Origin of the sequence: Streptococcus tangpeifui (assembly GCF_011038795.1) — a bacterium.
GTDB lineage: Bacteria > Bacillota > Bacilli > Lactobacillales > Streptococcaceae > Streptococcus > Streptococcus tangpeifui.
Map to the genome: position 1 here is coordinate 57,672 of NZ_JAAKDU010000001.1, position 57,242 is coordinate 114,913.

The window sequence follows — 57,242 nt, forward strand, 5'->3', positions numbered from 1 at the left end:
AGAAATACCTGTTGTCATTGCTCCGACCGTAGCGTCCACAGATGCTCCAACTTCAGCCTTATCAGTTATTTACACAGAAGAAGGAGCGTTTGAAAAATATATCTTTTATTCAAAAAATCCTGATTTAGTTTTGGTAGATACGGCTGTTATCAGCAAGGCACCCGTACGGTTGTTGGCTTCAGGAATTGCTGATGGCTTGGCAACCTGGGTAGAGGCAAGAGCCGTGCTCCAAAAAAATGGCCAGACCATGGCTGGTGCCGGACAAAGTTTAGCCAGTCTTGCAATTGCTAGATCTTGTGAAGAAACTTTATTCGCTGATGGTTTGCAGGCCTTATCAGCTTGTAAAGCCAAAGTAGTGACTAAGGCTCTTGAGAATGTCATTGAAGCCAATACTTTATTAAGTGGTCTAGGATTTGAAAGCGGAGGCTTGGCTGCTGCTCATGCCATTCATAATGGATTTACAGCCCTAGAAGGAGATATTCATCATCTAACACATGGTGAAAAAGTTGCTTATGGAACATTGACACAGCTTTTCCTTGAAAACCGTCCAAAAGAAGAAATTGACAAATATATTCATTTCTATAGAGCTATTGGAATGCCAACCACTTTAGAAGAGATACACTTAGAAAATGTTGATGATTCTGAACTTCTAAAGGTCGGCAAACAGGCGACAATTGAAGGTGAGACAATCCATCAAATGCCGTTTGAAATCAGTGCTGGTGATGTTGCCCATGCACTTTTAGCAGTCGACCAGTACAGCAAGTCGCTGGAATAAAAAGCAATAAAAGTTAGTGAAGTATTCCTAATGAATAAGGAATGAAAATCAAAAAATATTAAAAGGACAGTCTGATTTTTTGAATACCAAAGAATCAGACTGTTTTGTGTTTGAAAGAGCTAGAATAGAGGTAGATCAGAAGGATGAGTAGATGTAATTGTATATAATAGACTTGTTAGAAAAACACTGCTGTTGAAATCCTTCGCTTCTTTATAATAAATAATGGCAGCTAATTGCCGATGACTTAGTGAAAAAAGTACCTAAAAAAGCATTATTATATAAAAGCCTCTCCCACTAACTAATCGTCTTGTGGTAATAGAAAGAAGATTGCTTAACTTTCCAGCCTTCTTTTCTACCTTGATTTTTAGGGGCTGACTTGCTATAATAACTTAGGATTTAGCTGATTTTCTAACTTTGAATTTCAGCTTTACTGGATAAATCAAAATTGATAAAAGGAGACTTACCCATGGGACGTAAATGGGCCAATATTGTTGCAAAAAAAACGGCTAAAGATGGTGCTAACTCAAAGGTTTATGCTAAGTTTGGTGTTGAAATTTATGCAGCTGCTAAACAAGGGGAACCAGATCCAGAATCTAATTCAGCCTTGAAATTTGTTTTGGAACGGGCTAAGCAAGCGCAAGTACCTAAACACGTTATTGATAAGGCGATTGACAAGGCTAAAGGAAATACTGATGAAACCTTTGTTGAAGGGCGTTACGAAGGTTTTGGGCCAAATGGTTCAATGATTATTGTTGATACTCTTACATCAAATGTTAATCGGACAGCAGCTAATGTTCGCTCCGCTTTTGGTAAGAATGGTGGAAACATGGGAGCTTCTGGCTCTGTTTCTTATATGTTTGACCGCAAAGGAGTCATTGTTTTCAAGGGGGATGATGCGGACAGTATTTTTGAAACCCTTCTTGAAGCTGATGTTGATGTTGATGATGTCGAAGCAGAAGATGGTAGCATCACTGTTTATACAGCTCCAACAGATCTTCATAAGGGCATGGAAGCCCTGCGTGCCAATGGTGTGGAAGAATTCCAAGTGACCGAATTAGAAATGATTCCTCAGTCAGAAGTTACCTTGTCTGGTGAAGATTTGGATGTTTTCCAAGGCTTAATTGATGTTCTGGAAGATGATGAGGATGTGCAAAAGGTTTATCACAATGTGGACCTTGATGACTAAAATATTTAGATTAGAAGAGGTAGGGAAACATTCCTTATCTCTTTTAAATGCTCAAAGATAGACAGGTTGTAGGCAGCTCAAAAGTTTTAGGAGGCCTCTTGAGGTTTCTGGAATGGATAACCTGAGCTTTAAACTATGGTGAGCTGAAAGAAGGTACAAAACCATCAAAGGTTAAGCAAATAGGATGCCTCCTGCCGAAGGGTCATTTAAGATTCTAGATAGGGCTATCTTTTTTGCCCTGTCTTATGGGCGTGTTCTATCTGCAACGGCTTATGGTTTTGATTTTCAAAGGAGATATGACTAGCTATGATAAAAAGTTGATTCTTAGAATCCGCTGCAAAGCATTACTGGGGTTCTTTGGCAGGTTTTTATAACAGAAATATTTGAAAAAATCATGAAAATATTGAAACCGTTCTCAAAAAAATGATATAATAGGATTGCGATAGGGGGCAGGAAAGGTCTGCTCTGTTAAATTTTTAGTGTCTAAGTGAGGTTGATAGATTATGGCTGTTAGAGATTTTATGACCCGAAAGGTTGTCTATGTATCACCTGATACGACCGTTGCCCATGCGGCGGATATCATGCGGGAACAAGGCTTACGCCGTTTGCCAGTTATTGAAAATGATAAATTAGTAGGGATTGTGACGGCTGGAACCATGGCTGAGAACAGTCCATCTAAGGCAACCAGTCTGTCTATTTATGAAATGAATTACCTGCTCAACAAGACCAAGATTCGTGATATCATGATCAAGGATGTGGTAACTGTGTCGCCCTTTGCCAGCGTAGAAGATGCCATCTATCTGATGATGACGCACAAGGTTGGTGTGTTGCCGGTCGAAGAAAACGGTGTGGTTTCAGGGATTATTACCGATAAAGATATTTTCCGTACCTTCTTGGAAGTCTCTGGTTATGGTGAAGAGGGGGTGCGTGTCCGTATTCTGGCTGATGATAGCGTTGGCGTTTTGGAAAAGATTGTCAGCACTATTACCAAAGAAGGTCTCAATATCCGTCGGACAGTAATTGCTGGGGCTAAGGATGGTAAGGTTGTCAATGAAATCCAAATTGATGGTAAAGCTGACATTGCTGATCTCAAGGCCAAGTTAGAAACTGTTGGCTTGGTAGTTGATGGTATTCAAGAGACGCAAGCTAAGGTTTTGTTTTAACTAGAGATTGGGAAATTCCTTGGGTAGTTCCTTTAGTTCGTCAGAAATGAAGGTTGATTGATATTCATATTTTGGAGACTGGTGGGAGAAATCTTACCAGTTTTTTGGTAAAATAAAGGTGTTATGGAAAATCTGAACACGCAAAAACAAGGGCATTTGATTACCCTTGAGGGACCTGATGGGGCTGGTAAAACCAGCGTCTTAGAAAAATTGGTCCCCTTACTAGAAGCTCAAGGCTTTCAAGTGGTGACCACTCGGGAACCTGGTGGGGTAGCTATCGCTGAGAGTATTCGTCAGGTCATTTTGGATGTCAATAATACAGCCATGGATGAAAAGACAGAGCTCTTACTTTATATCGCAGCGCGGCGACAACATTTGGTTGAGAAAGTTCTGCCGGCTTTAGCTCAAGGCAAGTTGGTTCTGATTGACCGTTTTATTGATAGTTCAGTGGCCTACCAGGGCTATGGGAGAGGCCTGTCGGTTGCTGATATTGACTGGCTTAATAATTATGCTATTGAAGAAACTAAACCAGAGTTAACCTTGCTTTTTGATCTGCCTTCAGAGGTTGGTTTGGCACGTATTGAGCAAGCTGAGGTTCGAGAAGTGAACCGTTTGGATTTGGAAAAGCTGGATCTGCATCAACGGGTGCGACAGGGGTATTTGGATTTGGCTCAGAGTCAGCCCGAGCGGATTAAGATTATTGATGCTGCTCAAGACTTAGAAAAAGTAGTCGCTGATGCTTTAGCGACTATTCAGCTGGCACTTGCAAAGGATCGAGGATGACATTAGCTGATTTACAACCTAAGATTTTTCAAGAATTTCATCATATCCTGAAGACGGGCAGACTCAGCCATGCCTACCTTTTTTCGGGGAATTTTGGCAGCTATGAAATGGCTCTTTTTCTGGCTCAAAGTCAATTTTGTGAAAACTTGCAAGATAGTCTGCCCTGTGGACAATGTCGGGAGTGCCGTTTGATTGCTGAGCGGGATTTCTCAGATGTCAAGGTAATTGAGCCTCAGGGCAATGTCATCAAGACAGATACTATTCGCGAGCTCCTGCGTGATTTTACGCGGTCGGGTTTTGAAGGCAAGTCTCAGGTTTTCATTATTCGAGATGCCGATAAAATGCACATTAATGCGGCCAACAGTCTCTTGAAATTTATTGAAGAACCTCAATCGTCTTCTTACATGATTCTTCTGACGTCAGACGAGAGCAAGGTCCTGCCAACAATCAAGAGTCGCTGTCAGATTTTTCGTTTTCCAAAGAATCAAGAGTATTTAAAAAATCGCTTGGAGCAAAATGGTCTTTTAAAAGCTAAGGCTAGCTTGATTGCCGCTGTGGCTGATGATGAAGCTTCAGCGTTAGCGTTGACAGAAATGACTAAATTTGACGACTTGTGTCGCAGTTTAGAAAAATTTATTGCTGGCTTAGATAAGGATCCTGACCAGTCTTTTTTGCAAGTGACACGTCTAGCTAGTTTAGTAACTGATAAAGCGGAGCAAGATTTGGCTTTTAAACTCTTGCTGGTGATGCTGGGACGGACTCGGCAACCTCGTCAGGTTACTAAGGTTTATCAAGCTAGACAGATGTGGCTTAGTAATGTCAGTTTTCAAAATGTTTTAGAATATATGGTGTTAGAATGACAGAAGTAATAGGGGTAAAATATGAGGAAAATGATCTCATTTCCTATGTTTTGCCAGACCAAACTTATGAAAAAAAAGATTTAGTGGTGGTTCGCTTGCGTAAGGGCAATCGTCTGGCTCAGGTGGTTCAGGCTAATATTGATTTAAAAGAAGCTGATCTGCCTGTTAAGATGGATCGGGTTCTAGGGCTGGCCCGGCAAGAGGATCTTGACCGCCATCAAGCTAATCGTCGTTATGCTCATGATAATATAGCGGCGGTTAATCAGATGATTACCAAATGTCAATTAGATATGAAGCTCGTTAATATTGCCTTTCCTTTGGATCGCAGTCATGTCTTCATTTCCTTTACAGCTGAGCATCGGGTGGATTTCAGACAGTTGCTTAAGGATCTAGCTGCTCATTTCCGAGCACGGATTGAATTGCGGCAGATTAATACCCGTGAGGAAGCGAAAATCTTTGGCGGTCTGGGTCCTTGCGGCCGCCCCCTTTGCTGTTCCAGTTTCCTCGGTGATTTTCCGCCGGTTTCGATTAAGATGGTTAAGAATCAAGGCCTTTCTCTCAATACTGGTAAGACAACTGGCCTTTGTGGTCGTTTGCTCTGTTGTCTCAGTTTTGAAGATGATTTTTACCGAGAAGCCAAGCAGAAATTTCCTGATTTCGGCAGCCCAGTAGAGACTGCTGAAGGTAGGGGGACTGTGGCAGGGATGGATGTCTTTGCTGAAACTGTTAAGGTTCGTTTTGAAGATCGGGCTAGCTTGTTGACCTATAGTTTGGAGGAGATTAGCTTACATGGATAAAAATGAACTCTTTGCTGCCTTCGACGATGTTTCCAATAATTTGATGGAAAATTTTGCTCAGGTCGAATTGATGAAGAAGAAGATGCAGGAAATCATGGAGGAAAATTCCCAGCTGCGGTTGGAAAATGCCAAACTGCGGGAACGTCTATCTGATGTCGATGAGAAAATGCCTGCCAAATCTTTCAGTCAGGGCCGAGAAAATTTAGAGTCTATCTATGAGGATGGTTTTCATGTCTGCAACAATGATTATGGCAAACGCCGTGATAATAACGAAGATTGTCTCTTTTGTATGGAATTATTGAACAGGGAGTAGGGCATGCAGCTGCAAAAATCTTTTAAGGGAGAAGAGGGGACAGGAAAGCTCTACCTCGTGCCGACTCCAATCGGAAACTTGCAGGATATGACCTATCGCTCGGTAGAAATCCTCAAATCTGTTGATTTTATCTGTGCCGAGGATACTAGGAATACTGGCCTTCTGCTCAAGCATTTTGAAATTGCTACCAAGCAGATTTCCTTCCATGAACACAATGCTTATGAGAAGATTCCGGCTCTCTTGAATTTGCTGTTGGCTGGGAAAAATTTAGCTCAAGTTTCCGATGCCGGTCTACCTAGCATTTCTGACCCAGGTCATGATTTGGTGCAAGCAGCTATTGAACAGGGGATTTCTGTGGTTGCCTTGCCGGGGGCTTCGGCTGGGATTACAGCCTTGATTGCCAGTGGTCTAGCTCCTCAGCCTCATGTCTTTTATGGTTTTTTACCGCGCAAGAAGGGGCAGCAGGAGGAATTCTTCAAACAGAAGCTAACCTATCCAGAAACACAGATTTTTTATGAATCTCCTTATCGCTTAGTGGATACTCTGACCAATATGAGATCAATCTATGGCGACCGCCAAGTGGTCTTGGTGAGGGAACTGACCAAGATTTATGAGGAATATCAGCGGGGATCAATTTCTGAAATCCTCGTCCATCTGGCGCATACTCCTGCCAAGGGGGAGTGTCTCTTGATTGTCTCTGGCTCGAGTGGTCAGCAAGCACAAGCTGCTGAGCTGGATGATTCGGCGATTACAGGTTTAGTGGAAGAAGCGATTGCTCAGGGTGTCAAGCCCAATAAGGCCATTAAAGAAGTCGCTAAGACTTATCAGCTCAACCGCCAAGAGGTTTATAAGCTTTATCACGATTTATAAGGATCAGGCATTTTTGGCATGGATTCATAAATTGATAGACAAACAAAACACTTCTATTGGAACTAGTATAAGTAGGAAAACAGGAGTGTTTTTAGTATACCTAAATTGTCAAATTAGCTTGGGCAAACTGACTTAGAAAAATTTGATGAAGTATTTGATAGTTGGAAGACTTATGTGGGATTGTATTTTTGCCATCTTTGTCAAGAGTTGCATACTGGATGGCTTATGTTCGAGTTTGAGGGCACCGGAAGAATAATAAGCTTATTCGCCCCTTGCTCCAATTATGCTGACTTAAAAATTAACTCATATTCTAGTCCACAGGAGGTGGCCCTTATGTCTGAAAAAATTTTTATGAAAAAAGGCGCTTTACAGGTGCCTGATTATCCAATTATTTCTTATATCCAAGGGGATGGTATCGGTCAGGATATCTGGAAAAATGTCCGTCGCATTATTGATGAAGTCATAAAAAAGGTTTATGCAGGCTGCCGCCAGATTGACTGGCAAGAGGTCTTGGCGGGTGAAAAGGCCTTTACCTTGACTGGTCAATCTTTGCCGAAGCAGACTTTGTCTGTGATTAAAGAAAATCTGATTGCTATCAAGGGACCTTTGGGGACGCCAGTCGGACAAGGCAGACGTTCGCTTAACGTAGCTCTGCGTCAAGAATTAGATCTCTTTGCCTGTGTGCGTCCTATCCGTTATTTCAAGGGTGTGCCCAGCCCGCTCAAGGAACCTGAAAAAACTCAGATGACCATCTTTCGTGAAAATACCGAAGATATTTATGCAGGTATTGAATGGGAGGTCGGAACGGCGGAGGTTAAAAAAGTTATCAATTTCTTACAAGAAGAAATGGCTGTCAAGAAGATTCGCTTCCCTGAGACCTCAGCCATTGGCATCAAACCGATTTCAGTTCAGGGAAGTGAAAGGCTGATTCGTTCTGCTATAGATTATGCTCTGACCCATGGTCTAACAAAAGTCACCCTAGTCCATAAGGGAAATATTCAAAAATTTACCGAGGGTGGTTTCAGAAAATGGGGCTATGAATTGGCCCAGCGAGACTATGCCGAAGCCCTTGCAGATGGCTGCTTGGTCATCGATGATATCATTGCTGATAATTTCTTTCAGCAGATATTGCTTCATCCGGAAAACTTTCAAGTGGTGGCTCTGACTAATCTTAACGGCGATTACGCCAGTGATGCTTTAGCTGCACAGGTTGGTGGAATTGGCATTTCCCCGGGTGCTAATATCAACTATGAAACGGGTCATGCTATTTTTGAAGCGACCCATGGAACGGCACCGGATATTGCAGGTCAGAATAAGGCTAATCCTTGTTCCTTGCTCTTATCAGCTGTTATGATGTTGGACTACATGGGATGGACAGAAGCTGCCGATCAGATTGAAGCTGCGCTAGAAGAAACGATTCAGGCCAAACAGGTCACGGCTGATTTTGCTTCTGCTATGGATGTTGAGGCCCTCTCGACTAGCGATTTTGCTCAGAAGATTATTGACAAACTTTAAGACAGGAGACAGGCTAACCGACGAAAAAATGTTAGTATGATTTTATTCTATTTACCTGTACTGGCTGGACAAGTGATTCATCTTAATCATATTAGCAGTCAGTAGCTAATTGGCTCTCTCAAAGTTGGCTATAAAACTTTCAGTTTTAAGAATTAGTCCCAGCAGCTCAAAAGGCTGGGAACAAACTTGTCCAGTATTTCTGTTTTGGAATAACCTCTTAGCACAATGGTTGGGAGCAAGACTTGTTGGCTATGCCAGCAACTTAGTCTTACCCCTGCACAGTTCATGACGTGCTTTAGCACCAATGAATCACTGCTGGCTGGTTTTGGTTTTCCTTTTGCCACAAGTCCAAAGCGGAAAACTAAACGAATGTGATGACCATCGTTCATCTTATTTCCATCTCAAAAGCTCCCTCAGACCTCTTGAACTGTGCGGGAGTGGGTTAAAAAGATTTGGGAGACCTTTGTAATCGGGAAATGAAGCCTGCAAAGTAAGTGTCAAAAACGGTCTGGGGGGAGATCGTTTCAGATTATCACTTTAAAACCAGAACGTAGTGAGAACCAAAATTTTCAATTTTGGGGTTGATCCCACTCTTTTTTCACCTATTAATTATCTTTTCTTGCTAATATTCGGCTTTAGCTAAAATAAAGGAATCGTTTTCATGAAAATCTTTACAAGATTCAGACAACTATGCTACAATAAAGCCATTAAAATTTTGGAGGTGTCGTTATGACTGTTTACAATTTCTCAGCAGGACCTGCTACTTTACCTAAACCAGTTTTAGAACAAGCACGTGATGAGCTGCTTGATTATCAAGGTTCCGGAATGTCCGTGCTAGAAATGTCCCATCGCTCTCCAGAATTCGACAAAATTATTAAAGATGCGGAAAAACTCTTGCGAGAACTGATGGCTATTCCTGATAATTACAAGGTCATGTTCTTGCAGGGTGGGGCTTCCCTCCAATTCACCATGGTACCGCTCAATCTTGCTCAAGGTAAGAAGGCTTATTATTTAGTCGGCGGTTCTTGGGGTAAGAAGGCTTACAATGAAGCTGTAAAATTATCCAAGACCATTCCTTTTGAGCCAATTCTCTTGGCCTCTTCAGAAGATACGGTCTATGATCATATTCCTGACTTTGATCCAGCCAGTATTGATAAAGATGCGGCTTATGTCCACATTACAACGAACAATACGATTGAAGGAACATCTATCTATGATCTGCCTAATACTAATGGTGTTCCAATTGTGGCCGACATGTCTTCCAATATTTTGGCGGCTCGTTATAAGGTGGAAGATTTTGCTTTGATTTATGCTGGCGCTCAAAAAAATATTGGCCCAGCAGGGGTGACCGTGGTTATTGTCAGAGAGGATTTTCTCAATGCTCAGCCCCAATTATCTGCTATGCTGGATTATCGTATTCAGGCAGAGGCGGGTTCGCTTTACAATACGCCACCAGCTTATAGTATCTACATTTCAAAACTTGTCTTTGAATGGGTGAAGAATACTATCGGCGGAGTTGATCAGATGGCAGAGATTAATCGTGAAAAATCTGGCTTGCTCTATAATTTCATCGAGCAATCTGACTTCTATACCAGTCCTGTGAAAAATGTTAAAGACCGTTCTGTCACCAACATTCCTTTTGTGACCCCAAGTAAGGAATTGGATGCTGAATTTGTCGCTCAGGCTGATAAAATTGGCTTCAAGAATATCAAGGGTCACCGCAGTGTTGGCGGTATGCGCGCCAGTCTGTATAACGCTTTTCCAAAACAAGGCGTTTTGGATTTGCTCGATTTCATGAAGCAGTTTGAAGATCAACATAAGTAGAGAATGGAACTAATCCCTTTTTGATATGTGTAAGTAGGAGAGAATAATGGAAATTCGTCTGGCCCATCCGAACGAAGTGGACAAAATCATGACAATTATTGAAGAAGCGAGGAGCTACTTGGCTCAATCAGGTAGTGACCAATGGCAAAATGGTTATCCGAGTCAAGAGGATATCTTTGAAGATGTCCTCGAGGGACACGCTTGGGTGGGCCTAGAGGAAGGACTCTTGGTGGCCTATGCTGCAGTTATTGAAGGTCATGAACCTGCCTACGATGGTATTTATGATGGCAAGTGGGAACACAATAATTATCGTTATGTTACCTTTCATCGAATTGCTTTAGCGGATTCAGCCCGAGGACGGGGGGTGGCTCAAATCTTTTTGCAGGGTCTGATTGAAGGGCACGATGGTCCGGATTTTCGCTGTGACACACACGAGAAAAATAAGGCCATGCAGCATATCTTAGAAAAATTGGGCTATCACTACTGTGGGAAAGTTGTTTATGAGGGTGAGCGTTTGGCCTATCAAAAAATTAAGTCAAAGGCTGAAAAAGGCTTTTATCAGGAAGTGGATGAGGCTGATCATCATATCATCTAGACTGGTGAAAAGAGCTATCAGGCTAGTGTTCCTAGATAGCTCTTTTCGTATTAGTTCTTAGTAATAGATTATAACAAGGAGTAAATTATGGTTTACAGTGTAAAAACCTTCAATAATATCAATCAAGTTGGCTTAAAAGAATTGGGGAATAAATTTCAGGTTGATGGGGATTTAGCAGAAAACCCAGATGCTTATATTATCCGAAGTCAGAATTTGCACGATTATGCCTTTCCGAGCAATCTTAAGGCTATTGCGCGTGCCGGTGCAGGGACGAACAATATTCCGATTGATCGGGCAACAGAAAGTGGAATTGTCGTCTTTAACACCCCTGGTGCTAATGCCAATGCGGTGAAAGAGGCTGTGACAGCATCTATTCTTTTATCGGCGCGTGATTACATTTCAGCTAACGCTTGGGTTAATGGGCTTTCAGGTGCTGATGTTCCTAAACAGATTGAAGCTGGTAAAAAACAATTTGCCGGTACTGAAATCCGTGGAAAAACACTGGGTGTTATTGGGCTTGGGGCTATCGGCGCCCGTATTGCGAATGATGCCAGACGATTAGGCATGTCTGTTTTAGGTTATGATCCCTACGTTTCTATTGAAGCTGCTTGGAATATCTCCCACCATGTTAAGCGAGTTCAAGATATCAAGGAAATATTCGCCAATGCCGACTATATTACCATTCATGTTCCTCTGACAGACGATACCCGTGAGACCTTTAATGCCAAGGCTTTTGCCCTTATGAATAAGGGTACCGCCATTATCAACTTTGCTCGGGGAGAGTTAGTGAATCATCAAGATCTTTTTGAAGCCATTGAAGCAGGTGTGGTTAAACGCTACATCACAGACTTTGGCAGCGAAGAATTGCTCAATAAGGACAGGATTACGGTCTTTCCGCATGTGGGCGGTTCGACAGCAGAAGCAGAGCTCAACTGTGCCATAATGGCTAGTCAGGAAATTCGTCAGTTTATCGAAACTGGTGAAATCACCAATTCAGTTAATTTTCCCAATATGCACCAAGCTCTCGAGGCCCCTTACCGTATCACTTTGATCAACCGCAATGTTCCTAATATCGTGGCTAAGATTTCGACAGCGGTTTCTGATGCTAACATCAATATTGCCAATATTCTCAACCGTTCCAAGGGGGATTTTGCCTACACTTTGCTGGATCTAGATGAAACCGATAAAGAGAAGATTAATGCTCTAGTAGCGGCCTTTGAAGCCAGTGACAATATCATCAAGGTACGCTTGATTAAGGCTTATAAGTGAACCCCTGTTCTTTTGCCAAAAACAATGTCTCTTTGAAGGCATTGTTTTTTCTATAATTTGGTACAATAAGACCATTGACTATGAGTTAGGAGAATCTTATGGATAAAAAAGATTTAAAAGATTATCAGAAATCGTTAGGAGAGCGGTTTTATGCGCTTCATTTTACGGCCAAAGGCACAGGTATTCATGGAGTGGATATCTTGTATGTTGATTGTGAAACAGGTATAGAGTATCTTTTTGTTGGTGTCTCTGGAGGCAGTTTAATACCTTTGCTTAATCCTGATGGCAGTCCAAAAATCAATGAAAAGTGGCGAAATGGAGAATTATGATTTGTAAACAAATCTATCAATCTCCCTTGGGACCTATTTCCTTGGTTGCTGATGGCCAAACTCTTTTAGGAGCCTGGTTTCTCGGCCAGAAATACTATGAAAGAGGTTTTGAAGAGACTGATATAGTCTTCAAGGCTAATTCTGTTCTTGAACAAGCTAAGGTTTGGCTAGATGCTTATTTTGCGGGTCAAAATCCCTCAGCTGTTGACTTTCTGGCTCCTCAAGGGACGGCTTTCCAGAAGCGGGTCTGGCGGGTTCTCGTTGCCATTCCTGCCGGATCCACCCTGACCTATGGTCAAATTGCCAAAAAACTCAACTGTCGGTCTGCCCAAGCCGTTGGTTCTGCTGTCGGAAAAAATCCCATTAGTATCTTTATCCCCTGCCATCGTGTGCTGGGGAGTCAAGGAAAGTTGACGGGTTATGCTGGTGGTCTTGATAAAAAAGCTTGGCTGCTTGAGCATGAGGGTCTGACTATCACATTGAAAAAATAAGAGAGGAAAAACATGATTATTTTTTATCAATATCCTAAATGCACAACGTGTAAACGCGCTAAGGCAGAATTAGATGAACTTGGATGGAACTATGAAGCCATTGATATTAAGGCCAATCCGCCCAAAGCTGAGGAACTTAAGAAATGGATTGGAGACAGTGGAGGAGAGGTAAAAAAATTCTTTAACACCTTAGGCCAGTCTTATCGAGCACTTGATTTGAAGGACAAGATTGATAAAATCAGTCTGTCGGAAGCCGCTGATTTACTAGCAGCCGACGGTATGCTGATCAAGCGACCTCTCCTCGTGAAGGACGGAAAACTCTTGCAGATTGGTTATCGTACCCCTTATAGAAATTTGAATCTATAGCATATTGAAACCGCTTCTTGTTTTGAGGCGGCTTTTTTAATAACCATTCACGACAAAATAACGCCAATTCATGATATCGATAATCCAAAAATAAAAAAAACGAGTATAATGGATTTATCAACATAACGCTAACTGTGTTGATAAAGGAGGAGCGAGGAGATGTAAGTTGACTATTGGAAATCTTGCCAGACGTTGAAATTAGCTTAGAAAATATAGAATCACTTATAACTGATAATTTATTGTGCTAACTAGATGAGTCATTGTAATGATATATATAGAATCTTATTGGAGGAGAATTGAGATGTTGGGAAAATCACTTGAACTTGGCGAACTCTATAAAGAACTTAGAGTGGCCAGAGGACTGAAGCTGAAAGATATTGCTCGTGATAATCTATCGGTTTCTCAGCTATCCAAGTTTGAAATGGGCAAGACCATGTTGGCGGCAGACAAACTTCTTTTAGCCATTGAAGGAATTCACATGACTTTCTCAGAATTTGGTCACGCGTTGACGCAATATCACGAATCTGACTTATTTAAAACTGGCAAAAAGATTGTGGAGTTTCAAGCTAAAAGGAATATTAAGGGCATAAAGAAAATATTGAAAGATTATCAAGATACAGAGACTTACGATGTTTATAATCGGCTTAATAGACTTATTATTAAGGCCACAGTTCATAGCCTAGATTCTAGCCTTGAAATTACGAATGAAGAAAAGGAATTTCTAACTTCTTATCTTTATGCTATTGAGGAGTGGACAGAGTACGAGCTTTATCTTTTTGGCAATACTCTATTTATTTTATCCGATGATGATTTGATTTTTTTGGGTAAGGCTTTTGTGGAACGAGATAAACTGTATCGGGAACTTCCAGAGCATAAGAAACGTTCTGAACTAGTTTTAATAAATCTTATTCTTATCTTGATTGAACACCGAAATTTTTATCACGCTTCTTATTTTATTGAAAACCTTGAGAATATGCTTACTTATCAAGATATGTTTGCTAGGGTGGTTCTGAATTTTTTAAAGAAGGTGATGAACTACCTTAAAGGTGAAACAGCCGATTTATCAGATGTGGAAGTGTATATTAGTTTAATAGAGAAGCTTGATAATCCTACATTAGTCATGTTTCTCAAAACAAATTTGGAACAGATTACAAAGAGAAAATAGTTTTCAAAATATAATAAAAGGCATCGAGCTATTAAAGGAGTCGGTGCCTTTCTTTTGGGAGAATATAAAGATGGAAATATAAAGTATTTTATTGCCTTGTTAACTACAAAAGTGGTAGGAGTAAAAACGGCAAGCAAATGGTGAAATAAATAATTCTTTTTAGCATAAGGCACCTCAACCTCCTTCATACTTATTCTACTAAGAAATTTTTGTAAAACGGCATATTCGCAAATATGAAAATTTTCAAAAAAAAAATATCAGATTTGCGAATTTCTAAAAGACAGTAAATGAGATGGTATATTATTAGCGTAAAATATTTAATTAGAATTTTACATTTTCAATTTGCTAATTATTGTTAGTGAGTGCAATGCTAGCTAGTACTGTGCTAATAATAATTTTAGAAAGTATAATGTAGATACATTGGGAATCCCTCCCCTTACCATCGATACTTATGAAGATAAGTTTAATTTATCTCAGCGGCAAGAGAGATTTTTAAGAAACTTCATGAGTAAAAAAGAGCGTTTAAGTGAGTTTTACTCAATTTTTGATGCTTCTAAAAAAGTTGAAGAATTGTCCTATAATTTTATGGTCTATCAGTATCCAAATGGGAAATCTTTCAAGAATTTCATGGATTTAGATGAATTCTTTAAAGAAATGGCTGAATTTGTTTTTGAAAAAATAAATTTAGGTGCCCTACGTTCAGGTTTTTTTGAATTTGCTGACTATCCTTTGATAGCTTTTGTTATCAAAAGAATCTGCTCATCTAATTCACAGTCCGTTCTCTTTACAGAAGAAGATTTAGAAGAACTGTTAAAAATGTTAAAGTCAAAAAGATATAATTCAGATCACTCCTATGCATTCTTTGCTCAAATTGGTCAAGATGGTTTATATTTAAACCATGTCTATAAAGGTCTAGGAATCTTTAATAATCGATATCGAGAGAACTTTTTTGTTAGTGATTTTGAACAAAATTATAATTTTGGAGAAATTCTAGATATTCCTTATTACTTTGGCTTTAATGCTAATAAAAGGCCTGAGCATCCAAGCTTTGATGTTTTGGGGTTATCTGAGTATTCGAAGGAAAGTAAGTTGGATTACCGAGATATAACGATAACCGTTGACAATTCAAAAAAATGTCTTAGATTTTTAGATAATCATGGCAAAGAGTTTTATTTTTCATTTTTAGGAAATATGACGCCGATAGTATTTCCTAGAACATTAGCCATGTTCAATAGTTTGTCATTAACAGGTGGAATGTATTTTGACTTGTCTGATTTGGTTTTAAGAAAGAAATATGCAGAGAATAAGGATTTAGATGTTTTTGATTCTCCTCAGATTTATTTTCTAGATAAAGAAATTATTTTATCCAGAAGGAAAACGTTAGTGCGAACGAAGTTTCTGAGAAAAATTTTTAATGATAGTCAAAATAATGCTCAAGTTTTACTGGGGCTAAAAAAAATCTGCCCCTACTCTTCATTATTTGTTAGAGAATTTTTTATTGATAGTAATTTCAAAAATAAAATAAAAAAACCAATTTTCGTAAATCTAAATAGTTCTTTGGGGCTAGAGAATCTTATAGATTATGTTAAAAAGGTAGACTGGGTAACGCTCGAAGCACCTCAACCTGAGTTTAATCAGGATCATCTAATAGAATTTATTCTTGAAAGTAAAAATACAAATTCTGGTGAATAGCTATTAATCGTGGTAAAAGTAAGAATTCACAACGAAGCAGGTGTAATTCCGTACATAGTAAAAAGGAGATGTAGATGTTTACATTAACTAATATTGAAAAAGCATTTGGTGCAACGAATAAGATTTTACAAGATATTTCTCTTTCAATTGAAGATGGTGAGCGAATTGCTTTGTTGGGAAGTAATGGTGCTGGCAAAACTACTTTGTTAAAAATTATTTCCGGACAATTGAAGCGAGATGGAGGGACGATTGACACGGAATTGGATTTTCAAAGTGAAATTGGCATGATGCCGCAAGAAGATATTTTGATTAATGATTTAAAGGTAAAAGAAATAGTAGCTTTAAAGACTTATATGAACCACCTAGGTAGTTTAGATATTGATGGTCTTCTAAATAGGGTTGACTTAAAGAACCAGAAAGATAGCTTTGTATCCAGTCTTTCTGGTGGACAAAAAAGGCGTCTCTCTTTATTATTAGTAATTTTAAACAATCCTAAATTGGTTTTTCTTGATGAACCAACTACTGGAATGGATTTAGAATCTGTTGATCGGTTCTGGGAACTACTAAAAAAACAAAACGTAACCTCAGTAATAGTAACTCATGATTTTAATCAAATTGATAAGTTTTTTTCCCGAGTATTGATTTTGAAAAATGGTAAGATTTTTGCTGATGAGAAAGTTGAGGCTATTCATCAACAGGGTTTAACAATTGAAGAATTTTATAGGACTATTAACGGTAAGGAGGAGTAAGATGCCAAGGTTCATTCAGTTAAAACAGGTCATACGGAACAAACGGTTTTTGCTATTCACGATTTTTATTCCCGTAGTTTGGTATGCTTTTTTGCATAATGTTCAAAGTGATGTCTCATCTAATATTATTTTAGGGATTGCAGTTTTTATTGGTATTATCGGTAATAGCTTAGCGACATTTAGCAAAAGAATCTCGTCTAATATTGATTTCTATTCATTTGAATCGCGATTTACTCATTATAGTGTTAAGAAGTATCTTTTTGACCAGACTTTTGTCCAAATTGTTCTCAATGCTCTAATTTTCTTTGTTCTTCTTTTTTCGGCTGTTGTATTTTTTAACTTTTCTATATCAAATACTGTTTTTGTTCAGTGCTTACTTTTAATGTTTATGGGGCTCTACTTTAGTATCATTGGTTTTGTTATGGGGGTTCGATTGGATTCGAAAATTATTGATACAGTTAGCTTTCCGATTATTATTTTAGCAGCTTTGATGATTATTCCTTTCAATAACTTAGGAGCTTCAGGAAATTTTGTAGATTTTTTGACTAAAGTTCAAATGATATTTCCAGGCTACTACTATAGTAATCTTATCAATGAACTAATAAGAGATAATCCCGTTAAAACAAGTGATATTCTTTTGTTCATAGTAACATTTTTCCTTAATATTCTTGTGTTGTATTTCTTGATCCCGCATGGTCAGTTGAAACAAAGATCAGCTAAATGAATAAAACATAATTTAGATTAGAAATAGGGGTCGGGGGACTGCCTTTCGAGATAAAGCCAGCAGTAAGGTTATTATCGCTTATACAGCTACTAATAATGATGGCAATGAATTGCAAGATGCTCTGGGAGCCGATTTAATTGGGATTGGTTTAGCACATGGGCAACATTACCAGCCAGCTTATGATTTTTACGATAAGATTGCCAACCAGTATGGGGCTGGGAACATTGTTATTACCGGTCATTCCTTGGGTGGCAATGTCGCTCAGCGGGTAGCCTTGAAAAAGAATGTTGCCACAACGGTTGTTTATAATGCAGCCCCGCTTTATATTCCATCTGTTGCCTATTTAGGGAATAAAGCTTATGATTCCCTTCGGGAAAACCTTCAGGGAAAATTTAATCTCCCTTCCAATAAGGCTGAGGCTCAGCGAACTATTGCGGATATTAAGAGTGATATCAAGGCTTTTACGGGTGATGTTATCCGTATCACAACCCAAAAAGACTGGTTCAATAATGCTATGCGATGGTTAGGAGCGGTTTATCTTGGTAAAGAATATGTGATTCCCAATTCTGGCAATCACGATTTGAAAACGATTGCGGAAGATGCCAAGCAGGTGGCTAGTGTGAAACAATGGACTACCATTTGATTTTCTAATTAAAATAACTGATCTTCTTTAAACAAAGGCAAGGAGGTCAGTTTTTTTGAAAAATTATTTGAATAATCTAAATTTATGTTATTTTTCGTTAATGTATTAGAAATATTTTTGTGATATAGTTGTTCTACTATACAATTGTACCAAGAAAGTATAACAATAGAGAAAGGTTTTTAAAATGAAAAAAGCTAAAGCGAAAAAGAAGATGAAGAGACGAACTAAGCGAGTCTTATGGGGGACAGGAGCAGTTTTAATCCTAGCTTTGGCTGGTGGTAGTTACTATGCCTATCAGAATTTCATTCCTCACAAGGCGGGCTTTGATAAGGACGCAACGGCTCAGTCCAATTTTTTCCAATATATCAATAAGGACTATTTAACCAAAACAAAGATTCCTAAGGATAGAGCGACACAAGGTGTTACTGAAGAGCTTCAGGACAAGGCGGACAAGCAGCTTATATCAGATTTGGATGGACTGGTTGCTAAGAAAAAGTCTACCAAGGTTGATGGGATGAATGTGGTTATCGACTACTATTCTATGGCGGCAGACAGTAAGACCCGCAATAAAACTGGTACTAAGCCAGCTCAGAAATACCTTAAGCAACTGGATGATCTTGATAGTCTTTCTCAGCTCAATCAATCTTATAAAGATCTGGCAATGGAAGGGATGGTGCTGCCCGTTAATGTTTCTCTGGTTCCCCAAGATACTGATACCAGTCGCTATATTTTAAGTTACAGTGAAACTGGTGGAATTCTTCCTGATACCAGCATTTATAGGGATAAGAATCAATCTCAGCAATATTTCAGGGCCTATAAAGAGGCGGCGACAGCTGTTATGAAGGATATGGGTTACAGTAAGTCTGAGTCCGAAAAGATGGTTGAGCAAACTATTTCCTTGGATAAGAAGATGGCTAAATATCGCATGTCAGCAGAAGATGCTTCAGATCAAACAAAAATCTATCATGAAGTTTCTACTAATCAGTTCAAATCTTATTCAAAAGATTTGGACTTGATGGGCTTGGGTAGTAATTTGGTTGGACATTCGGTCGACAAGGTGAATGTGACCAATCCTAAGTATTTTAAAGCCCTCAGTAAGTTTATCAATCAGAAAAATTTTAAAGAGGTCAAGGCTTGGATCTTAGTTCAAAACGCTATGAACATGACAAACTATCTGGATCGCTCTACGCAAGAAGATGCCGGTAAGTATCAAACGATGATGACAGGACAAAGTCAGCTTCCAAGCCAGAAGAAGCTAGCTTATAACTTGGTCTCTCAATCATTTTCAGATAGTCTGGGTGTTTATTACGGTCAAGAGCATTTTGGTCAAAAGACTAAGGATGATGTGACAAAGATGGTTAAAAACATCACTAAAACCTATAAGAAACGTCTGGAGAATAATAGCTGGCTATCTCAAGCTACCAAGAATAAGGCTATTGAGAAGCTGGATAGTATTACCTATAACATCGGTTATTCCGATTATGTCGAAAAGGATTTTTATCAAAATATTTCAATTGATAAATCTAAGTCTCTTCTTGATAATGATATGGAAATTACCAAGAAATGGATGTCCTATCAATTTTCAAAATATGATCAGCCTGTCAATGAACAAGCAGATGGAGTTTCTTCTTTTGATGTTAATGCCTTCTATGATCCAACGAATAATTCTATTAATTTAGATGCTGCTATTTTGCAGGATCCATTTTATTCGAAAAAGAATAGTGATGAAGATAACTATGGTGGTATTGGGATTGTCATTGGTCACGAAATCAGTCACGCATTTGACAGTAATGGTGCCAACTATGATAAAAATGGCAATCATAAGAACTGGTGGACTAAGGCAGACCGCAAGGCTTTTGATAAGAAGATTAATACTTTGATTAAGCAATGGAATGGTCTGGAGTACGCTGGTGTTAAGGTCAATGCTAAGCAGACTGTAACTGAAAATGCTGCCGATTTGAGTGGTGCCAATGTCGCTCTGCAAGCTTTAAAAGAACAGAATACTTCATCTCAGCTGAAAGATTTCTTTGAGAGTTATGCTGTTAGCTTTCGTGAGGTCGGATATGTTCAATATTATAAATCAGTGATTCCTACAGACGTTCACGCTCCAGCTGAACTACGGGTTAACCAGGTTGTCAAAAACATGGATGATTTCTACAAGGCTTATGATATTAAAAAAGGCGACAAGATGTATATGGATAAGAAGGACCGCTTAACTATTTGGTAATTATCTTGTCTTAGCTAAAAAAAAATTCCTATCTCATTTGAGTAGGAATTTTTGCGTCTAGTATTAGAGATTTATCTCCAGCAAAATCGGTCCGTGGTCTTGGCGGTCGCCTGAGTTGATCATATCGGATTTGATGATTTTATCGGCGGTGCGGGTGCTGGTCTGCCAGTAGTCGATGCGCCAGCCGGTGTTGTTGGCTTTATTGATTTTACTGCGCCGCGTCTATCAGGAGTAGATATAATGTCACTGCACTTATAGTAGAAAGTGTCGGTGAAACTCTGGGCTAGCGTAGTAGTGAAGCCCTATAATCTTTATCGATGAAGTCAAAAAAACAGCGTTTGGTTTGACTTAGTGAGATTGCATTCTTGGTGAGAGGTATGTAATGTTACATTTCAAGGATATCAAGAATTTTTTCTAAAATAATGTTATAAGACAGTAGCCGGTATTGGTTACTGCCTTATTTTTTGTTTGCCTAGATTATTTAAATAACTTGTATACCTTGTATCAAAAATTTTGATTCCTAAAAACGAAAATCAAGAAGTAATAAGATTAAGAGTTACTTAGCAACGAAGATTTTAATAATAAAACATCATCCAGAAACTTTAGATCCTTACAAAATTGTAAGAAAACTAGGGACAGCTGTAAGGTTGTTGGAGCATGCTTTTTAGTAAACTGTCATTAGATATGAGGCAATTGAACACGCCTACACTCCTATGGAATTAAATAAAATTTCCTAGGTGTCTTATCTCCTATCACCTAGGTCAAGTTCCCTAAAATTCTTTGAGTCGCTTAACAGCTTTGTATCTTGTTAATTGCGGCACTTCGAACCTACGGTCGATTATACCGAAGGTTCGAAGTTAGTAATTGGCATAGCAAACTATCATAGTAGTTTGTGTAGTAGAGCAAGACCTAAGGTCTTAGCGATACTTTGTCAATTGAACACGGGCTGCGGATTGTGTCAAAAAGATGAGTCCTCCTAGAATCCTTAGTGATTCGTCGTCGTACTCCCTATTTTAACTTTATCCGCGGGCGCCCTTTGTATCTTATGAAAGGATAACTAGTTGATATGACAACAATGATTGAACTCAACCAAGTCAGAAAGACTTTTGGACAGCAAACGGCTGTTGATCTTAATCATCTAAAAATTGAGCAGGGAGAAATCTATGGCTTGATTGGTCCAAATGGTGCTGGAAAATCCACTATTATGAAAATGATTTGTGGGCTTCTGACACCAACATCTGGTCAGGTTAATGTCGCAGGTTCTGTTATGAGTGAAAGCAATCGTACCGCTATTTTGAAGCAGATTGGTTCTCTCATTGAAGAGCCTGCCTACTATGATAATCTAACGGGCTACGAGAATTTGCAGATCCTTAAAGAGCTGAAAAATCTGAAGGATCAAGATGTTATTGAAGCTCTGGCCACTGTCCATTTGACAGAGAATAAAAATAAACAGGTCAAGCATTATTCATTGGGGATGAAGCAGCGTTTGGGGATAGCTATGGCAATTATGGGGCGTCCTAAACTGATTGTTCTTGACGAACCAACCAATGGTCTTGATCCGCAGGCGCGTGAAGAGATCCGCAAGCTTATTCGTGCGTTGCCTCAAAAATTTAACACGACTGTGATGATTTCCTCACATGCTCTGGATGAGATTGAAAAAATGGTGACTCAGATAGGGATTATTGGTAAGGGAAGGCTACTCTACCAAGGGACAATTGAGCAGTTTAAGAGTCAACACAGCAGCAATATTTGTTTGAAAACTTCAGATGACGAGCTTGTGGTATCTTTACTGGACTTTGCGCCGAATGATGTCAAAGCGACTGAACAAGGCTTGCTTCTACCGCATTTATCGGATGAGCAGATAGCAGAGATTGTCAAACGTTTATTGGCTGCTGATGTGGATGTCTATCGTATTTATGAGGTAACCAAGTCTCTCGAAGAGCTATTCATTGACTTTACGGCCGAAGATACTTTGTAAGGCGGTGTTTACGATGAAAAAATTATTTCAGATAGAAATGCGAAAATATCATGGTCTGCCTGTTGTGCGTTTGCTGGGACTTTCTGTTATCATAAATGTTGCCATCTGTGCCCTTGTGATCTTTCGGGTAAAAGGAGCGGACCAACTAGGGGATATCGTAAAACTTTATCAAGTGTTTGACAACAATGCTGTTTTCAAAATTATTTCTGCTCCGATTATATTGGCTAGTCTAGCCAGTATGGCGGTGCAATTGGAAAATCGTCATAAGATGTGGAAGATGCTTTACAGCAGCGGAGTCCATTATAGTTCTATTTACGCCGTTAAATTTACCTGTATTTACCTTTGTTACTTAGTATCTCAAGTTATTGAATGGGTAATCATCCTGCTATTGGTTAAAATTCATGGGTTTACTGTCAATATTCCACTGGCGCGTCTGGGGCTTTTTGCTTTTTCTATGGTTTTGGTGTCAGCCGTAGTGCTCCTCTTGCACTACCTTTTATCTCTAAAATGGAGCAATCAGCTCATCAGTCTATCAATTGCTCTTGTGGGGTCTTTGGTTGGTCTGCTTGTTCTCTTTATTTCTAAAGGATTTGCTCATATCTGGATTTACAGTTGGTATGGCCTTTTAATATCAGTTGATATGGAGAGGGTGGGCAGTGAATTTATTGGACATCTGAGAAGTTTCAATGCTTTTCCTCTTATAGCTTCTCTTATTCTTGGGATTGTTCTCTTTCAATTAGGCAAACATGTAAAGGTTGGTGATTAGGATGGCTCTAATAAAGATTGAACTGCTAAAACTGCGACGAGCTCGTTTCTGGCTACCACTTTTGGTTCTGCCACTCTTATCAGTTGTTTATGGCAGTGTTAATTTTGCTGGTAATATTGGAGTTCTTAAACGAGAATGGCTTAGCCTATGGACCCAAGTTTATCTTTTCTACGGAAGTTTTTTCTTTCCAGGTATGATCGGTATTGTGTGCGCCTATATTTGGAATAGTGAGCACAAGCGTAATAGTTTAAAACTTCTTTTAACATCTGCTTACTCATTTTCTAGTATTGTTTGGGCAAAAATAATCGTTGCCTTTGGCTTAATTTTAATATCGCAATTATATTTTTTGAGTCTTTATGCCATCAGTGGGCTCCTCTTTAAATTTGAGATGGCTTTTCCAACACCCCTGCTTTTATGGGCCATTTTAGCTAGCCTTTTTTCAGTATCACTAGTTGCTATTCAGACCTACTTGTCTTTGCGGATCAAAAGTTTTGCTCCACCTGTTGCCCTAGCTATGGTGATCGGTGTGTTTGGATTTATTTTAACGGCGCAACATATAGTCCCAGAATTAGGTTATGTGCTCCCTTTTGCTAAACTGGCCGCTTCCATGAATCAGATGACTGCTGTTAATCCAGAGATTACAAGTTTTGAATGGCTGAGACTGATTCTCTATACTGTGTTACTTGTTTTAGGAGCTAGCTTTTTACAGATTCGTCATCTTAAAAAAATAGTATCCTAATGGTTCAATAGGAAGATAAGATGTGAGGCACTTTATTTCTATGGATAGTAAGGTCTATCGTGTTAATAGTAATAAACATTAACTTCAATAATACAAATAAGCCACCATACCATTTTGTATAGGTGGCTTTTCTATATGGAATGTTATAACTCTATCTCCAGCAAAATCGGTCCGTGGTCTTGGCGGTCGCCCGAGTCGATCATATCAGATTTGATAATTTTATTGGTGATGCGGTTGCTGGTCAGCCAGTAGTCAATGCGCCAGCCGGTATTGTTGATTTTGCTGGTTTTACTGCGCTGTGCCCACCAAGTGTAGCGATCTGGGATATCTCCGTGCACATGGCGGAAGGTATCGGTAAAGCCTTTAGCAAGCAGGTTCGTGAAGCCTTCACGTTCTTCGTCGGTGAAGCCGGGAGAACGGCGGTTGCTATTGGGATTAGCGAGGTCAATTTCTTTGTGGGCGACATTGTAGTCACCACTAGCAAGGACAGGCTTTTGGGCATCAAGTTGGACTAGGTAATCGGCGTACTTTTGATCCCATATCTGGCGTTCGTCCAAGCGTTTGAGCCCGTCTCCGGCATTTGGGGTATAGACTTGAGTGACGAAGAAGTCATCAAATTCTAAGGTAATAATCCGCCCCTCACTATCCATGGTGGAAGGAGCGTCTATTTCTGGATAAGTGATAACTGGTTTTGGCAGGCTGGTTTTATAGAGGAACATGGTGCCTGCATACCCCTTACGAGCGGGTTCGACAGATGAGCGCCAGACACGACTGTAGTCTGGGAAATAATCCTCTAGGACTTGTATATGCTTTTTGGTTGGTCCTTTGGCTGATAGTTTTGTCTCTTGAATGGCGATGATATCTGCATCGTGTGCAATAAGTGTATCGAGAACTTGACGCGAAAGAAGTGCCCGAGCTGAATCGCTTGTTAGAGCTGCATTGAGCGAATCTATATTCCAAGAAATAAGTTTCATAGTCATATCCTTTTTTTCAAATTTCCTCTATTATAGCAGATTGGTCAGCAGGCTGTGAATTATTTGGCTGAATAGGTCATGAGAAGTAAACCTGTTAAAGTTACAAAAATTTACAGAAAATTTCAAAAATAGTCTTGACAGTAGTTTTAGAAGACTTTATAATAGGAAGCACATTTGACAGAAAAGTCAGAAAATTATGGAATTGCGAGGTAGCTTTATGACAGAACAAGTGACATCCACTTGGAAGACAAAACTCAGGGCTATGGGACCTGGAATCTTGATGGCTTCAGCGGCCGTCGGTGGTTCCCATATCGTTTCTTCAACTCAAGCCGGTGCTATTTATGGCTGGCAGTTGGCCATTGTTATCCTCTTGATTAATGTTTTTAAGTATCCTTTCTTCCGCTTTGGTTCGGAATATACCATGCAGACTGGTAAAACATTGATTGAAGGTTATGCAGAGCGGGGAAAACTGACTCTTTGGGTTTTCTTTATCCTGAATGTTTTTTCGGCTATTGTCAACACAGCAGCTGTTGGTATTCTCTGTGCGGCCATCCTTTATAATATTTTTCCAAATGGCTTTGGTCTGAGTATTTCTCAGCTGACTACCATTTTGATTGTCTTAATTTGGGCTATGCTCTTAATTGGCGGTTATAAATTCCTAGACGGCTTGGCTAAATGGGTCATGACGGCCTTAACTCTGGCGACGGTAGCAGCAGTCGTGATTGCTATGTTTAAACACCGTGAATATGCTCCTAATTTTGTAGCCCCCACGCCTTGGCGTTTAGCGGCCTTGCCCTTTATTGTCTCTCTAATGGGGTGGATGCCAGCTCCAATTGAAATTTCTGCTATTAATTCTATGTGGTCAGCAGAAAAACGAAAGAGCGTTAAGATGTCCTATTTGGACGGTCTCTTCGATTTTAATGTGGGCTACATCGGAACAGCTATTTTGGCTTTGATTTTCCTTGCTTTGGGAGCCTTGATTCAATTTGGCTCAGGCAAGGCTATTCAAGGGGCTTCGGCTCCTTATATTGCCCAATTTATTAAGATGTACACATCCGTTTTGGGAGATTGGGCTCGTTTCTTGATTGCTCTGATTGCTTTCTTGTGTATTTTTGGTACAGTTATCACCGTTATTGATGGATATTCTCGAGCTAATAATGAAACTCTGCGTTTGATTTTAGACAGAGAAAATTCATCCCAAAAGGCTCTTAATATTTGGATGACTGCCACTGCAGCAATCGGTCTTATTGTTGTTTACTTTTTCTCCGGAAATGTGGCTAATATGGTAAGATTCTCCATGATTGCTTCCTTTATCACCACACCTTTCTTTGCTTATCTCAATTATAAGCTGGTTATTAATGACGGTCATAAAATTGCCTCATGGCTCAAGTGGCTCTCTATCGCAGGTTTGATTTATCTCTTTGGATTTGCTATCTTCTTTATTGTTGCTTGGCTGACGGGCCATATTTAAGACAAGAAGTCGGGAAAAAGGCTTATCTCTAATACGTAATCTTCCCAAATTACAATACTTTGTGGATGAGGGCAAAGCCGTCATGGCCGTCTGTCTCACCCTCACATTTAAGATATTGAATACAAGTGAACAGCATAGAAAAATCGGATTTCCTTTTGGATGTCCGATTTTTTTATCTTATCGAAGGGCAATCAAAATGACTGTAACAATGTAGAAGATGGCAGTTAGCAGATAGCCCATCCGCCAAAACAGCTTGAAGAATCGCTGGTAAGAGAATATTTTCCGCCTGCTGTTCCGATTACGACGGACAATGAAAAGGCATGTTGCAACAGCCAAGAGGCACATCATCAGGAGATACTGAGGGAAGAGGCTGTGGGTAAAATAAGTGCCTGAATAATGAATAATAGCCCAAGCTAAGAAGGGCAAGGAGAGGTCGGGAAATTTGATACTAAATCGTTTGAGGTCGAAATAACGCACCAGTGATTGGGCTAAAAATGGGACTAAAAAGAAGTAAAGAATTGCGAGAATATATATCATAAGACTATTTTATCCTGATTAGAGAATAAAGTAAACTTATTCTAAGGAAAAAGTCAAAAATCCTTGCAAAATCAGCGTATTTCTGTATAATATTAAAGGTGTGTCTGGTTATCCAGATATACTTGTGGGAGGTAAAAATCTTTCCTTACCGCCAAAACCACAAAGGAGGAAATTACAAATGGCTAAAAAAGTCGAAAATGTCGTAAAACTTCAAATTCCTGCTGGTAAAGCTACACCAGCTCCACCGGTTGGTCCTGCACTTGGTCAAGCCGGAATCAATATCATGGGATTCACTAAAGAGTTTAATGCTCGTACAGCTGACCAAGCTGGTATGCTGATCCCAGTTGTTATCTCTGTGTATGAAGACAAATCATTTGATTTCATCACTAAAACTCCACCAGCTGCTGTTCTTTTGAAAAAGGCTGCAGGTGTCGAAAAAGGTTCAGGTGAACCAAACCGAACAAAAGTTGCTTCAGTAACACGTGCACAAGTGCAAGAAATTGCTGAAACAAAAATGCCTGACTTGAACGCTGCCAACATCGAATCAGCTATGCGTATGATCGAAGGGACTGCACGTTCAATGGGATTCACTGTTACTGATTAAGTGTGAATCGGGCTGCACCTGATATCATCGGATCTCGATGACGGTGTGGAAGATGAAAATCGATAGGACCACATAACACAAGGAGAATAGATAACATGGCTAAAAAAAGCAAACAAATGCGTGCTGCCTTGGAGAAGGTAGATACTTCAAAAGCATACAGCGTTGAAGAAGCTGTAGCATTGGCAAAAGAAACAAACTTTGCAAAATTTGACGCAACAGTGGAAGTTGCTTACAACCTTAACATTGATGTTAAAAAAGCTGATCAACAAATTCGCGGGGCAATGGTATTGCCAAACGGTACTGGTAAAACACAGCGCGTTCTTGTATTTGCGCGTGGTGCTAAAGCTGAAGAAGCGAAAGCTGCTGGTGCCGACTTTGTTGGTGAAGATGATCTTGTTGCGAAAATCAATGATGGATGGTTAGACTTCGATGTTGTTATCGCAACACCTGACATGATGGCGATTGTTGGTCGCCTTGGACGTGTCCTTGGACCACGTAACCTCATGCCAAACCCTAAGACTGGTACAGTAACGATGGATGTTGCCAAAGCCGTTGAAGAGTCTAAGGGCGGTAAAATTACTTATCGTGCTGACAAGGCTGGTAACGTACAAGCTATCATTGGTAAAGTATCTTTTGATGCTGATAAGTTGGTTGAAAACTTCAAGGCTTTCAATGATGTGATCGTGAAAGCTAAACCAGCAACTGTTAAAGGTGCTTACATCACTAACCTTGCTATTACCACTACTCAAGGTGTGGGAATTAAGGTAGATAATAACTCGCTTTAATGTTTTATTGTCAAAAGAGATTGGAATATCCAGTCTCTTTTTTTTACAGTTGTTCAAGAATTTTTTGAGTAGAATTATTTTTTAAACTGCTAGGAGAAAACTTTCTTTTATGATAAAATAGTAGGGATAAAATATGAGGAGAAGGAATAATGGTAGAACCCAAGTATAAACGCGTTTTAATTAAGCTTTCTGGTGAAGCCTTGGCGGGTTCCAAAGGTGTTGGCATTGATTTGCCAACCGTCCAAGCTATGGCTAAGGAAATCGCTGAAGTGCATGAATTAGGGATCCAAATTGCTTTGGTCATTGGTGGCGGTAACCTCTGGCGGGGCGAACCAGCGGCAGCGGCTGGTATGGATCGGGTTCAGGCTGATTATACCGGCATGCTGGGAACGGTCATGAATGCCTTGGTTATGGCAGATAGTCTCAAGCAGGTTGGTGTTGATACCCGTGTGCAGACGGCTATTGCTATGCAATCTGTGGCAGAACCTTACATTCGCGGTCGAGCTTTGCGGCATCTGGAAAAAGGGCGGATTGTTATCTTCGGTGCCGGTATTGGTTCTCCTTATTTCTCGACTGATACAACTGCAGCTCTCCGGGCTGCCGAAGTTGAAGCTGATGCCATTCTCATGGCTAAGAACGGTGTTGATGGTGTCTACAATGATGATCCCCGCAAGAATGCTGATGCCGTCAAGTTTGATGAATTGACTCATGTAGAAGTTATCAAACGCGGTCTCAAGATTATGGATGCAACAGCCGCTACAATGTCTATGGACAATGATATTGACTTGGTTGTCTTCAATATGAACGAATCTGGCAATATCAAACGCGTCGTTTTTGGGGAATCCATCGGCACAACTGTTTCTAACAAATCATCAAATTAAGGAAGAAAAGGAAAAAAGTATAATGGCAAATTCAATTATTGATAAAGCAAACGATCGTTTTAAACACTCGCATGAGTCACTGGCTCGTGAGTTCTCAGCTATCCGCGCTGGTCGAGCAAACGCTAGCCTTTTGGACCGCATCGAAGTGGATTATTATGGGGCTCCAACTCCCCTCAATCAATTGGCTTCTATCACAGTACCAGAAGCTCGTGTCCTTTTGATTTCACCATTTGATAAAAACTCTATCAAAGATATTGAACGGGCGATTAATGAATCAGACCTCGGTATTAACCCTGCTAATGATGGTTCTGTTATTCGCTTAGTTATTCCGTCCTTGACCGAAGAAACACGTAAAGAGCTGGCTAAGGAAGTGAAAAAGGTTGGTGAAAATGCTAAGATTGCTATCCGTAACATCCGCCGTGATGCTATGGATGAGGCTAAGAAGCAAGAGAAGGCTAAGGAAATTACCGAAGACGAACTTAAGTCATTGGAAAAGGATATCCAAAAAGCAACCGATGAAGCTGTCAAGAAGATTGATAGCATGACCAACGAAAAAGAAAAAGAATTGCTAACCGTTTAATGGCACTGAGGGGGTCTGGGACAAGAGCGTCTCGGACCTTTTTAGTCAATGAGGAAATAAGATGAACAATTTACTAGCAAAAACGATCACAGCTATGGTGACAGACCAAAATGATCACTATTACTATGTGCAAAAAGATGGCTTGACTCTAGCCTTGGATAAAAAGGAAGGGGAGTACCAACTGGGCCAGATGATTCAAGGATTTGTTTACTTAGACCAGCGTCAAAAGCTTCGCCTGACAACTCTTAAGGTCTCTGCTACTCAGGATAGCTATGGCTGGGGTGTGGTGACCAATGTCCGTAGAGATTTAGGTATCTTCCTCGATACGGGCCTGCCTGATAAGGAAGTTGTGGTCTCTTTAGATGTCTTGCCTGATATCAAGGAACTTTGGCCTAAGAAAGGGGATAAGCTCTATGTAAAATTAGAGGTTGATAAAAAGGACCGTATCTGGGCTCTCCCAGCTCAAGCAGAAGTCTTCCAAAAGATGGCTGGCCCTGCTTACGACAATATGCAGAATGAGAAGTTGCGGGCCATCGTCTATCGTCTCAAACTGTCAGGAACTTTCGTCTACCTGCCTGATAATAACATGCTGGGCTTTATCCATCCGAGTGAACGTTATTCAGAGCCCCGTCTTGGTCAGGAGCTGGAAGCGCGTGTCATTGGTTACCGTCACGTTGATCGTACTCTCAATCTTTCGCTGAAGCCACGCTCCTTTGAGATGCTGGAAAATGATGCTCAGATGATTTTGGTCTATCTGGAAAGTCATGGCGGTTTTATGACCTTGAATGATAAATCTTCTCCAGAGGATATTAAAGCGACCTTCGGTATTTCTAAAGGACAATTCAAGAAGGCTTTGGGGGGGCTCATGAAAAGTGGTAAGATAAAGCAGGATCCAACTGGGACAGAACTGATTAAAGGTTAGTGGGCTGAGCCGTTTTGGCTCGGCTTTTTCTTAGTTCGGATTGTTCTGATAGAGAAAGATTAAAGGGTGATAAAAATTGTCTATCGCTTGATAAGTTTTAAATAATTGTTTGCCTAGCTTAAAGATGATATCATGAGTTTACAATTAAAATTGTAAGGAGTTTTTTATGAAACTTAAAAATATTGTGAAATTAGGTGCCGTAGCTGTGGCCTCTGTTGCCATTTTGGCAGCCTGCAGTTCTAAGGGAGCATCTGGTGGAAAAGAGACTGTCAATTTTGCAACTGTAGGAACTACCGCTCCCTTCTCTTATGAAGACAAGAACGGTAATTTGACTGGCTACGATATTGAAGTGGCCAAGGCCGTTTTTAAGGGCTCTGATAAATATAAGGTTGAGTTCAAGAAAACTGAATGGTCATCAGTCTTTGCTGGGTTGGATTCTGGCAAATATCAAATGGGCGGTAACAACATTTCTTACTCTACTGATCGCGCTAAGAAGTATCTCTATTCTGAGCCAACAGGAACAACTCCAACTGTTTTGACTGTGCCTAAGGATAGTGATATTAAATCTTACGATGATATTGCTGGTCATTCTACTCAAGTTGTTCAAGGGACAACGACCGCTAAACAATTAGAAGACTATAATAAGAAGCACAGTGATAATCCGGTTGACATCAATTATACAGAAGAAGATGTTACTCAGATCTTAGGCAGCTTGAATGATGGTAAGTTTGATTTTAAACTCTTTGATGCTCCGACTGTTAATTCAGTTATTAAGAGTCAGAATCTGTCAAATTTGAAGACCATTGATGTACCTTCTGAGCAAAAACCATTTATCTACTTCGTTTTCTCTAGCGATCAAAAGGATTTGCAAAGCTATGTCAACAAGCGTCTAGAAAAGCTACAGAAGGATGGTACCTTAGCGAAGTTAGCAGAAAAGCATTTAGGCAATAAAGATTATATTCCTACAGCCAAGGAAATGAAGGTACCTGCTAAAAAATAAATCGTCATAAAGGAGGTCAGTCCTCCTTTTTTGTTAAAAGTCGCTCATGTTCGGATGCTAGCGATATAGTTATTAACTATAAGTTTATACAATAATAAACAATTTGAAAGCAGTCTATCCTTGTGGGATAATAAATTCACGATAATTAGAAAAGAGGTCTTCTATATGAAGTGGAAAAAGATTATTGGTATCATTACGGTAGTAGCTGCGGCGACTCTGTTCTTGACTGCCTGTGGTTCTAAATCAAATAGTAAAAATGAACTCAAGGTTGGGATTATGACTTTAGATGATACGACGAAACCTGTCTGGGATCAGGTTAAAAAGGATGCGGCTAAGAAAGGCATCACCATCAAGTATGTTCAATTTACAGACTATAACCAACCTAATAAGGCCCTATCGACTGGTCAGGTCGATGTCAATGCCTTCCAGCATTATTATTTCCTTAATAACTGGAACAAGGAAAATAAGGGGAATTTGGTAGCGGTAGGGGATACCCTAATCAGTCCAATCCGCCTCTTCTCTAAAACAACCTCATCTGGTAAGGAAGAATACTCAGATGTTAAAGATCTACCTGAAGGTGCTAAGATTGCCATTCCTAATGATGCTTCAAATGAAAGTCGTGCTCTCTTCTTGCTTCAGGCTGCTGGTTTGATTAAGCTTTCTACCAAGAATGGTGACCTAGCAACTTTGAAAGATATTACCGAAAATTCTAAGAATATTGATATCACAGAGGTTAGTGCTGAACAGTTGGTTACCAATCTCAAGAATAAGTCTTTAGACGCTGCGGTTATCAATAATGCTTATGCTCAGGAAGGTAAGATTGATTACAAGACGACACTGTATACGGAAAAAATTGATGCAACGTCTAAAGATTGGGTCAATGTTATTGCGGCTAAGAAGGATTGGAAAAAATCAAACAAAGCTGATGCTATTAAGACTTTGGTTAAAATTTACCAGTCTGATAAGATTGCAAAATTGATTAACAAGTCCACTCATGGTGTTGATCGGGCTGCATGGAAGGGTGCTCCAAAACCAGCATCATCCGGTAATAACTAAAGGCTAGATGATAAATAAGGGGAGCTGGATCGTAACTGTTTTCAGCTTCTTTTTTATTAATGGAACACGCCTATGACTCTGCAGAAGAAGATAACGTTTCTTAGATGTTGCAGCATCTGTGTTAACTTTCTATTTTCTATTGAGAATGGCTTAGTATTTTAAGTAGAGGAGATCAAAATGATGGGATCAAATGAGAAAGAGCAAATAGCGAAGTTTGAGAATGATAAACTTGCTCAGGAGTATCTTGAGGTTTTGAGAAAACTAATTGCCAAAAAATCTATCTTTGCTCAAGGAATTGGCTTGAAAGAAGTGGCTAACTATCTAAAGGATATTTTTTCTCAAGCTGGAGGGGAGGTCTTGGTTGATGAGAGTTATCAGGCGCCCTTGGTGCTTGCCAAGTTTAAGAGCCCTAATCCTCAGGCTAAGACCCTTATTTTCTATAATCACTATGATACGGTCCCAGCGGATGCCGATCAGGTCTGGACAGAGGATCCCTTTAAACTGAGCCTCAGGGACGGGTATATGTATGGCCGGGGTGTTGATGATGATAAGGGACACATTATTGCTCGCCTGACGGCTGTGTGTCAGTATATGGCAGAAGTGGGTGCCTTACCCCTTAATATAACCTTCATGATGGAAGGAGCTGAGGAGTCAGCCTCAACGGATTTAGAAGAGTACTTGACTAAGCATAGAGAAGACCTTCTGCCTGCTGATTTTTTAATCTGGGAACAGGGGATTAAAAATGCCAAGGGGCAGCTGGAGATTACTGGTGGCAATAAGGGCATTGTTACTTTTGATTTATCTGTGAAAAGTGCTAGCGTTGATATCCATTCAAAATTTGGAGGTGTTATTGAGTCTGCAACTTGGTACCTTCTTAGGGCTATTGACAGTATGCGTGACGATCAAGGGCGTATCTTGATTGATGGTATTTACGATCAGGTTCAAAAGCCGACAGAAAGGGAATTGGAATTGGTCGAAAAATATGCTATCGAAAATGGAAAAGGTCTGACAGATTTATATGGCTTAGAATTACCTGTTATGTTAGAAGATAGACAAGCTTTTCTGAAACGCTACTTTTTCGAACCTGCTCTTGGTGTGGAAGGAATCCGTTCAGGTTATCTGGGCCAAGGTGTCAAAACAATTATTCCGTCAACGGCTCAAGCCAAGATGGAGATGCGCTTGGTACCCGGATTGACACCGGCATTTGTTATTGATAAAATTAAGCGTCATCTGCTCAAGCATGGCTTTGATGCTGTCCAAGTAACCTACACTTTAGGGGAGGAAAGCTATCGTTCTGATATGTCGGCTGAGCCTATTCTTCGTGTGATTGATTTGGCTAAGCGATTCTATCCAGCAGGTCTAGCAGTCCTACCGACAGCTGCTGGGACAGGCCCTATGAAGATGATTCATCAGGCTCTTAAGGTTCCTATGGTCGCCTTTGGCTTAGGAAATGCTAACAGTCGAGATCATGCCGGAGATGAAAATATTTCGATTGCAGATTATTATACTCACATTGAACTAGTTAAGGAGTTAATAAAATCATATGAATGAAACTATTATTCAATTAGATCATATTGATATTACTTTCCATCAAAAGAAAAAAGTCATTGAGGCCGTTAAGGACGTGACGGTCCACATCAATCAAGGGGATATCTACGGAATCGTTGGTTACTCTGGTGCTGGGAAGTCCACCTTAGTCAGGGCCATCAATCTCTTGCAGATTCCTACAGCAGGAAAGGTTCAAGTTGCTGGCGATCCCTTATTTGATAAGGGAAAGGTGACCTTGGATTCTGCTAAATTGCGGCAGAAACGTCGTGAAATCGGAATGATTTTTCAACATTTTAATCTGATGGCTCAAAAAACGGCTAGGCAAAATATCGCTTTTGCCTTACGCCACTCAGATTTATCCAAGGAAGAAAAGGCTAAAAAGGTTGACCAACTGTTGGAATTGGTGGGATTGGCAGATCGCTCCGATAATTATCCAGCTCAATTATCTGGCGGTCAAAAGCAAAGGGTGGCCATTGCTCGTGCGCTGGCTAATGATCCAAAGATTCTGATTTCCGATGAATCGACCTCAGCTCTCGATCCCAAGACAACCAAGCAAATTCTGGCTCTTTTACAAGATTTGAATAAGAAATTGGGCTTGACAGTCGTTATGATTACCCACGAAATGCAGATTGTTAAAGATATCTGTAATCGGGTAGCTGTCATGCAAAATGGTTCTTTGATTGAAGAGGGATCCACTTTGGAAATCTTTTCTAATCCTAGGGAAGCCTTGACGCAGGATTTTATCAAAACAGCAACGGGGATTGATGATGCCTTGGCTAAAATTAATCGTCAAGAGGTGGTTGAGAATCTGGGAACAAATGATCGTCTGGTCTTACTGCGTTATGCTGGAGCTTCGACCGATGAGCCCCTTCTCAATCAGCTTTATAAGGACTATGAGGTTTCGGCCAATATTCTTTACGCCAATATTGAAATTTTAGGAGACACGCCTGTTGGGGAGATGGTCGTGATACTGTCCGGTCAACAGGTTGAGTCTGCTCTAAAAGTTATTGAAGAGGCAGATGTATCTGTTACGATTTTAAAGGGAGGTAGGAAATAATGGAGCTGATTGAAAAGTATTTACCCAATGCCTATGAGTTGGGCTGGTCTGGTGATTTAGGCTGGTGGTCTGCTATCTTGGCAACTCTCTACATGACCTTTTGGAGCTTTTTGATAGGGGCTTCTCTGGGACTGGTTGCAGGTCTTTTTCTCGTTTTGACGGGCCCAGGCGGTGTTATTGAAAATCGACCAGTCTTTTGGGTGCTGGATAAGATTGTTTCAATTTTCCGTGCGATTCCTTTTATTATTTTGCTGGCAATCTTATCAGGTATCACACTCTTTCTCGCTGGGACAACGCTTGGTGCGACTGCCGCCTTGGTTCCTCTTTCAGCAGCTACCTTCCCCTTCTTTGCCCGCCAAGTTCAGGTGGTCTTTTCCGAAATGGATAAAGGGGTGATTGAAGCAGGACAGGCTAGCGGCGCAACACTATGGGATATCATCAAGATCTATCTCAGTGAAGGTCTTCCTGAGCTCATTCGTGTTTCTACTGTTACCTTGATTTCATTGGTTGGAGAAACAGCCATGGCTGGTGCCATTGGTGCTGGCGGTTTGGGAAATGTGGCCATTGCTTATGGCTATCAGCGTTTCCAAGGAGATATCACTCTGGTAGCGACTATCTTTATCCTTCTTTTAATTTTTATCATTCAGTTTACTGGTGACTTTTTAACAAGAAAGTTGAGTCATAAATAATAAACAGCTAAGAAGAGTACCCTGCTTTGTCTGGATGAGAATCCAGCGGTGGGGTGCTTTTTTACTTTCTTACAATATTGTAAGAAAGTAGAGAACGATTGTAAGGTTCAAGGGGAAAATTTTCGGTAAACTAAAGATGGTTAAAGATCAAAGAACTTGTTAGGCCAATTCAGCTTTAAGCTGGCTGGTACTTAAGTTATAATAAATAGAAAAGAGGAGACCACATGCTGTTAGAAATTAATCATCTCAAGAAAATTTTCCGTACACGCTTTTCCAAGGAAGAGACCCATGCCTTGCAGGATGTTGATTTTAAGGTCGATACAGGCGAATTTATCGCCATCATGGGAGAGTCAGGTTCTGGTAAAACCACGCTTTTGAATATTCTGGCGACTTTGGAGAAGCCAACAGAGGGCTCAGTCATGCTCAATGGTCAGGATATTACCAAAATCAAGGAGAGTCAGCTGGCTGGCTTTCGCCTCAGAAATTTAGGTTTTGTCTTTCAGGAGTTTAACCTGCTGGATACTCTGTCTGTAAGAGACAATATCTTTTTGCCTTTGGTTTTGGATCGTAAGTCTTATCAGGAAATGAATCATCGTTTAAATGATCTGGCTCCTGTACTCAGAATTCAAGATTTATTGGATAAACGCCCCTTTGAACTGTCTGGTGGGCAAAAGCAGCGAGTAGCAGTGGCTAGAAGCCTGATGGCCAATCCGCAGGTTTTGCTGGCTGACGAACCGACAGCCGCCTTAGACTACCGCAATTCTGAAGACCTGCTCAACCTATTTGAAGCTATTAATTTAGATGGTCAGACTTTGCTTATGGTCACCCACTCAGCCAATGCCGCAGGTCATGCTAAACGTGTGCTTTTCATCAAGGACGGCCGGATTTTCCACCAGCTCTACCGTGGTGATAAGAGTAATAAAGATTTTAGTAAGGAAATCTCGCTAGCCATGTCAGCCCTGTTAGGAGGTGAGTAGGATGTTCTATCTCAAAATGGCTGTTCGCAACCTCAAAAACTCTATGAGTCAGTATGGTCCCTTCATGCTGGCTAGCCTCCTGCTCTTCTCCTTGCTATGTTCCTCTTGGCTGATTTTGCTCAGTCCTATGGGGAAAGGAATGAACACTGGGGCCACTACCTTGGTTTTAGGCATTTTTGTCCTGACCATCTTTTCTCTTATCATGGAGCGCTACAGCTATAAAATCTTACTCAAGCAGCGCAGCCGTGAGTTTGGCCTCTATAATATTCTGGGTATGAATAAAGCTCAAGTTGGAGTGATAGCGACGCTGGAGTTAGGAATGATCTTTTTGGGGTTAATTATTCTGGGATCGGTGTTCAGTGCTGTCTTCTCAAAGTTTCTCTATCTCATTTTTGTCAATATCATCGATTATGACAAGCTTAATTTAAAGCTGACCGTTCTGCCTTTTATTCTTACTGTTCTTATTTTTGCAGGGATCTTTCTGATCTTGGAGCTAACAGCTCTCTGGCATATCAGAAAGTCTTCCCCTCTCAACCTCTTTAGTAAGCAGGAGCAGGGGGAAAAAGAACCTAGAGGCAATATTATTTTGGCGGCAGCTGGACTCTTATCACTTGGGTGGGCTTATTATCTCGCTTTAACATCTACCAATTCTGCTGCTCTCGTAGTACTGTACCGTTTCTTTATCGCTGTGCTATTGGTTATTGCTGGGACCTATCTCTTTTATATCAGTTTTATGACCTGGTACCTCAAACACCGCCGTAAAAACAAGACTTATTACTATCAACCTGAGCACTTTGTCACCACCTCGCAGATGATTTTTCGCATGAAGCAAAATGCAACAGGTCTAGCCAGTATTACCCTGTTGGCGGTCATGGCTCTGGTCACCATCGGAACGACAGTATCCCTCTACAGTAATACTCAAAATGTGGCCAGAGAGACTTTTCCAAAATCCGTCAGAATTACCTATGGCACTAAGCATGGCGAAGGACGGCAGCGCTTGCAGGCTGATGTCTTAGATAAACTGGAGAAATCGGATAAGGACCTTATTGACTACACCACGAACCTGATCTTTATGCCCCTAAGCACTCAAAAATCTGTGCGTGTAACCGATAAGGATGTTCTAGAGGATGTTAGTCAACAAGGGTTTGTCTATGTCCTGACGCAGAAGGATTTCCGAAGACTAGGCAATAATCTCCCCCACCTAAAAAAGAAGCAGGCAGCTTTCTATATTCAAAAGGGGAAGAGTCGGCTAAAAACCCTCGATTTATTAGGACGGCATTATGATATCGTCAAGAACTTTAAAGCTGTGCAAATGCCAGACGTTGCTACGACCTATAATCCAGGCGTTCTGGTCGTCGCTGACCGTCAAGAAGTTAAAGCTATAGTAGCAGCGTATAAGCCCTATTTATCTAAGATGACAACAATGAGTGAAACGTATACGGCCTACTTGGATCTGTCTGATAGGGAAATAAAAAAAGTTGCACCAGATGGCATCGGTATCGGTCAGAGTAAAGATGCAAATGCGGGGCATCTGGACACACGCGAGGCCTCTCTAGCAGAAGGTTACCAGATTTTTGGCGGTTTGCTCTTCACAGGTGTCCTTTTAGGTAGCAGTTTTATTCTAGGATTGGCTCTGATTATCTACTACAAACAGTATTCTGAAGGGTATGAAGACAAGAAATCTTATCGTATCTTGCAAGAAGTCGGTATGAGTGAAGGACAGGTAAAAAAGACCATCAATTCACAAATTATCCTCGTCTTCTTTATGCCTTTGGCCTTTGCTGCCTTGCACTTTGTGATGGCTATTCCCATGCTCAAGCAGATGCTTCAAGTTTTCGGTGTGACCAGTTCCAATCTGGTCTACCTTGTCAGCGTTATAACGGTTGCGGTTATCGCCTTAATCTACTTTATCATCTACCGCCTGACCAGCCGCACCTATTATCGTCTAATTGAACGCTGAAGAGTAACTGATTATTAGGATTAAATGTCCAAGGACCCAGTCGATAGTTTCGACTCAGGTCCTTTTATGTTAAAATGAGTTAAAATGACTAGTAGTCTCGTTGCAAGAGCCAGCTATAGAAAGGATACTTATGAATCAGCCCAAAGGGAAAATTTATCTGGTTGAAGATGATTCGACCATCGTAGCGCTCCTTAGCCAGCATCTATCAGACCGGTATCAGGTTGCCAGTGTCCGTAATTTTCGTGATGTCCGTCAAGAAGCTGAAAATTTTAGACCAGATCTCATCTTAATGGATATTACCTTGCCTTATTTTAATGGCTTTTATTGGACAACAGAGATTCGCAAGTCTATGACTGTCCCTATTATTTTTATATCGTCCAGTGATGATGAGATGGACATGGTCATGGCTCTCAATATGGGAGGTGACGATTTTATTGCCAAACCTTTCTCACTGCCCCTTTTGGATGCTAAAATCTCAGCTTTTCTACGCCGAGCCCAGCAGTTTACGGCTGATGTTTTGCAGATAGGTGATTTTAGTCTGACACGTGACGGCCTTTTGTCTAATGGTGACAGGCAGGTTACCTTATCACCGACAGAAAATAAGATTTTAGCTATTTTACTGTCTCACAAGGATCAGGTTGTTTCTAAGGAAGAACTGTTGGAAAAGCTTTGGGAAAACGAGAGTTTTATTGATCAGAATACCTTGAGTGTTAATATGACCCGCCTGCGTAAAAAGATAAGCCCTTTAGAGTTTAATCATATTCATACGGTGAGAGGAGTAGGGTATTTACTCAAATGATTAGGAAGTACATACAAGAATACGGCCTTTGGTACTTGATTTATGGCCTTATAGCTGGTCTGTTTTGTCTAACTTTTTGGCTCTATCACCTGCCTTTGGAGTATTTTATCAATAGTCTGGCTTTAAATATCGTTATTTTGTTAGGGTTTAGTCTCTGGCTTTATGCCCATTTTTATAGTAAGCTACAACAACTAAATAATACTACAATTAATTTTGAGCCGGCGGATTTTAAAAGATGGCAGTCTCCTAGTGATCGAGCCTATCAGGCGATTATCGCTGATTTAAAGGCCAAAGAGGCTGAGATTTTATTGGATGCGGCTCAAGAACGCAATCGGTTGGAATCTATGATAAAAATGTGGTCCCATCAGATGAAAGTTCCTATCTCTGCCTTATCGTTCATGGCTCAAACCCAGCAGCTGGACAAGAGTGAAGTCGAGCAGCAGCTTCAACGATTGCAGCACTATCTCAATACCTTACTGGCCTACCTTAAATTCAGCCGGCATAATGATGACTTTCGCTTTGAACTTATCTCGGCGCGTGAGATAGCTGTCGATCTTGTTAAGAGCTATCGGACACTCTGTCTTTCTAAAAATCTATCGGTGTCCATTGAGGGTGATTGGCAGATCAAGACAGATAAAAAATGGCTGACTTTTGCCCTAGCTCAGATCCTGGACAATGCTATTAAATATTCTCAGGACAATAGCCAAATCAGATTTATAATGACTGATCAAGGGGTGACAATCAGTGATCAAGGTATAGGTATTTTACAAGAAGATTTGCCAAGATTATTTGATGAAGGCTTTACCGGTTATAATGGGCATGAGCACCAAAAGGCCACTGGATTTGGTCTTTACATGACCAAGCAGATATTAGACAGTCTAGGGCTTTCTATCCGAATAACCAGCCAAGTCGGTCAGGGAACCAGTGTCAGAATTACAAAATCATAGTTCTATATCACAATGGCCAAGTCCTTGATTGCTAGTCAGTCAATCTTAGTTCTTAACATAATAATAAAACCACCTGTTAAAAAGGTGGTTTTAAATTTATTATGACTTCCAGCCAGTTTTCTAAAAGAGAAAAACAAATAAACCACCCGTCAAGCGGGTGGCTATATTCCTATTATTTCATCGTAGGGAACAACAATACGTCGCGAATGGTTGTGGTATCGGTTAGCAGCATGACCAGACGGTCGATGCCGATACCCAGTCCGCCTGTTGGCGGCATACCATATTCGAGAGCCTCGATGTAGTCATAGTCGATACCAGTAGCTTCATCATCCCCAAGTTCTTTGGCAGCTGCCTGAGCCTCGAAACGTTCCAATTGATCAATCGGATCATTAAGTTCTGTAAAGGCGTTGCCGTATTCATTGGCCATTATAAAGAGCTCAAAACGATCTGTGAAACGTGGGTCATCTGCATTTTTCTTAGCCAGAGGAGAGACTTCAACTGGGTGTCCGTAGACAAAGGTTGGCTGAATCAGCGTTTCTTCAACAAATTCTTCGAAGAAGGCGTTAATAATATGTCCAACAGATGTAAAGTGGTTCTCAAGTGGAACATTTTTTTCCTGTGCCAGCGCTTGAGCTTCTTCTAAAGACATTTCCTGCCAAAAATCAACTCCAGTCACTTCCTTGATGGCATCAACCATGTGCACACGCTTGAAGGGGGCGTTGATTTTGATTTCAGTGCCTTGATAAATGACAGCAGCATCCCCCTTAACGGATTTAGCAGCATGCTGAATAATGCCTTCGGTCAGATCCATGATATCATTGAAATCCGCATAGGCCTGATAAACTTCAATAGAGGTAAATTCAGGATTATGGGTAGCATCCATTCCTTCGTTACGGAAGATGCGGCCGATTTCATAAACACGCTCCATACCACCAACAATCAGGCGTTTGAGGTGGAGTTCGGTTGCAATCCGCAGTACCATGTCCATATCCTGAGCATTGTGGTGGGTGATAAAAGGCTTAGCTGCTGCACCGCCTGCCTCATTATGAAGAACAGGTGTTTCAACTTCCAGAAAGCCAAGGCTATCTAAGTATCGGCGAATTTCAGAAATGATTTGTGAGCGAGTGACAAAGCGTTCGAAGCTGTCACGATTGGTAATCAAATCCAAATAGCGTTTGCGGTACTTAGTTTCTACATCTGTTAGACCATGGAATTTTTCAGGTAGGGGACGCAAGGCCTTGGACAGATGCGTAATATGAGTTGCCTTGATAGAAAGTTCTCCCATATCGGTCCGCATGATTTCACCTTCAACGCCCAAGAAGTCACCGATATCAGCCTTTTTGAAAATTTGGTAGTTTTCATCACCAACGGCATCCTTACGGACATAGATTTGAATTTGCCCTTCACGATCTTGCAGGTGAGCGAAGCCGACTTTCCCTTTACCACGTTTGGTCATGAGGCGGCCAGCAATAGTAGCGGTGTCGTTAAGCTCATGAAGTTCTTCCTTGGACTTATCATCATATTTAGCTTTGAGCTCAGCCGAATTTGCAGTTCGTTCAAAGCGTTGGCCAAAAGGGTCAATGCCCGTTTCGGACAAAGCCGCCATTTTTTCTCGGCGGACAATTTGTTGGTCATTCAATTCTTGCTTATGTTCCTGAGACATGTTTATCCTCCAGTAATTACTCCAATCTATTTTATCATAAAATAGGGACATGCGATATAGGAAAATAAGTGCTTTCTCTCTTTCTAGACAAAAAGAAAGAAGTGGTTCAGTAAGAACCTAAGAAAATAGGGAAATAGGTTGACAATGTTTTTGAAATTTTAATATAATATAAGTAAATAAATTGAAATATTTCTAATATTTATTATTTTTTGTTTTCTTGTCTTTATTATCGATGAAAGGCAGGAAAAGATAGTTTTGGGAGGATTATCAATGCGTAAAAAAGAAGTTCTGGGTTGTGCTCTGATGATGAGTGCTCTCGTTTTGCCAATGTCTGTAGAAGCTAAGGCGGCTGCCAATAGCTTTTATGACAATCAAACCAACGCTCAGCGGGCAGATATTACTAATTGGGTGGCTAGTACGCCAACACAGATTAGTCAAAATATGTCATCGCAAAAGATCAATGTGAATCATCTAGATGGTGAACGTTATATTATCCAATGGGGTGATACCCTCTGGGGCATTTCACAAGCGACAGGTATTTCTGTTCAAAAATTGGCCTACGATAACCACATTGCTAATGTTGACTTGATCTATGCTGGAGATATCCTGATTCTCAAGCGTGATGGTCAAGTACCAGCGGAATATCATTATAAAGGTTCTGGACACTATGTTGCCCAGACTTCGATTACTATTAATTTCAGTTATCAAGACAATAACACCATTGTTATTGTCAATAATACCTCATTCTATGAAGATAACCATATCGAACATACCTATCCTATTGTAGAAAAAGGTCGTAGTACTTCTTCATCTGAGGTAGAAAAAAATGAATCATCATCAAATAACCAAGACAATAGTACTACTTCATCTGCTAAAAAATCTGCTAAAGTAGAACGTGGTCAGTCAGAAAAAGATGAGACTTTAGACAATGAAACTTATCAGGATGCTGTTCAAAATGAGTTAAATGCGTTGCTTGATGATGGAATTAATTTCCTTCCACATAATTCAGGAGCTGATACGGCCAGTCGAACTAATGAATTGGAAGAGGAAGAACTCTATGCTCAAGATCAAACTGTAACTGTTAGTGACATCGCTTCTACGAACAAAGGTGCTAAAGCAGTGGCTCAAGCTATTTATGAACAGTTGAATAAAGATGGCTATCTAGGAAATTTGGTAGACGCTAGAGAAGTTCAACTGCATATTATGCAAGATGGCCAATCAACAATTAGTTTCAATGTTAGTGTCTACAATGAATCTGAGGAATCTGAAGAATCTGACGATAGTTCATCAAGCAGTAGCAAGGATAGTGAGGCTTCTGACAACAGTACAGATACTGATAATTATTCTTCAGATTCCAGTCAAACAGACTCACCGGATTCTGTTACGGAATTCAGCGAAGACGATTAGTAAAAGAGAATGGGAGAAATGATGACAAAACGTAAATTGATATCCATCCTAGTTGTATTACTTTTAGCCTGTATTATTGGGGGTGGTAGTTTTTACTATTATGCTAGCCACCATGTTGAAAAGATGATTTCAGGCCATGCCTATCAATATTCTAGTAAACTCAATGGCAAGGATAATAATCGGACCATGTATGTTACTTTTTCAGAAAATAGCGATAAGGCAATTGTAACTCAAGATAAATCAGAAGCACTAAAAGCTACACGAAGCAGTGGACAATTCGAGCAGGTCTATAAGGAACAGAGTAAAAATGCTAGTTGGAAATACAAGGCCAGTGATAATAAACTAACTTTGGGTAAGGTTGAAGGAAATCAACTTTCCCAATGGCAATATAATAATGTGTTGGCCTTTGGTAAACATTTTAGCTCTAGTAATTTTACTTATCAAATTGCCAAGGCGGGTCAAGGTCAAGTCAAACAAAAGATGATTTTTAAACAGATTGACTAGTATTAGAAGCGTTAGAGACATGGCTTCCAATGTTGCTATACATAATGTTTTTTACAAGAACTTAGTTTTGTGATGAAAACTAAGTTCTTTTTGATTAGAAGGTAGAATGGCAATATTTGCCTGAAACAAAGCATTAATGAGGTCTTGTCTGTAGTTTGTCGACTATGTTACAATAAGGGCAAGTATGATTACTTAAACACGTCTACACTCCTGTGATAAAAGGCTTATCGTCCCTGAGTCCTTAGGGGGGCACCATCAGATTCTCCATTTTCTTTGGAGTGCTTTACGTTTAGTACCTTATGAAAGGAAAGTTATTGATGAAAAAATTAAGTCAGAAAGAGCTGGAATGGATTGCAGCTTTTGAAGAAATCAATCATCGCAAACCGACGCCCAAAGAGGTTCAGGAAGCCTTTGCGAATCAGCAAAAGCAGGGTTCAAGTCAGGCTAAGACTGCCTCTAGTGATCGTAAGAATAAGCGTCAGCTGGCGCTCAGTCTGCTGATTTTTGTCTTATTAATTGTTATCGCAGTGTTGGTTTTTCAATTAAGGCAAGAGAAGTCCCAGCCTGTCCGCACTCAACAGACTAGTCAGAGAGATAGCCGTGTCAGCAAATCTCGCTCATCATCAAAGCCCTCGTCCTCTTCTAGTCAGAGTTCTTCCTCAGGTCAATCCTCCCATTCTTCCTCAGGAGCTGATCATCAAAACGCGAAATCCCAGTACTGGAATTCTAACAAGGCCAGTCAGTTGGCAGACTTTATGGATTCCTGGGGTAGACAGATGAAGCAGCCCAACTACCAGAAAATAGCGGTTGAACTCCCAGTCTATTGGCAGGATGGCAGCAAACTTAGCAGTGATGAGACAATTGTGGATGCTTATGAGTATTGGTACGGTAACGGTACCAGCGTCCATCGCTACATTTTTGTGATCAGTGCTTCTGGTGAACCTAAGGTTCTCTACTCGCAAGATACCAATGGTGACCGTTATGTTGTTAAGGAAACGGAAAACCAAGAGCTAAAAACTGGTTTTAGCGATATTGTGACTGGCGATTAGCGTTTGTCATTCTGCCCAAAAGATAGTATAATTTTTGGGAAATAAAATCGAAAGGTCTATCATGATTACTTCTATTGTTTTTGACGTTGATGATACGATTTATGATCAGCAAGCTCCCTATCGTCTGGCTATAGAGCAGTGTTTTCCAGACTTTGATATGAGCCAAATAAACCAAGCTTATATCAGGTTCCGTCATTATTCTGATATCGGTTTTCCTCGTGTTATGGCTGGGGAATGGACAACAGAATATTTCCGTTTCTGGCGCTGCAAGGAGACCCTCTTAGAATTTGGCTACCGCGAAATAGATGAAGCAGCAGGCAGCCACTTCCAAGAAGTGTACGAGCACGAATTAGAAAATATCACCATGTTGGACGAAATGCGGATGACCCTTGATTTTCTAAAGGAAAAAGGGGTTACTATGGGAATCATCACCAATGGTCCAACCGAGCATCAGCTCAAGAAAGTCCGCAAGTTAGGTCTCTATGATTATATTGAGCCGGGGCACGTTCTCGTTAGTCAGGCCACAGGCTTCCAAAAACCTGAGAAGGAAATTTTTAATCTGGCAGCAGAGCAATTCGGGATGAATCCCGCCACCACTCTTTACGTCGGTGATTCCTATGACAATGATGTGGTTGGTGCTAAGGCCAGTGGTTGGCAGGCCATGTGGTTCAACCACCGTGGTAGAAAGCTTAAGACAGGGACTAAGCCTGTCTATGATGTAGCTATTGATAGCTTTGAGCAACTTTTTGGGGCAGTGAAAATCCTCTTTGACCTTCCTAACAGCAAGTTCTTCTTTGATGCTAATGACACAGAAAATCCTGTTCTGAAGATGGGAATCGAAAACGGCTTGATGATGGCAGCAGAGCGACTTTTAGAGAGCAATATGAGTGTGGATAAGGTGGTTATTCTTCTGCGCTTGAGCAAGCAGCAAGAACGAGTATTGCGAATGAAATATGCCTTACGATAATAAAAAATATAGAAAAAGCCAAACTTGGAAATGTCTCAAGCTTGGCTTTTTTGCCTGTTTTGATAGGTCAGTTCCTGTACCCGACAGTCAGTAATAAAATCCTATCAAGGGTAGGGTTATTAGAGTGGATAAGGCCTCAAGTTGTCTTCTTATTTTGAGATGAGATGACTCAATATTGACGACGGCTTTAGAGTAAGGGAGATAGATGGCATAGTGCTTCCTTGTTAGTCACCAGCTGCTTTTGTCAGCGAGATAAGAATGGTTTTGAGCCTTTATTCCGCTGCTTGCTCCCACTTTTTGGAGAGGTGGCGGGAATAACTAGAAATACTGAAGTTAATTAAGAAGTAAAGAGCGGTGATGGTAAGGTAGAGTGCGAAAATTTGGCTGGTTTCAAAATATTTCCCCATCAGGATCTGACTTTTTCCGAAGAGGTCTTGGAGAGCGATAACCGAGTAGAGAAAGCTGGTATCCTTAACAACGGTAACAAACTGAGAGATGATTGAAGGCAGCATTTTGCGGATAGCCTGTGGCAAAACGATAATTCGTAAGACCTGAAACTGAGTCAATCCTTGTGAAAGGCCAGCTTCTGTTTGCCCACGGTCAATGGCATTGAGTCCTCCGCGGATAATTTCTGCCAAGGCAGCCGAAGTGAAGATGGTAAAGGCTGTAATCCCTGCCGCTGTCGCTTGAAGTTGGAAAACCAAGAAAACGATAAAAATCCAGAGAAGATTAGGAACATTGCGGACAAATTCAATGTAGATGCTGGCAATCAGCTTTAAAGCAGTATTTTTACTATTACGCATGACAGCCAAAATCATCCCAAAGATAGTCGAGAGAACAATGATGATAAAGGCCAGATAAATGGTTGTCCAGAGACCTTGGGCGAGGAATTTTAAGTTGTAAGGTGCAAATAATTCAGACATAAGTTTTCCTCCTCCCTATAAATCATAAGCTTTCTTATTAGCTTCTTCAACATGCCTGCCCCAGGTGGCAACGGGAAAGCACACAATGAAATAAAGCAGGGCAGCTCCTGCAAAGGCAGGAATATAGTTAGTTGTTTCGTAGGCCCAAGCTTTGGCAGTAAACATGATATCTGCCCCTGAGATAATCGCTACTGTCGCTGTATTTTTAATTAAATTGACGACTTGGTTAATCATCGGTGGAATGATGATCCGAATGGCTTGAGGTAGGATAATCATAGACATGGTTTCGCGGTAGGTAAACCCTTGAGAGAGAGCAGCTTCGGTTTGTCCTCTAGGAATAGATTCAATTCCCGAGCGGATGACTTCGGACATATAAGCTCCGGTATAGACGCCGACACAGATCACAGAAGTCCAGAAAGCTGGGACCTTGATGGCTCCATTGGTTAAAATGGAGAGTCCGTAGTAGACAAAGACAAAGTGAACCAGCAGGGGTGTATTTTGGAAAAGTTCTACATAAACACGAGCGATGGCCTTGGCTAACTTGTTGCGAGATGAAGACATAGCTCCGAAGACTAAACCAAGGACTAGAGCTAGCAAGAGGGCGCAAATGGCCATGCCTAAGGTGTAAAAGAAGCCTTTAGCAAATTGGCCAAAGTTGGCAAAGTAATCGGCCCAGCGTGAAAGGGCGTAAGGACTAGTTGTTGTCGTTAAAATAAACATAGACTCAGAGCTCCTTTCTACTTATTGTCAGGGCTGGCAGGCTTGAGGTTATACTTCTTATACAGCTTTTGCAGACTACCATCTTTTTGCCACTGGTCTAAGAGACCGTTGATGTATTGGGTGACTTGACTGTTTGATTTTTTGCTGGCAATCCCGTATTCCATGGTGTCAAAACCTTGATCAAGGATCTTGTTGTTTTTGCTGACATAACCTGTCAGAATAGACTTATCAACAGAGAAGGCGTCAACTCGGTAAGCTCGCAAGGCTGTAGCCAATTCAGGGTAGCTTCCTAGCTGAACATACTTGAATTTAATGCCATTATCAGAAGCAAAGGTTTCTAGGGAAGCCTTGGTTGTAGATCCTTGAGCGACACCGATCGTTTTTCCGTCCAAATTTTTGGGATTCTTGATACCAGAAGCCTTGTTGACTAAAAAGCCAATTTCATCATAATAGTAAGGCTTTGAAATACTGAAGTTAGCCTGGCGTTGGTCATTGATTGTGTAAGTGGCAATCATGATGTCAGTTTGACCATTATCCAGCAGAGCTTCTCGAGTTTGAGCCGTAACAGCTGTATATTGGACCTTAACACCTAAAGTATCAGCGATTTTCTTGGCAAGATCCACTTCCATACCGGTGTATTTATCTTTTTTAGAATCATAGTAACCAAAATTAGGAACGTCTTGTTTAACACCGACTTTGAGAGCTCCTGAATTCTTAATTTTTTGTACTTGTGCTGGCAGTTTGCCTTGGGTGGCTGCCTGTGCTGAATTTCCCTTGAAAAGGGAAAAGCTTCCTAAAGCAAGTAGCAAGGTTGCCAGTATGAGGGGTATTTTTTTCATGTGTCATCCCTCCTTATTCAATAGAAACTTTTTCACTGGTATGGTTGATAATCTTAGAAAGAAACTGTTTGGCGCGCGGTTCTTTTGGATGATCAAAGAAACCGTCCACATCAGTAGTATCTTCTAAAATTTCGCCATCAGCCATAAAGATGATGCGGTCGGCTACACTGCGGGCAAAGCCCATTTCGTGGGTAACCACTACCATGTTCATCCCTTCCTTGGCCAAATTTTGCATGACAGCTAGAACATCCCCGATAGTTTCAGGGTCCAAGGCAGAGGTAGGTTCATCAAAGAGCAGGAGTTCAGGATTCATGGCTAGACCACGAGCGATAGCTACCCGTTGCTTTTGACCACCGGACAGCATGCCTGGGTAAGAATCCTTGCGATCCCACATGTTAACATAGGTCAAGTATTGTTCAGCAATTTTCTCTGCTTCTTTTTTATCCATGCCTAAAACGCGAATAGGAGCCAATGTCACATTTTCTAGCACGGTCATGTGAGGATAAAGGTTGAAATGCTGAAAAACCATGCCGACTTCCTTGCGCAACTGTACCAATTCCTTGTTAGACGCATGAGAAATTTCATGACCATTGACTTTGAGGCTGCCAGTTTCGATACTTTCCAAGGCATTCATAGTGCGAATGAGAGTTGATTTTCCTGAACCAGAAGGCCCTAGCAAGACAACGACTTGTCCCTTTTCAATTTCAAGATTGATATGACGAAGGGCGTGGTAGTTACCATAGTATTTTTCTACATTTTTATATTCGATAAGTGCCATAGATTCCTCCTTTGACGAAGACGTTAGCTGATTTGAATTCCGATGTCAGAAAACCTAACGTGGTATAAATTTTATCATAAGAAAGATTTCTTGTCAATATTTTCAGAAAATTTATACAGACTTGAAATAGACTTGTAAACCCTTAGTATTTCTATTATTTCATGACTTTTGTTATAATAAAGGATAAAATATCAATTAATTAGGAAAAAAGAGGTAAGAATGATGAAAAAGATTCTTGTTGTCGACGATGAAAAGCCGATTTCAGATATTATTAAATTTAATTTAATTAAAGAAGGTTATGAGGTTGTCACTGCTTTTGATGGTAAGGAAGCCCTTAAGCAGTTTGAAAATGAAAAGCCAGATTTGATTATTTTAGATTGGATGCTGCCAGAATTGGAAGGGCTCGAAGTGGCTAAGGAGATTCGCAAGGGCAGTCATGTACCGATTATCATGCTGTCGGCTAAGGACAGTGAATTTGATAAGGTTATCGGTCTGGAAATTGGTGCCGATGATTATGTCACTAAGCCATTTTCTAATCGTGAGCTTCTGGCTCGAATCAAGGCTCATTTGCGTCGAACTGAAACGATTGAAACGGCCGTCGCTGAGGAAAACAGTATTTCAGACAGTGAGCTCATTATTGGTGATTTGCAAATTGTTCCAGATGCCTTTGTTGCTAAAAAACGCGGTGAAGAATTGGAATTAACTCATCGTGAATTTGAGCTGCTCCATCATTTGGCGACTCATATCGGTCAAGTTATGACTCGGGAGCATTTATTAGAAACGGTCTGGGGTTATGATTATTTTGGTGATGTCAGAACTGTTGATGTTACCATCCGCCGTCTCCGTGAAAAAATTGAGGATACCCCAAGCCGACCAGAATATATTTTAACCCGTCGTGGCGTTGGTTATTATATGAAATCTTATGAATAATAATCCTGTTGTTGAAAATCTTAATACCTTTGAATTAGCCCTACTTATTCTCTTGGCTTTGGTTGCCCTTTACTTTATTTATCAGGCAGTTCGAGAATACCGCAATGCTAAGACTATTCGGGCGATCAGTCAAAAGGTGACCAGTTTGATTGCTGGTGATTACACAGAAGATCTCCATTTAAAGGGCGACTCTGAGTTAATTGAGTTGGGGACCAACTTGAATGACCTGTCGGATGTCCTCCATCTGACCCATGAAAACCTTTCGCAGGAACGCAACCGTCTAGCTTCTGTCCTCTCCTATATGAGCGATGGAGTTTTGGCGACCAATCGAGTTGGAAAGATTACCATGATTAATGATACAGCCCGTAAACAGCTGAATCTGACCCGAGAAGAAGCTCTTGAGATGAATATCATGGATCTGATTGATTCGGATGACTATGATTATCGCGATTTAATTACTCAGACCCCAGAGGTGACTCTTTATCGCCGCAATGAATACGATGAATTTATCACCTTGCGGGTTAATTTTGCTCTCAACCGAAGGGAGAGTGGCTTTATCTCTGGTTTGGTTGCTGTTTTGCATGATACAACTGAGCAGGAAAAGGAGGAACGAGAGCGCCGTCTCTTTGTCTCGACCGTCAGTCATGAACTGCGGACCCCTTTGACTTCGGTTAAATCCTATTTAGAGGCTCTCAATGAAGGAGCTCTTAATGAAGATGTAGCCCCTAGTTTTATTCAGGTTTCGCTGGATGAGACTAACCGGATGATGCGGATGATTTCTGACCTCTTGCAGTTGTCGCGGATTGATAATGATACCAGCCATTTAGAAGTTGAAATGACTAATTTTACAGCTTTCATCACGGTTATTCTCAATCGTTTTGACCAAATTAAGAGTCAGCAGGATTCCGATAAGGATTATGAAATTATTCGTAACTATCCGCTCAATCCAATCTGGGTTGAAATTGATACTGATAAAATGACTCAAGTGCTGGATAATATTCTCAATAATGCTATCAAATACTCGCCTGATGGCGGTGAGATTACAGTTTCAATGACTACTACGGATACTCAGTTAATCATTTCGATCTCCGATCAAGGGCTGGGTATTCCTAAGAAGGACCTGCCTTTGATTTTCGATCGCTTCTATCGTGTAGATAAAGCACGCAGTCGGGCTCAAGGTGGTACCGGTCTGGGCTTGGCTATTGCCAAGGAAATTATTAAGCAACATCATGGCTTTATTTGGGCTAAGAGTGAATATGGTCAGGGTTCGACCTTTACCATTGTTCTCCCTTATGATAAGGAGCCCGACGACTTTGAGGATGAATGGGAGGAAGATGAGTCAGTCGATGACCAATAAAGGTTTTAAATATAGTATTTTAGCATCGGGTTCCTCAGGGAACTCCTTTTACTTGGAAACTCCCAAGAAGAAGCTCTTGATTGATGCAGGCCTTTCAGGAAAGAAGATTACCAGTCTTCTGGCTGAAATTGACCGTAAACCTGAAGATTTGGATGCTATATTAGTTACCCATGAGCATAAAGACCATATCCACGGTGTTGGTGTTTTGGCTCGAAAGTATGGACTGCCTATCTATGCTAATAAAAAAACTTGGCAGACCATGGATGCTCACAATATGATTGGTAAGATTGACCCAGAGCAGAAACATATTTTTGAGCGGGGTAAGGTCGTGACCTTTGGCGATATTGATATTGAGAGTTTTGGTGTCAGTCATGATGCCGTTGATCCTCAATTCTACCGCTTTATGAAAGACGACAAGAGTTTTGTTATGCTGACAGATACGGGTTATGTCAGTGATCGGATGGCAGCTCTGATTGAAAATGCGGATGGTTATCTGATTGAGTCCAATCACGATATCGAAATCCTACGCTCAGGTGCCTATCCTTGGAGTCTTAAACAGCGAATCTTATCGGATAAGGGTCACCTCTCTAATGAGGATGGCTCTGAAACCATGATTCGCACCATTGGCAATCGGACCAAGAAGATTTATCTGGGCCATCTCAGTAAGGAGAATAATATCAAGGAATTGGCCCACATGACTATGGAAAACAACCTGATTCAGGCTGATTTTGGTGTTGGTCATGACTTTAAAATCTTAGATACCTCGCCGGATGAGGCTACCCCGCTGACGGATATATAAAAACTACAGGCACTAATAAACAAAAAAACGGAGCTGGTTCTACCTAGCTCCGTTTTTTAGCAAGAGAGCCATTCTTACCGAACAGCTCCTTTTGATTTAGTCTTAATATTTAGACCAAGTTTTTGGGATAAAGAGGAGGAGAACCGGATAGATTTCCAGACGTCCGGCAATCATGGCTAGAGACATGAGAAACTTAGCCCAGGGACTGAAAATGGCGAAGGTATCCGCAGTTCCCAGCATTGGACCAATATTGTTGAAAGTGGAGGCGACAGCACTAACAACAATGATAAAATCATTATTGTCCAAACTAATTAATAAAATCAGTCCTATGAAAATCATAGCATAGACAGTCAGATACTTGAGAATACCGTGCTGAGTAGCCTTATCCAGCGGGCTATGGTTGATATGGAGGGACATGACCCGATTGGGGTAAAGGGTTTTTAGAATTTGATTTTTGGTAATCTTGCTGACAATCAATGAACGCATAACCTTGAAACCACCGGCTGTAGAACCAGCAGATCCCCCAATAATCATCAGCACTAAAAGGATAACCTGAGAAAAAAGGGGCCACTTGGTTAGGTCGGTAATGCCAAAGCCGGTCGTGGTGATAACATTGGAAACTTCAAAGAAGGAGTAGCGCAAACTTTGAGCCCAAGAGCCATACAGGTGGAAAATATTGAGGAAGATCAGTCCTGTAGCTATGGCTACAATGCTTAGGTAGGTTCGCAGTTCTTCATCACCAAAGAAAATCTTGAACTTCCGAATCAAGAGGAAGTAGTAGAGATTAAAATTCACTCCGAAAATCAAGGTTCCAATGGAAACGATAACTGTAATCAGGCTGCTGTGGTAGTGAGCAATGCTATCGTTATAGACAGCGAAGCCTCCAGTGCCGGCACCGCCCATAGCAGTAATGACACTATCGTAAAAGGGCATACCGCAAGACCAAAGAATGACTGCAAAAATAGCAAACATTCCCAAGTAGATAATGTAGAGAATTTGAGCGGTGTTCTTAAGTTTGGAGACTACTTTACCAAAGACGGGGCCAGGAACTTCTGCTCGCATGACTTCCAAGTGAGCATTTTTAGAATTTTCCATAATTGCCAAAGCAAAGACCAATACTCCCATCCCCCCGATTAAATGAGTGAAACTCCGCCAAAAGAGCAGGGCATGGGAGAGGACGCTGACATCGGGCAAGATAGTAGCGCCAGTCGTTGTAAAACCTGAACTGACTTCAAAGAAGGCATCCACTAGGCTGGGAATTTGACCGGAAAAGACAAAGGGCAGCGCTCCGAAGAAGGACCAGAGAATCCAACAGAGGGCGACAATCAACATCCCTTCCTTCGTATAAATACGATAGTTTTTGGGTTTAAAGGCAGAGCCTGTCAAGCCCAGCAGACCAAGAATTCCCATCGTAGTCAGTAGGCTGGCAAATACCTGCCAATCCTCATGGTAGATGAGAGCGACAAACAAGGGAACAGTCAGCAGACCGGCTTCAATCAGTAATAATTTCGCTAGGAGGTAGCGGACCATAGAACGATTCATTCAGGCCACCTCATTTCAAAAGATCGTAAATATCAGTGATATTAGTCAGCAGGGTTACCACGACGATTTTATCACCGACCTCATAAGTATCCTGTCCGGTTGGAAACAGCGGTTTGCCCTTACGGATGATAGCAGCCACCAAGACTCCTTTTTTGAGTTGCACATCAGCCAGATGCTTACCGGCGATTTTATTCTTTTCACGGATTTCGAACTGGAGAGTTTCGATCTTACCATTAGCAATATGGTGGACAGCATCCAAACTTGACGATTCTTGAGCATTGACCCGGCCGCGGATGAAATGCATCATACTGTCGACCGCAATGGATTTTGGTGTAACAATGCTGGAAAATCCATCGGTGTCGATAATTTCCAAAAGGCTGGTTCGATTAACCTTGGTAATGTTTTTTTCAATTCCTAAGGTATCAAGAAACATGGAAGAGATGATATTTTCTTCATCGACCCCTGTCAGTGTAGCCACAGCATCGTAGTTTTCAACACCTTCTTCAACCAGAATATTTTTAGCGGTTCCGTCTCCCAAAACAATAGGGATTTCTGGAAATTCTTGGCTAAAGTATTGGCTACGCTTTTCAGTAATTTCAATGACCTTGAGCTTAATTTTGGTGTTGCGCAAGAGATTGAGCAGATAGTAGGTAATTCGTCCTGCTCCAATAATCATCATATTCTTGATGACCTTGCTTTTGACAAAATTGTGGAAGAGAATCATTTCGATGCGGTCGCCGGTCACGTAGATTTTGTCACCAGTGAGCAGCTGATCATCTCCGTCAGGAATAATGACTTGGCCATCACGCTTGATGGCACAGACCAAGATATTACCAAATTTCCGGCGAAATTGATCGAGTGAAAGGTCGCAAAGCCTGCTCTTTTCAGTGATTTTGAATTCCATCAACATAATGCGGCCGTTGACAAAGTGTTCAACCGATAGAGCTCCTGGAAAATCAACACTGTTGGCAATGTAACGGGCTGCTAGAAGCTCAGGGTTGACCACCATGGAGAAGCCCAAGAAATTATTATCCTTAAAATAGGCATTGGAATATTCCGGATTACGGACCCGAACGATGGTTTCCTTGGCCCCCATTTTTTTAGCTAAGACGGCCGAAATCATATTGACTTCGTCTTGGTCGGAAATAGCAACAAAAATATCACAGTGCTGGACATCAGCTTGCTCCAGAATTTTATAGTTGGCACCATTGCCAACGATTCCCATAATATCTAAGCGTCTGCTAACACGCCCCAAGACCTCTTCCTTTTCTTCAATTAAGGTCACATCATGCTTTTCTTCGACTAGAGAACGACAAAGGGCGGTACCGACTTTACCACCGCCGACAACAATAATTTTCATTGCTTTTCCTTATATGTTAATCTATGGACCGAATTTTTATAAGCCTTAATGTTTTTTAAGCATGGGCTTACATTCATTGCATTTGTGCGATGCTTAGCTGAGATAAAAATCGGTTCTTTAGCTTTTTAAAATAGCCCAAAAAGGCTTAAGCTAATATATTATCTTACTCTTTTTTTGTAGAAAAATCACCCCTTTTTTTAAAATAATAAATCTTGAAATAAGATTGAAATGAACTAGTTTTAGGACTGTAAAGAAGAATTTTCTGAAACTAGTGTAAGAGTCATCCTTTTTGTAATATTTTAAAATTTTTATTTAGTAAGTGTTGACTTCTAGCTATAGAGTGTTATACTAAACTGTAGAGAATCGTTGATTTAAATCAAACCTGTTATGATTTAAGTTAATGAGCCACCACCAACCATGCTGTTTGCTGAGCTTGACTCCGGGCAGCGTGGTTATTTTTTTGTAAGTTGTGAAAAAATGAAATGGTAATGAAAAATCGGGAAAAATCTTGTGAGGTAGTTATGGTCGTTCAGCCCTTCATTCAGGAAAACTATCATGAGACCAAAGGTCGCAATCATGTGGTTCTCTTTCAGCCGCAAATTCCAGCTAATACGGGTAATATTGCTCGTACTTGTGCAGCTACTAACAGCCCCTTGCATATTATTAAGCCTATGGGCTTTCCTATCGATGATCGTAAGATGAAGCGAGCAGGTCTGGATTATTGGGATAAGTTGGATATTAGTTTCTACGATAGCCTAGAGGAGTTTCTAGCTCAATGTCAAGGGGCTGTCCATCTGGTGTCAAAGTTTGCTGAAAGCACTTACTCTGATATCGATTATGCAGATGATCAGGATCATTATTTCATCTTTGGGCGAGAGGACAAAGGCTTGCCAGAGGACTTTATGCGAAAGAATAGTGAGAAAGCTATGCGGATTCCTATGAATGATCAGCATGTTCGTAGTCTCAATCTTTCTAACACTGTCTGCATGATTGTCTATGAAGCCTTGCGGCAGCAGAATTTCAGCCATCTGGATTTAGTTCATACCTACGAAAATGACAAATTGAAATAAGATAAGTGATCACTAGTGTTCAAATGAGAATTTGAACAAGGTTATCTGCTTCAGAATCGATTCATTTCTAAATTGGTTAGCAAAAATTTCGGACTTAGCGGTCCGAGATTTTTTGTTTTAGTTTATGATAATGGGGATAATTAAAAGTCCCTTACCCATAAAGTAATAGTTCGTTTGATAAAGTAGGTAAGATAAAAAAACGATTCTAGTCTCCTTTTGTCAAAGAGATGATGGCTTAATGAGTGGTTCTTAGATGGGGACCAGTTTAACTTGAGAATGGGACAGTCCCTTATGAAGAAATACACTCATAAGGGACTGTCCCAGATGTTTCTTTAATTCTTGAATGACAATTTTCGTAGGTAATATTTCTTCCAAAACCATAAAGTTAAATTCAAAATTAAAAGTATGGCTTGTTTCGCTTTTGTGTCAGAGGTGTTTTACCTTATTTGAAAAAATTTTATAGGCTAGACAATACTTGACCAGATTAAGTAAGTTTTTAAGATTTATAATCTTGCTTTTGTCGGCCTTTTTTGTTATGCTTAGAATGTCTTCAGGGCAGGGTGAAATTCCCGACCGGCGGTGACGGCTTCCAAAGAAGCAGAAGTCCGCGAACCTTACGAGGTTGATGTGGTGGAACTCCACAACCGACAGTACAGTCTGGAAGGGAGGAGACAAGTTTTTTGTGCTACAAAGGAACTCTAAGGTAGCTGGGCTCATCTAAGGGCTAA

General features: G+C 40.7%; 55 protein-coding genes, 2 pseudogenes and 1 riboswitch (1 of these 58 only partly in view). Of the genes and pseudogenes, 47 read left to right on the forward strand and 10 right to left on the reverse strand.

Going from position 1 to position 57,242, the window contains the following annotated elements; all coding sequences use genetic code 11:
* From G7Y32_RS00255 to G7Y32_RS00355, 21 genes and pseudogenes are all read left to right on the forward strand, one after another.
* Positions 1 to 775, forward strand: the 3' portion of a protein-coding gene (locus tag G7Y32_RS00255; RefSeq protein WP_165209027.1) for a glycerol dehydrogenase. 317 nt of this gene lie to the left of the window's left edge; only the last 775 of its 1,092 coding nucleotides appear in the window; its start codon lies beyond the left edge, outside the window; it ends in the stop codon at positions 773 to 775.
* 466 nt (positions 776 to 1,241) lie between these two features.
* Positions 1,242 to 1,961, forward strand: coding sequence for a YebC/PmpR family DNA-binding transcriptional regulator (locus G7Y32_RS00260; RefSeq protein WP_165209030.1), 720 nt, complete (start codon positions 1,242 to 1,244; stop codon positions 1,959 to 1,961).
* Between the two features lie 503 nt (positions 1,962 to 2,464).
* Positions 2,465 to 3,124 (forward strand): CBS domain-containing protein, encoded by a 660-nt coding sequence (locus G7Y32_RS00265; RefSeq protein ID WP_165209033.1) that lies wholly within the window; start codon positions 2,465 to 2,467, stop codon positions 3,122 to 3,124.
* A 123-nt stretch (positions 3,125 to 3,247) separates the two neighbouring features.
* Entirely contained in the window at positions 3,248 to 3,907 is a 660-nt protein-coding gene (tmk, locus tag G7Y32_RS00270) for a dTMP kinase (RefSeq protein ID WP_165209036.1), read from the forward strand.
* Positions 3,904 to 4,767 (forward strand): DNA polymerase III subunit delta', encoded by an 864-nt coding sequence (locus G7Y32_RS00275; RefSeq protein WP_165209039.1) that lies wholly within the window; start codon positions 3,904 to 3,906, stop codon positions 4,765 to 4,767. Before tmk ends, G7Y32_RS00275 begins: the two co-directional genes overlap by 4 nt.
* On the forward strand, positions 4,764 to 5,564 hold the full coding sequence (locus G7Y32_RS00280) for a PSP1 domain-containing protein (RefSeq protein WP_165209042.1): 801 nt from the start codon (positions 4,764 to 4,766) through the stop codon (positions 5,562 to 5,564). Before G7Y32_RS00275 ends, G7Y32_RS00280 begins: the two co-directional genes overlap by 4 nt.
* Complete coding sequence (gene yabA, locus G7Y32_RS00285; protein ID WP_004225156.1) at positions 5,557 to 5,877, forward strand: DNA replication initiation control protein YabA; 321 nt, start codon at positions 5,557 to 5,559, stop codon at positions 5,875 to 5,877. Before G7Y32_RS00280 ends, yabA begins: the two co-directional genes overlap by 8 nt.
* A 3-nt stretch (positions 5,878 to 5,880) precedes the next feature.
* Positions 5,881 to 6,747: a 16S rRNA (cytidine(1402)-2'-O)-methyltransferase gene (gene rsmI / locus G7Y32_RS00290; protein ID WP_165209045.1), complete on the forward strand. Its 867-nt coding sequence runs from the start codon at positions 5,881 to 5,883 to the stop codon at positions 6,745 to 6,747.
* 333 nt (positions 6,748 to 7,080) lie between these two features.
* Positions 7,081 to 8,262 carry an NADP-dependent isocitrate dehydrogenase gene (gene icd / locus G7Y32_RS00295; RefSeq protein WP_165209048.1) on the forward strand — a complete coding sequence of 394 codons (1,182 nt, stop codon included), beginning with the start codon at positions 7,081 to 7,083 and terminating at the stop codon, positions 8,260 to 8,262.
* 729 nt (positions 8,263 to 8,991) lie between these two features.
* Positions 8,992 to 10,086 carry a 3-phosphoserine/phosphohydroxythreonine transaminase gene (serC, locus tag G7Y32_RS00300; RefSeq protein WP_165209051.1) on the forward strand — a complete coding sequence of 365 codons (1,095 nt, stop codon included), beginning with the start codon at positions 8,992 to 8,994 and terminating at the stop codon, positions 10,084 to 10,086.
* Positions 10,087 to 10,132: 46 nt separating this feature from the next.
* The gene (locus tag G7Y32_RS00305; RefSeq protein ID WP_165209054.1) at positions 10,133 to 10,681 is read left to right on the forward strand and encodes a GNAT family N-acetyltransferase; all 549 of its coding nucleotides are present in this window, start codon (positions 10,133 to 10,135) and stop codon (positions 10,679 to 10,681) included.
* An 87-nt stretch (positions 10,682 to 10,768) separates the two neighbouring features.
* Positions 10,769 to 11,950 carry a phosphoglycerate dehydrogenase gene (locus G7Y32_RS00310; protein WP_165209057.1) on the forward strand — a complete coding sequence of 394 codons (1,182 nt, stop codon included), beginning with the start codon at positions 10,769 to 10,771 and terminating at the stop codon, positions 11,948 to 11,950.
* A gap of 98 nt (positions 11,951 to 12,048) precedes the next feature.
* Positions 12,049 to 12,279 carry a DUF6440 family protein gene (locus tag G7Y32_RS00315; RefSeq protein WP_165209060.1) on the forward strand — a complete coding sequence of 77 codons (231 nt, stop codon included), beginning with the start codon at positions 12,049 to 12,051 and terminating at the stop codon, positions 12,277 to 12,279.
* Positions 12,276 to 12,770 carry a methylated-DNA--[protein]-cysteine S-methyltransferase gene (locus G7Y32_RS00320; protein ID WP_165209063.1) on the forward strand — a complete coding sequence of 165 codons (495 nt, stop codon included), beginning with the start codon at positions 12,276 to 12,278 and terminating at the stop codon, positions 12,768 to 12,770. Before G7Y32_RS00315 ends, G7Y32_RS00320 begins: the two co-directional genes overlap by 4 nt.
* 12 nt (positions 12,771 to 12,782) lie before the next feature.
* Positions 12,783 to 13,136 carry an arsenate reductase family protein gene (locus tag G7Y32_RS00325; protein ID WP_165209066.1) on the forward strand — a complete coding sequence of 118 codons (354 nt, stop codon included), beginning with the start codon at positions 12,783 to 12,785 and terminating at the stop codon, positions 13,134 to 13,136.
* Positions 13,137 to 13,437: 301 nt separating this feature from the next.
* Complete coding sequence (locus tag G7Y32_RS00330) at positions 13,438 to 14,301, forward strand: Rgg/GadR/MutR family transcriptional regulator (RefSeq protein ID WP_165209764.1); 864 nt, start codon at positions 13,438 to 13,440, stop codon at positions 14,299 to 14,301.
* Between the two features lie 504 nt (positions 14,302 to 14,805).
* Positions 14,806 to 15,993 carry a hypothetical protein gene (locus G7Y32_RS00335; protein WP_241154179.1) on the forward strand — a complete coding sequence of 396 codons (1,188 nt, stop codon included), beginning with the start codon at positions 14,806 to 14,808 and terminating at the stop codon, positions 15,991 to 15,993.
* 74 nt (positions 15,994 to 16,067) lie between these two features.
* Positions 16,068 to 16,742 (forward strand): ABC transporter ATP-binding protein, encoded by a 675-nt coding sequence (locus tag G7Y32_RS00340; RefSeq protein WP_165209069.1) that lies wholly within the window; start codon positions 16,068 to 16,070, stop codon positions 16,740 to 16,742.
* 1 nt (position 16,743) lies between these two features.
* Positions 16,744 to 17,466, forward strand: coding sequence for an ABC transporter (locus tag G7Y32_RS00345; protein ID WP_165209072.1), 723 nt, complete (start codon positions 16,744 to 16,746; stop codon positions 17,464 to 17,466).
* Positions 17,467 to 17,500: 34 nt separating this feature from the next.
* Positions 17,501 to 18,109: pseudogene (locus tag G7Y32_RS00350) on the forward strand (alpha/beta hydrolase); the annotation flags it as partial.
* A 184-nt stretch (positions 18,110 to 18,293) separates the two neighbouring features.
* Positions 18,294 to 20,336, forward strand: coding sequence for a M13 family metallopeptidase (locus G7Y32_RS00355; protein ID WP_165209075.1), 2,043 nt, complete (start codon positions 18,294 to 18,296; stop codon positions 20,334 to 20,336).
* Positions 20,337 to 20,399: 63 nt separating this feature from the next.
* On the opposite strand, the pseudogene G7Y32_RS10325 reads toward G7Y32_RS00355, so the two are convergent.
* Positions 20,400 to 20,638 (reverse strand): annotated as a pseudogene (locus G7Y32_RS10325) (exodeoxyribonuclease III); the annotation flags it as partial.
* A gap of 764 nt (positions 20,639 to 21,402) precedes the next feature.
* Between G7Y32_RS10325 and G7Y32_RS00360 the strand changes: the two are divergent.
* Genes G7Y32_RS00360 through G7Y32_RS00370 form a run of 3 tightly spaced genes read left to right on the forward strand, consistent with a single transcriptional unit; the run spans position 21,403 to position 23,819 of the window.
* Positions 21,403 to 22,314 carry an ABC transporter ATP-binding protein gene (locus G7Y32_RS00360; protein ID WP_165209078.1) on the forward strand — a complete coding sequence of 304 codons (912 nt, stop codon included), beginning with the start codon at positions 21,403 to 21,405 and terminating at the stop codon, positions 22,312 to 22,314.
* 13 nt (positions 22,315 to 22,327) lie between these two features.
* On the forward strand, positions 22,328 to 23,080 hold the full coding sequence (locus G7Y32_RS00365) for an ABC transporter permease (RefSeq protein ID WP_165209081.1): 753 nt from the start codon (positions 22,328 to 22,330) through the stop codon (positions 23,078 to 23,080).
* A gap of 1 nt (position 23,081) precedes the next feature.
* Entirely contained in the window at positions 23,082 to 23,819 is a 738-nt protein-coding gene (locus G7Y32_RS00370; RefSeq protein ID WP_165209084.1) for an ABC transporter permease, read from the forward strand.
* Between the two features lie 143 nt (positions 23,820 to 23,962).
* On the opposite strand, the gene G7Y32_RS00375 is transcribed toward G7Y32_RS00370, so the two are convergent.
* A complete protein-coding gene (locus G7Y32_RS00375; protein ID WP_165209767.1) occupies positions 23,963 to 24,793 on the reverse strand; it encodes an exodeoxyribonuclease III in 831 nt (276 codons plus the stop codon).
* A gap of 217 nt (positions 24,794 to 25,010) precedes the next feature.
* Here G7Y32_RS00375 and G7Y32_RS00380 point away from each other — a divergent pair, with 217 nt between their 5' ends.
* On the forward strand, positions 25,011 to 26,264 hold the full coding sequence (locus G7Y32_RS00380; protein WP_165209087.1) for an NRAMP family divalent metal transporter: 1,254 nt from the start codon (positions 25,011 to 25,013) through the stop codon (positions 26,262 to 26,264).
* Positions 26,265 to 26,441: 177 nt separating this feature from the next.
* On the opposite strand, the gene G7Y32_RS00385 is transcribed toward G7Y32_RS00380, so the two are convergent.
* Positions 26,442 to 26,801, reverse strand: a complete 360-nt coding sequence (locus G7Y32_RS00385; protein ID WP_165209090.1) for a DUF3397 family protein — start codon at positions 26,799 to 26,801, stop codon at positions 26,442 to 26,444.
* A 178-nt stretch (positions 26,802 to 26,979) separates the two neighbouring features.
* On the opposite strand from G7Y32_RS00385, the gene rplK reads away from it, so the two are divergent.
* The 14 genes from rplK to G7Y32_RS00455 all read left to right on the forward strand — a co-directional run bounded on the left by rplK (position 26,980) and on the right by G7Y32_RS00455 (position 40,606).
* Positions 26,980 to 27,405 (forward strand): 50S ribosomal protein L11, encoded by a 426-nt coding sequence (gene rplK / locus G7Y32_RS00390; protein WP_165209093.1) that lies wholly within the window; start codon positions 26,980 to 26,982, stop codon positions 27,403 to 27,405.
* Positions 27,406 to 27,500: 95 nt separating this feature from the next.
* A complete protein-coding gene (gene rplA / locus G7Y32_RS00395; RefSeq protein ID WP_165209096.1) occupies positions 27,501 to 28,190 on the forward strand; it encodes a 50S ribosomal protein L1 in 690 nt (229 codons plus the stop codon).
* 149 nt (positions 28,191 to 28,339) lie between these two features.
* On the forward strand, positions 28,340 to 29,071 hold the full coding sequence (gene pyrH, locus G7Y32_RS00400; protein WP_004226566.1) for a UMP kinase: 732 nt from the start codon (positions 28,340 to 28,342) through the stop codon (positions 29,069 to 29,071).
* 22 nt (positions 29,072 to 29,093) lie between these two features.
* The gene (frr, locus tag G7Y32_RS00405; protein WP_165209099.1) at positions 29,094 to 29,651 is read left to right on the forward strand and encodes a ribosome recycling factor; all 558 of its coding nucleotides are present in this window, start codon (positions 29,094 to 29,096) and stop codon (positions 29,649 to 29,651) included.
* Between the two features lie 61 nt (positions 29,652 to 29,712).
* Positions 29,713 to 30,573 carry a CvfB family protein gene (locus tag G7Y32_RS00410; protein ID WP_165209102.1) on the forward strand — a complete coding sequence of 287 codons (861 nt, stop codon included), beginning with the start codon at positions 29,713 to 29,715 and terminating at the stop codon, positions 30,571 to 30,573.
* 166 nt (positions 30,574 to 30,739) lie between these two features.
* Positions 30,740 to 31,573, forward strand: a complete 834-nt coding sequence (locus G7Y32_RS00415; protein ID WP_165209105.1) for an amino acid ABC transporter substrate-binding protein — start codon at positions 30,740 to 30,742, stop codon at positions 31,571 to 31,573.
* Positions 31,574 to 31,738: 165 nt separating this feature from the next.
* Entirely contained in the window at positions 31,739 to 32,629 is an 891-nt protein-coding gene (locus G7Y32_RS00420) for a MetQ/NlpA family ABC transporter substrate-binding protein (protein WP_165209108.1), read from the forward strand.
* Between the two features lie 177 nt (positions 32,630 to 32,806).
* A complete protein-coding gene (locus G7Y32_RS00425; protein ID WP_165209111.1) occupies positions 32,807 to 34,180 on the forward strand; it encodes a M20/M25/M40 family metallo-hydrolase in 1,374 nt (457 codons plus the stop codon).
* On the forward strand, positions 34,173 to 35,234 hold the full coding sequence (locus G7Y32_RS00430) for a methionine ABC transporter ATP-binding protein (RefSeq protein WP_165209114.1): 1,062 nt from the start codon (positions 34,173 to 34,175) through the stop codon (positions 35,232 to 35,234). The genes G7Y32_RS00425 and G7Y32_RS00430 overlap by 8 nt, the downstream gene beginning before the upstream one ends.
* Positions 35,234 to 35,923: a methionine ABC transporter permease gene (locus G7Y32_RS00435; RefSeq protein ID WP_165209117.1), complete on the forward strand. Its 690-nt coding sequence runs from the start codon at positions 35,234 to 35,236 to the stop codon at positions 35,921 to 35,923. Before G7Y32_RS00430 ends, G7Y32_RS00435 begins: the two co-directional genes overlap by 1 nt.
* Positions 35,924 to 36,147: 224 nt before the next feature.
* On the forward strand, positions 36,148 to 36,900 hold the full coding sequence (locus tag G7Y32_RS00440) for an ABC transporter ATP-binding protein (RefSeq protein ID WP_165209120.1): 753 nt from the start codon (positions 36,148 to 36,150) through the stop codon (positions 36,898 to 36,900).
* Between the two features lies 1 nt (position 36,901).
* The gene (locus G7Y32_RS00445; protein ID WP_165209123.1) at positions 36,902 to 38,860 is read left to right on the forward strand and encodes an ABC transporter permease; all 1,959 of its coding nucleotides are present in this window, start codon (positions 36,902 to 36,904) and stop codon (positions 38,858 to 38,860) included.
* Between the two features lie 130 nt (positions 38,861 to 38,990).
* The gene (locus tag G7Y32_RS00450) at positions 38,991 to 39,659 is read left to right on the forward strand and encodes a response regulator transcription factor (RefSeq protein WP_165209126.1); all 669 of its coding nucleotides are present in this window, start codon (positions 38,991 to 38,993) and stop codon (positions 39,657 to 39,659) included.
* Positions 39,656 to 40,606: a sensor histidine kinase gene (locus G7Y32_RS00455; RefSeq protein ID WP_165209129.1), complete on the forward strand. Its 951-nt coding sequence runs from the start codon at positions 39,656 to 39,658 to the stop codon at positions 40,604 to 40,606. The genes G7Y32_RS00450 and G7Y32_RS00455 overlap by 4 nt, the downstream gene beginning before the upstream one ends.
* Before the next feature lie 172 nt (positions 40,607 to 40,778).
* Here G7Y32_RS00455 and lysS read toward each other — a convergent pair whose 3' ends face one another.
* Positions 40,779 to 42,269 carry a lysine--tRNA ligase gene (gene lysS / locus G7Y32_RS00460; RefSeq protein ID WP_165209132.1) on the reverse strand — a complete coding sequence of 497 codons (1,491 nt, stop codon included), beginning with the start codon at positions 42,267 to 42,269 and terminating at the stop codon, positions 40,779 to 40,781.
* Positions 42,270 to 42,539: 270 nt separating this feature from the next.
* On the opposite strand from lysS, the gene G7Y32_RS00465 reads away from it, so the two are divergent.
* From G7Y32_RS00465 to G7Y32_RS00480, 4 genes are all read left to right on the forward strand, one after another.
* On the forward strand, positions 42,540 to 43,676 hold the full coding sequence (locus tag G7Y32_RS00465; RefSeq protein ID WP_165209135.1) for a LysM peptidoglycan-binding domain-containing protein: 1,137 nt from the start codon (positions 42,540 to 42,542) through the stop codon (positions 43,674 to 43,676).
* Between the two features lie 21 nt (positions 43,677 to 43,697).
* Positions 43,698 to 44,180, forward strand: coding sequence for a hypothetical protein (locus G7Y32_RS00470; RefSeq protein WP_165209770.1), 483 nt, complete (start codon positions 43,698 to 43,700; stop codon positions 44,178 to 44,180).
* A gap of 317 nt (positions 44,181 to 44,497) precedes the next feature.
* Positions 44,498 to 45,229 carry a DUF4767 domain-containing protein gene (locus tag G7Y32_RS00475; protein ID WP_241154180.1) on the forward strand — a complete coding sequence of 244 codons (732 nt, stop codon included), beginning with the start codon at positions 44,498 to 44,500 and terminating at the stop codon, positions 45,227 to 45,229.
* A 61-nt stretch (positions 45,230 to 45,290) separates the two neighbouring features.
* Positions 45,291 to 46,196 (forward strand): HAD family hydrolase, encoded by a 906-nt coding sequence (locus G7Y32_RS00480; protein WP_165209773.1) that lies wholly within the window; start codon positions 45,291 to 45,293, stop codon positions 46,194 to 46,196.
* Between the two features lie 272 nt (positions 46,197 to 46,468).
* Here the strand turns inward: G7Y32_RS00480 and G7Y32_RS00485 are convergent, their stop codons facing one another.
* Genes G7Y32_RS00485 through G7Y32_RS00500 form a run of 4 tightly spaced genes read right to left on the reverse strand, consistent with a single transcriptional unit; the run spans position 46,469 to position 49,456 of the window.
* Positions 46,469 to 47,119: an amino acid ABC transporter permease gene (locus G7Y32_RS00485; protein ID WP_165209141.1), complete on the reverse strand. Its 651-nt coding sequence runs from the start codon at positions 47,117 to 47,119 to the stop codon at positions 46,469 to 46,471.
* A 15-nt stretch (positions 47,120 to 47,134) separates the two neighbouring features.
* On the reverse strand, positions 47,135 to 47,839 hold the full coding sequence (locus G7Y32_RS00490) for an amino acid ABC transporter permease (protein ID WP_165209144.1): 705 nt from the start codon (positions 47,837 to 47,839) through the stop codon (positions 47,135 to 47,137).
* 17 nt (positions 47,840 to 47,856) lie between these two features.
* Positions 47,857 to 48,678, reverse strand: a complete 822-nt coding sequence (locus G7Y32_RS00495; RefSeq protein ID WP_165209147.1) for a transporter substrate-binding domain-containing protein — start codon at positions 48,676 to 48,678, stop codon at positions 47,857 to 47,859.
* 13 nt (positions 48,679 to 48,691) lie between these two features.
* Positions 48,692 to 49,456, reverse strand: a complete 765-nt coding sequence (locus G7Y32_RS00500; protein WP_165209150.1) for an amino acid ABC transporter ATP-binding protein — start codon at positions 49,454 to 49,456, stop codon at positions 48,692 to 48,694.
* Positions 49,457 to 49,678: 222 nt separating this feature from the next.
* Between G7Y32_RS00500 and yycF the strand changes: the two genes are divergently transcribed.
* Genes yycF through G7Y32_RS00515 form a run of 3 tightly spaced genes read left to right on the forward strand, consistent with a single transcriptional unit; the run spans position 49,679 to position 52,542 of the window.
* Entirely contained in the window at positions 49,679 to 50,386 is a 708-nt protein-coding gene (gene yycF / locus G7Y32_RS00505) for a response regulator YycF (RefSeq protein WP_165209779.1), read from the forward strand.
* The gene (gene vicK / locus G7Y32_RS00510) at positions 50,379 to 51,743 is read left to right on the forward strand and encodes a cell wall metabolism sensor histidine kinase VicK (protein WP_165209153.1); all 1,365 of its coding nucleotides are present in this window, start codon (positions 50,379 to 50,381) and stop codon (positions 51,741 to 51,743) included. Before yycF ends, vicK begins: the two co-directional genes overlap by 8 nt.
* On the forward strand, positions 51,733 to 52,542 hold the full coding sequence (locus tag G7Y32_RS00515) for an MBL fold metallo-hydrolase (RefSeq protein ID WP_165209776.1): 810 nt from the start codon (positions 51,733 to 51,735) through the stop codon (positions 52,540 to 52,542). Before vicK ends, G7Y32_RS00515 begins: the two co-directional genes overlap by 11 nt.
* A 102-nt stretch (positions 52,543 to 52,644) precedes the next feature.
* Here the strand turns inward: G7Y32_RS00515 and G7Y32_RS00520 are convergent, their stop codons facing one another.
* Positions 52,645 to 54,084: a TrkH family potassium uptake protein gene (locus G7Y32_RS00520; protein ID WP_165209156.1), complete on the reverse strand. Its 1,440-nt coding sequence runs from the start codon at positions 54,082 to 54,084 to the stop codon at positions 52,645 to 52,647.
* A 10-nt stretch (positions 54,085 to 54,094) separates the two neighbouring features.
* On the reverse strand, positions 54,095 to 55,444 hold the full coding sequence (gene trkA, locus G7Y32_RS00525) for a Trk system potassium transporter TrkA (RefSeq protein ID WP_004225985.1): 1,350 nt from the start codon (positions 55,442 to 55,444) through the stop codon (positions 54,095 to 54,097).
* A gap of 521 nt (positions 55,445 to 55,965) precedes the next feature.
* Here trkA and G7Y32_RS00530 point away from each other — a divergent pair.
* Positions 55,966 to 56,514, forward strand: coding sequence for a tRNA (cytidine(34)-2'-O)-methyltransferase (locus G7Y32_RS00530; RefSeq protein ID WP_165209782.1), 549 nt, complete (start codon positions 55,966 to 55,968; stop codon positions 56,512 to 56,514).
* A 542-nt stretch (positions 56,515 to 57,056) separates the two neighbouring features.
* A riboswitch (FMN riboswitch) is annotated at positions 57,057 to 57,191 on the forward strand.
* The last annotated feature ends 51 nt before the right edge of the window (positions 57,192 to 57,242 follow it).

Bases quoted from the DNA above. Each gene is read 5' to 3' on its own strand.
- G7Y32_RS00260 (WP_165209030.1), top strand. From the start codon at position 1,242: ATGGGACGTAAATGGGCCAATATTGTTGCAAAAAAAACGGCTAAAGAT.
- G7Y32_RS00265 (WP_165209033.1), top strand. From the start codon at position 2,465: ATGGCTGTTAGAGATTTTATGACCCGAAAGGTTGTCTATGTATCACCT.
- tmk (WP_165209036.1), top strand. From the start codon at position 3,248: ATGGAAAATCTGAACACGCAAAAACAAGGGCATTTGATTACCCTTGAG.
- G7Y32_RS00275 (WP_165209039.1), top strand. From the start codon at position 3,904: ATGACATTAGCTGATTTACAACCTAAGATTTTTCAAGAATTTCATCAT.
- G7Y32_RS00280 (WP_165209042.1), top strand. From the start codon at position 4,764: ATGACAGAAGTAATAGGGGTAAAATATGAGGAAAATGATCTCATTTCC.
- yabA (WP_004225156.1), top strand. From the start codon at position 5,557: ATGGATAAAAATGAACTCTTTGCTGCCTTCGACGATGTTTCCAATAAT.
- rsmI (WP_165209045.1), top strand. From the start codon at position 5,881: ATGCAGCTGCAAAAATCTTTTAAGGGAGAAGAGGGGACAGGAAAGCTC.
- icd (WP_165209048.1), top strand. From the start codon at position 7,081: ATGTCTGAAAAAATTTTTATGAAAAAAGGCGCTTTACAGGTGCCTGAT.
- serC (WP_165209051.1), top strand. From the start codon at position 8,992: ATGACTGTTTACAATTTCTCAGCAGGACCTGCTACTTTACCTAAACCA.
- G7Y32_RS00305 (WP_165209054.1), top strand. From the start codon at position 10,133: ATGGAAATTCGTCTGGCCCATCCGAACGAAGTGGACAAAATCATGACA.
- G7Y32_RS00310 (WP_165209057.1), top strand. From the start codon at position 10,769: ATGGTTTACAGTGTAAAAACCTTCAATAATATCAATCAAGTTGGCTTA.
- G7Y32_RS00315 (WP_165209060.1), top strand. From the start codon at position 12,049: ATGGATAAAAAAGATTTAAAAGATTATCAGAAATCGTTAGGAGAGCGG.
- G7Y32_RS00320 (WP_165209063.1), top strand. From the start codon at position 12,276: ATGATTTGTAAACAAATCTATCAATCTCCCTTGGGACCTATTTCCTTG.
- G7Y32_RS00325 (WP_165209066.1), top strand. From the start codon at position 12,783: ATGATTATTTTTTATCAATATCCTAAATGCACAACGTGTAAACGCGCT.
- G7Y32_RS00330 (WP_165209764.1), top strand. From the start codon at position 13,438: ATGTTGGGAAAATCACTTGAACTTGGCGAACTCTATAAAGAACTTAGA.
- G7Y32_RS00335 (WP_241154179.1), top strand. From the start codon at position 14,806: ATGAGTAAAAAAGAGCGTTTAAGTGAGTTTTACTCAATTTTTGATGCT.
- G7Y32_RS00340 (WP_165209069.1), top strand. From the start codon at position 16,068: ATGTTTACATTAACTAATATTGAAAAAGCATTTGGTGCAACGAATAAG.
- G7Y32_RS00345 (WP_165209072.1), top strand. From the start codon at position 16,744: ATGCCAAGGTTCATTCAGTTAAAACAGGTCATACGGAACAAACGGTTT.
- G7Y32_RS00355 (WP_165209075.1), top strand. From the start codon at position 18,294: ATGAAAAAAGCTAAAGCGAAAAAGAAGATGAAGAGACGAACTAAGCGA.
- G7Y32_RS00360 (WP_165209078.1), top strand. From the start codon at position 21,403: ATGACAACAATGATTGAACTCAACCAAGTCAGAAAGACTTTTGGACAG.
- G7Y32_RS00365 (WP_165209081.1), top strand. From the start codon at position 22,328: ATGAAAAAATTATTTCAGATAGAAATGCGAAAATATCATGGTCTGCCT.
- G7Y32_RS00370 (WP_165209084.1), top strand. From the start codon at position 23,082: ATGGCTCTAATAAAGATTGAACTGCTAAAACTGCGACGAGCTCGTTTC.
- G7Y32_RS00375 (WP_165209767.1), bottom strand. From the start codon at position 24,793: ATGAAACTTATTTCTTGGAATATAGATTCGCTCAATGCAGCTCTAACA.
- G7Y32_RS00380 (WP_165209087.1), top strand. From the start codon at position 25,011: ATGACAGAACAAGTGACATCCACTTGGAAGACAAAACTCAGGGCTATG.
- G7Y32_RS00385 (WP_165209090.1), bottom strand. From the start codon at position 26,801: ATGATATATATTCTCGCAATTCTTTACTTCTTTTTAGTCCCATTTTTA.
- rplK (WP_165209093.1), top strand. From the start codon at position 26,980: ATGGCTAAAAAAGTCGAAAATGTCGTAAAACTTCAAATTCCTGCTGGT.
- rplA (WP_165209096.1), top strand. From the start codon at position 27,501: ATGGCTAAAAAAAGCAAACAAATGCGTGCTGCCTTGGAGAAGGTAGAT.
- pyrH (WP_004226566.1), top strand. From the start codon at position 28,340: ATGGTAGAACCCAAGTATAAACGCGTTTTAATTAAGCTTTCTGGTGAA.
- frr (WP_165209099.1), top strand. From the start codon at position 29,094: ATGGCAAATTCAATTATTGATAAAGCAAACGATCGTTTTAAACACTCG.
- G7Y32_RS00410 (WP_165209102.1), top strand. From the start codon at position 29,713: ATGAACAATTTACTAGCAAAAACGATCACAGCTATGGTGACAGACCAA.
- G7Y32_RS00415 (WP_165209105.1), top strand. From the start codon at position 30,740: ATGAAACTTAAAAATATTGTGAAATTAGGTGCCGTAGCTGTGGCCTCT.
- G7Y32_RS00420 (WP_165209108.1), top strand. From the start codon at position 31,739: ATGAAGTGGAAAAAGATTATTGGTATCATTACGGTAGTAGCTGCGGCG.
- G7Y32_RS00425 (WP_165209111.1), top strand. From the start codon at position 32,807: ATGATGGGATCAAATGAGAAAGAGCAAATAGCGAAGTTTGAGAATGAT.
- G7Y32_RS00430 (WP_165209114.1), top strand. From the start codon at position 34,173: ATGAATGAAACTATTATTCAATTAGATCATATTGATATTACTTTCCAT.
- G7Y32_RS00435 (WP_165209117.1), top strand. From the start codon at position 35,234: ATGGAGCTGATTGAAAAGTATTTACCCAATGCCTATGAGTTGGGCTGG.
- G7Y32_RS00440 (WP_165209120.1), top strand. From the start codon at position 36,148: ATGCTGTTAGAAATTAATCATCTCAAGAAAATTTTCCGTACACGCTTT.
- G7Y32_RS00445 (WP_165209123.1), top strand. From the start codon at position 36,902: ATGTTCTATCTCAAAATGGCTGTTCGCAACCTCAAAAACTCTATGAGT.
- G7Y32_RS00450 (WP_165209126.1), top strand. From the start codon at position 38,991: ATGAATCAGCCCAAAGGGAAAATTTATCTGGTTGAAGATGATTCGACC.
- G7Y32_RS00455 (WP_165209129.1), top strand. From the start codon at position 39,656: ATGATTAGGAAGTACATACAAGAATACGGCCTTTGGTACTTGATTTAT.
- lysS (WP_165209132.1), bottom strand. From the start codon at position 42,269: ATGTCTCAGGAACATAAGCAAGAATTGAATGACCAACAAATTGTCCGC.
- G7Y32_RS00465 (WP_165209135.1), top strand. From the start codon at position 42,540: ATGCGTAAAAAAGAAGTTCTGGGTTGTGCTCTGATGATGAGTGCTCTC.
- G7Y32_RS00470 (WP_165209770.1), top strand. From the start codon at position 43,698: ATGACAAAACGTAAATTGATATCCATCCTAGTTGTATTACTTTTAGCC.
- G7Y32_RS00475 (WP_241154180.1), top strand. From the start codon at position 44,498: ATGAAAAAATTAAGTCAGAAAGAGCTGGAATGGATTGCAGCTTTTGAA.
- G7Y32_RS00480 (WP_165209773.1), top strand. From the start codon at position 45,291: ATGATTACTTCTATTGTTTTTGACGTTGATGATACGATTTATGATCAG.
- G7Y32_RS00485 (WP_165209141.1), bottom strand. From the start codon at position 47,119: ATGTCTGAATTATTTGCACCTTACAACTTAAAATTCCTCGCCCAAGGT.
- G7Y32_RS00490 (WP_165209144.1), bottom strand. From the start codon at position 47,839: ATGTTTATTTTAACGACAACAACTAGTCCTTACGCCCTTTCACGCTGG.
- G7Y32_RS00495 (WP_165209147.1), bottom strand. From the start codon at position 48,678: ATGAAAAAAATACCCCTCATACTGGCAACCTTGCTACTTGCTTTAGGA.
- G7Y32_RS00500 (WP_165209150.1), bottom strand. From the start codon at position 49,456: ATGGCACTTATCGAATATAAAAATGTAGAAAAATACTATGGTAACTAC.
- yycF (WP_165209779.1), top strand. From the start codon at position 49,679: ATGAAAAAGATTCTTGTTGTCGACGATGAAAAGCCGATTTCAGATATT.
- vicK (WP_165209153.1), top strand. From the start codon at position 50,379: ATGAATAATAATCCTGTTGTTGAAAATCTTAATACCTTTGAATTAGCC.
- G7Y32_RS00515 (WP_165209776.1), top strand. From the start codon at position 51,733: ATGACCAATAAAGGTTTTAAATATAGTATTTTAGCATCGGGTTCCTCA.
- G7Y32_RS00520 (WP_165209156.1), bottom strand. From the start codon at position 54,084: ATGAATCGTTCTATGGTCCGCTACCTCCTAGCGAAATTATTACTGATT.
- trkA (WP_004225985.1), bottom strand. From the start codon at position 55,444: ATGAAAATTATTGTTGTCGGCGGTGGTAAAGTCGGTACCGCCCTTTGT.
- G7Y32_RS00530 (WP_165209782.1), top strand. From the start codon at position 55,966: ATGGTCGTTCAGCCCTTCATTCAGGAAAACTATCATGAGACCAAAGGT.